Source organism: Haloferula sargassicola (assembly GCF_040362925.1).
Taxonomy (GTDB): Bacteria; Verrucomicrobiota; Verrucomicrobiia; order Verrucomicrobiales; family Akkermansiaceae; genus Haloferula; species Haloferula sargassicola.
The window spans coordinates 57,672-112,443 of sequence record NZ_BAABRI010000019.1 but is presented as its reverse complement, the minus strand read 5'-3'; the positions used below and the strand labels follow the sequence as shown (position 1 = coordinate 112,443).

Sequence of the window (54,772 nt, the reverse complement as noted above, 5' to 3'; positions counted from 1 at the left end):
GGTGGTGCGGTGAACCGGAGTTCGGTGGGACTGTGCAGTTTGTCAGTGGAGAGCATCCATCGGGCCACCGGTTCGCCCATGTGGGTCTCGATGGCGTCCCGCATGTGACGGGCTCCCATTTCACGCGTGTAACCCCTGCGGACGAGAAAAGTTACGACCTCGGCAGCATGGGAAACGCCGACCGGGATTCGATAGCGCTCTGTCGCCGTCCGTTCGATCAATCGGGATTCCCGGTCAATCATCGCGAGGGCAACGGAGCGTTGTATATCGTAAGAAAGACTATTGAAAACGATTTTGTGCTGAAACCGCGCGATGGTCTCCGGCGCGAAGAAGGCCGTGGCGGCCTGCATCACGGTCCGTTCGAGCATCGAATAGGGAACCCCCTCCATTTTCACCGCATCGGCGCTGCCGAGGTTCGAGGTGAAAATGATGTACCATTCGGAAAGATCCTTGGTCTCGCCGGTGCTCATGGTCACGCGGGCGGCATCTGTCGCGGCGAGGAAAACCTTGCTGACGCGGGGGTGCGCCTTCTCGATCTCGTCGAGGAGAAGAATTCCCCCGGAGGGACGGGCGTCGATAGCCTCGCCGAGAAGTCCCTGGCTGCCGCGCGAGTCGCCCAATAGCCGTTGGATGGAATCGTCGTGGCCGTATTCGCCCATGTCGAAACGGGCGACGGCGGACTCGTCGCCATGGAGAAAGCGGCTGAGATTGAGGGTGGTCTCTGTTTTGCCAACGCCCGTCGGCCCCAGGAACAGGAACACCGCCTTGGGCCGATTGGGTTTCCGCAGGCCGAGTTCGGCCCGCTGGACGGCGGAGGTCACCCGAGAGGCGGCGAAATCCTGACCTTGAATCCGCTCGCGGAGGAAGGCGTCGAGCTTGGTCAGGTCCGGAGCCTTGAATTCCGCGTCACTCATCGTGGCTTGATCCCTCCGGGACTGCCCTCCTTCGGCAGTTCGCCCCGTCTTACCTCGGGTTTGATTAGGGAAGGCGCACCCTTCGGGGTTGCGTCCTCAATTTCTGGGATCTCCGGATTCTCCGGCACCGCTGGCGCGGATTGTCGGGATTGCTGTTTGAGCGTGTCGATCTCGGTCCGCATCGCGGCGAGCTGGGAATTGTAGGATCGGATCTGTTCGAGCATCTCGTCGCTCTGACGGTCCATCTTCGAAGCCGCGGCAAGCAACTGCCGGGCCCTGGCGTCGCCCAGCTCGGCGTTTTCTCGGAGGGTCATGAGTTCCCTGGTGACGATCCGCTGGCGATTGAGTTCGGCGTTGAGTTCCTGGGAAACCGGTCGATCCAACGCGACCGGGTTGCGCAAACCGACGGTCGGACCGATCAGGATCTTCTTGTCGGGGTCGGGGCGAAGCCGCCACGTCTCCGGACGCTCGCGGCGGTAGATCACGTGGCGTTCGTGCATCACCTCCTTGTTGGCCGGATCGACATAGCGGGAAACGGGGTAGGCCTTGTAGTCGGCGGCGCGGGCAACCGCCGCGTTCGACTCCATCGGAATGTCTTCAAGCACCTCGGTTCCAGGCGGCAGCGGAGAATCATATTGGGAATGAAGGCGGTCGTGTTTGTTTCGCATGTAGTCGGTCGAACAGCCGCACAGCGACAGGGCGATCAGGATCGGAACGGGTTTCATGTTGGGATGGGTCACTGGTTGCGGCGGTTGTGGTCGGCGGATTCCTCGGCGAGCCGGCGCATCACGTCGGCGCGGGTCGCCTCGATCTCGCGGCGGCGCTCGTCGATGCGGGCTTGTTTCAATGCAAGTTCGTCAACCGGCGGCGAAACCTCCTGCTCGGCGAGGGTCGCACCGAGCCGGGCCTGCCGCATCAGCACCGGCTGGCGGATATAGACGTAGAACTGTTTTCCGGCTGGAACACGGACGTAGGCACCATCCCGCTCGATCAGCTCGAGGATCCGCTCCGCGTATCGTTCCATCACCTCGCGGCTGCCCTGGAGGGCTCCGCTTTCAAGCGATGGAACCACCTGGGAATTCCCGAAGGCGTTGGTGTTGCGCTCGGTCACGCCATCTGCCGCACCGGCAAGGAAGGTCGCGGTGAAGAGCTTGATCGTGTTCAGTCCGTCCTCGTTGGTCAGGACCTTTCCGCGCAATCCCGCGCTGCCATCGGCGATGCCGAAGGTCTGGCCATCGGGTGCCTTGTCCATGTCGAGGGCGACACCATCGAGAACCAGTTCCGAGCCTTCCGGATAGATCCCACCCTTGGCGAGAACCACCGCCCAGCGGCCTTCCACCGCAATCCGGTTGCGGGAACGATCGGCATTGGCGATCGCGTGAACTTCGGAGTTCGCGGGAATCAGGAGCTTGCGATTCCAGTAGAGATCGCGCGTCACGAGACCGACAACCGGCGTCGAAATGTTCGACGAATCGACGGTGGTCACGAGCTCACACTGGAGCATGCGGCCGTAGGGTGCGAAAGCATCCTTGGAATTCACCAACGGGCTAACGGGCGCGGACTGGCCGGCCCCTTGTTTCGGTTCTTCCGGCTTGGCCGGGGCGGTCTGCAAGATCGAGATCGGCAGGCGTTTCGGCGGCTTGCTCTTCTCCTTCTGCGGTTCGCTCCGCGCCCGTTCGCGTTTCTCATCGGCCTGCTTCGCGAGTAGTGCCCGCTGTGCGTTCGGGTCGTCGAAGGCCGGGGCGAAGTCCCGGCTGACCTGATACGATTCGGTTTCCATCTCGTCGGTCTGGATCTCGGAGGCCGGAGCGGTTTCCGCCGTTTCCTTTTTCTTTGCCTCGGTCTTCGCGGTCCACTGGCTCGCCACGCCGAGGCCCGCGACCAGCAGCACGATGAAGATCACCGTCATGCCGGGCTTGCTCTTGAAAAAGCCGATGATGTTGCGGGGATTGCTCATTTGCTGGGGGTGATGGTGCGGTCCGATCGCCGCGGTAGCAGCGGTGGACCTTCTTCGAGAAGTCTCACCGTGATCTGCCACGGATTGTCGGGATCGAGGTTGTTCGAGCCTTCCGCCTGGTCGCCGGTCACGGCGAACCACGCGAGCGAGGAGGTGTTCGGGGCAACGCGACCGCCTGCATCGCCGATGGCCTGGGTGTAGGCCTCGCTGCCTGCACGCACGACGAACGATTCGGGATCGTAGAAGAGTTCGCGATCGGTCTGGTTGGTGATGGCGACCTTGAACACGAGAGTGTCCCACTCGCCCTTTCGATACACCTCAAGCGGAGTGATCGAGTAGTCGCCGGAGTCCGACATCGGAAACGGTCCCCTGCCCTTTTGAAGATCATCCACCGAAGTAGCATCGGAACTTTGAAGCACGGGGTAGGCTTTGCATTTGTCGATCAAGCCGAGCATCCGCGCCGGGGCGACGATCAGCGTCTCTCGCGTTTCCGGTCTCCTCGAAACAAGCATCTCTTCCGGGGTCGGCACCGGTAACGGCGGATCATGGAAGACCCGTTTGAACAGGGCGCGTTCGGGATCGGTGAGAAGCAGGAGCACGTAAATCTTCTCCCCCACCCTCACGTTGACGTTGGTCCGCGCGTCGGGTCGAAGTGGCGTGACGGAAAACGTGTCGTCTCCCTGGGCGTGGGACAGGTTGAACAGAGCGCCTTCGGCGTTCGGATCAGCACTCATACCGACGCCGTCCATGCCCGTGATCGGCTCCGGAAATACCAGAGTCGTGGTAATTCCCGGCGCGGTGGGGATGACCGTAACCACATCCGCATCGAGGGTGCGGTGGTCGATCACCGGCTGGGATTCCTTGGCGGATAGCGTCGCGGTCCCGAGGGCGACCGCGACGGCCGCCCTTTTGATCAATTTGGAAGTCATCTTGCGGCCGGATCGGTTGAGGTGGTTTCCGTCGGCACTCTGACCGAATTGGGATTCGCTGGTTCGAGCTGAAGGTAGCTGTATTTTGCGACCACCAGCGGATAGCGGCCGTTCTCGGTGAGCCGGGGATTCCGCCAGCATTCGAACTGGATGCGGAAGTTATCGACTTCGCGAATCGGGGTTCCCGAAACCCGACCGTCGCGGATGACCTGGCCGGCCACATTGATGTAGTAGATCTGGATTTTCCCCGCCTGGCGCACGCTCACCACGTCCACTTTCGAAATCTCGGCCTTCTGGTGGATCGACTTGAGTTTCAGGTCGGGAAGCGCGTCCTTCAGTTCCTTTTCCGCCTGTTTTAGCGAATCGCTAAAATACAAGTTGTTCACCAGCTCCGGCGTGTCGAAGCCGGTCGGGTTGCGGTCCAGGAGCGCCTTGGTCGCCAGAATCGCACAGGTCGTGTGAACCTTGTTCGCGTCCGAGAAATCCAGTCCGGGGCCGACCACAAGGTTGCCGCCCTCATCGGCAACCAGCACAATTTGTGTCCGGTAGAGAAGTGCGACCAGCGCGATTGGAACCGCCGCATTGGTGACGATCAGGATCAGCACCAGGGCGACCAACAAGCGACGGTCACGCCACGCGGCGACAAGCTGCACGATGCCTTTCGGCTTTTCCGGTCGTTTGGCCGGGACGGGAATTTCAATGAGTTCGGGATCAGGCATCGGAGATCAGGCGGAAGGCGGTCGTCTGCGGACGGGAGATGAGGGTTCGTCGTTGGCCGGGGTCGGCAGGTAAGCGAGCGAAGCTCGCGCCCGGCGGCTGGAAGTGGTGACATGGGGAGAAAGATCGCCGCCGCCCTCGTCGGAAACGGCGGGTCCGGAGCCGCCGCCGGACACCGGAGCCATCGAAGCGGCTCGCGATTTCGCCTGGCTGGTGATCGACATCGCCCCGATCGCTGGCAGCGCGGCTGCTCCTCGAAGCAGAGCCTGACCTTTTCCGCCGGATGCGCTGGCTCCGCCTTCTTGGGCGACATCGTCGAACGCGGATGCCACTGTCCCGGCGACCGCCGCGACCATGCCGGCATTCATCGCGGCACGGCGGGCCTTCTTCCCCTGATCGCCTCCGTGGCTCCCGCCCGATGAAGGGGAAGGGCTCGGAGACGACTCATACGATCCGGCCAATCCGGAGACACCGTCCGAAACCTCGCTTCCACGCGAGGCGGCGCGGGATACGCTGCCATCGGTTCCCTCCCCTGCTCCGCTGCCTCCTCCCGATGCGGCGGCACCGCCAAGCAACGTTCCTGAACCGCCCCCTGCGAGAGCGGCGGCTCCCAAGGTCGCCCCCGCACCAACCGTGCGGGTTCCCATCGCCGCCATGTTGCCGATCATCGACTGTGCCGCGTTCGCGCCGGTCGTGACCATGCGTTGAATCATGAATGGCCCGAAGAGGTAGCCGAAAATGATCCACACCGGCAGACAGAGGATGATCGCCCCGGCCCAAAGATACGACCCGATGTCCCATCCCCCGGCGTTGTTGATCGTTTCGGCGGCGGCGTTCATCAGGCCCTCGGTGCCGACATTGACGAATGCCCATGCAAGCGGCCACGCGAGCACTCCGATCAAACCCATGATGTAGCGGTAGCCGATGTTCGACACGGCTCCGACGCCGATCATGGCGACGAAAGCTGGCAGGAAGATCGAGGAGAAGTGGACGATGAATTGCTGGATCAGCCAGAACACCCACATGACGAGCTGGGCCAGCTTGTAGAAGGCCGTCAGAATGAAAATTACAAGCTGGACCACCATCCCGTAGAAGGCGTTCACCACACCCGACGAACCGTCCTGGACGGCCTCGCCCGGATGGAAAATGTAGTAGAGGATTCCGTGTTGGACTTCCCCGCCTCCGGTTCCTTCCTGTTCTTCGAGCGCGGTGTGAGTGTAGGCGACGATCGCCTCCTCGATACTCTCCTGCAGGAAGGCCGGGGATCCACGATAGCCGACTGAGGTCGCGAGGTCGTTGAAGCCGTCGGCGGTCAACTGAAGCAACGGCATCGACAGTGCCACCATTCCCGTCAGAACCACGGCTTTGGTTACCGCCTTGAGATTGTGGGACGGGTCGTGCGAAAACGACGAAAGCCTCCGGATCAGGCTCCACGTGATGAGCACGAAAGCGAGTGTGACGAAGGGAATCCGGGCGGTCTCGATGGCATCGAGAAAACCCGGAAACATCCGCTCGAAGCTCGTGAAGAACTCCAGCAGTTTTTCCCACAACCCCGACGGGTTTGAACCTGTGGCGGCAAGCAACATGAGCGATCCGAAGGGCGTTCTGTCTGATTACGAGCCGGATTCCTCGTCGGTGGATTCCTCTTTGATTGTCGGCATGCCCTGGCGAATCGGACCCGCCGGCTTCGGTTCCGGGTAGTTGATCTTGGTCGCGTCCTTCATGGCCTTGTCGTGTTGCTCGTCGAACGCCTTTGCCGCGTTGATCTCCTTCTGCCGCTGCTCGTCCTCCTGATCGCGACACGAAGCGAGCGGCAAGACGGCAAGAAGAATGAAGAGGGCGTTTGTTTTCATGATTTTGGTGGTTTGGGAATGAGTTCAGTAGCGGAGTGGACCAGCCGGCTGCGGCTCGGGGAATGTAAGCTGGGTCGCTTCATCCATCGCTTTCTCATGCTGCTGGTCGAAGGCCTCGGCCGCAGCCTGCTCCTGGCGGCGGCGGGTCACTTCAAGATCGTTGGCCGTGATGGTGCTCTCGGCGGCGGAAATGGCCTGCTCCTGATAGAGCTGCTCCATCTGGGCATTGAGGCCGTTCAGCTTCGCGGTCAATCGGGCGACCGTCGCGTCGTCCGGAGCGCTATCGAGGTCGGTCATGGTCGTTTCAACCTGCTGCTGCAAACCCTCGCGAGCGGTGCGGTAGTCCTCGCTTTTGGCGGCGTAGCGGTCCCGCACTTCGTCATGCACGGCGAACTTCCGATAGGCTTCCACGTCGCGCTCGATGGCGGTGCCGTCGGCCAACGTGGTCGGAGCGGCGCGGTGGATTCCGCCGCCTGTCCGCGTAAGTGAGTAATCCCCGGCTGCACCTTCAACGGTTTCGCCATACGATTCGAGGATCCCGGTCAGCCTGGCATTCTCGACGGCGGACTCGATGTCCATCAGGCCCGCCAGCGAGGACGGATCGCCGAAACGCTCGAGGTAGCTGTCGAGCTGTGAAATCTGCTCATACTGGTTCACGATCTGTTCGACCTGGTTGCTGATCTGGCTCGCGTCGTTGCCGAGGCTTTCGGTCCATTGGGCAAGCTCGGTAATCCAGTTGGTTTGGTTCTGGATGATCGAAGCGTAGTCGGTCACCGGTATCTGGGCGCGGGAGGCGGTCGCGAGTCCGATCAGGACCGCGAGAACTTTCAGAATGGCGGGTGTTCTCATGAAATGATGTTTGTTGTTTATTCGACGATTCTGATGGTCGCGTGGCGCGGAACGCGGCGGATTCCTTCGGGATCCACGCCGCCCGGAACGACCACGTCGTAGGTGTTGGTGACGCCGTAGCCTCCGGCATCGTTGCGTTCCTGGTTCGCCTGGAGCATCCAGTAGTGGCTCTTGATCGCGTCCACCTTCCCGGCGGTGTAGCCTTTCATCACGGCTTCCTCATTCTCCTTGTCCTGGAGCGCGTTGGCTCCGGCGGCGAGGGCGATGCCGCCGACAGCACCGGCAGCGGTCCACAAGGGATCTCCGTCACTCAGGCCGTAGCCCGCCGCGGTGCCGGCACCGGCTCCAAGAGCATAGTTGAGCGCCTTGCGACCGTTCGTCGCGGAGCACGAACACAGGGCCAGCAATGGAAGGAATAGGAGGATGGATTTCATGAAGTGGAAGCGGTTTGTTGGCGGCGCTTGAGCGCGGTTTCCTCGAGGATGCCCTCGGTCACGTCGGCGTAGCGACGGAGCGCCTTCGATCGTTCCTCGTAGAGGTCGCCATCGGAGGACGCGCAGTAGAGCATTTCGGGTGAGGCATAGACGCGCAGCGTCCCGTTGACGGCGCGGTCGGCGTCCTCCGCCCAATAGGTGCAGGCCGAATAGCGGTCGTGCGGTGGAAGGTGCTCCGGACTCGGGTAGGTCCGGATCGACTCGACGGTCACCGGCGGCATTTTCAACTCGGAGGCGATCAGCCCCAGGTCGGCGGTCGATTTCTGGCGGAACACAATCTTGGTCTGGCTGTTGCCGAACAGGACCGGACGGATTTTCTCGGGAATCTGCTGCATCTGCTGGCAGACGGTCACCAGCCAGGTCGCATACTTCCGGTAGGTCGCGTAGCTGGACGCGACGATTTCCTCACCTCCCGGAACCCCGAAAAACCGGGGTGCTTCCTCGAAGATGATCCGCTTCTTCCACGAACGCGGATCGGTCATGATGAGGTGCCGGACGGTGTTGTTGAGCAGGAAGCCCGCAGCCTCTTTGAAGTCCCGGGCATTCTCCGGAATCATCGACAGCTCGAAGTGAAGCACCCGCTGATCGAGGTCGATGTTCGAGACTCCGTCGAAGAACTTCCCGCGCTGGCCGATCTCGCGCGTCCAAGTGCCGAGCATGTCGGCGAGGTAGTTGATTTCCGCCCGGTCGTGGTGGGCCATCACGCCGTAGCGCAAGGCCATGTAGAGACTGTGATGGGTCAGGTTTTCGTAGTCCTCGTGCTTCCAGCGCGAAAAGATCAGGTCGCGGCAAAGGCGTTCGCCGTCGCGGGAACTGGTCCAGCGGACGATCTCCGATTCGTCGAACGAGGATTCGTAATCCGTTGCTTCCTCCGTGTCCTCCCGGCGCCATTCGGCGAAGGCAAGGTAGGTGTCGAGGAAGGTCGCGCCGTTCGGCATGCGCTCGGTGCGGTAGCGATCGAGCGCGAAGCCGAGCCGCTGGAGCGCCGGGATTTCGCCCTCGTTGCCCATCATCCAGTCCGCGGCCGCGTCGGCATAGAGACGGTTGATGTATTCGCCGAGCTGTCCGAGCCGCCGCTTGTTGGTGTCCTCACTGTCACTGGCACCGATCATCTTCAGGCACAGTGCGGCCGCCGATCCGATGTGGTGATGGCTCAAGGGAAGGCCTCCGGTATCGAGGTAGTTCAAGGTCAGCTCGCCATCGAGCTGGAGCACGATCGGCGAAGCTCCCAGCGTCTGCGTGTAGGTCGCGTAAGAGAATCCTTCCTCGATGATGACCGTCCGGTGGAACTGCTGCTCGGTCTGGCTCATCAGCGCGTTCATGAACACCGATTTGCCCGCGCCGGTTCCGCCGATCACCAGCATGTGCTGGGGCGTCGAACCGGAAAAGGTCCGGACACCGATGACGTTGCGGCCCGAGCCGTGGAAAAGTGCCTCGGCCTTGTCGAGGTGGCCGGTGAAGGTGGATGAGAACGGGATCAGCGCGGCCAGCGCGTGATTCGAGGCCTCCAGGTCGAAGCCCCGATACTTCGAACGTGTCCACCCCGGCCATGTCTGGAAAAACAGGCTGCGGGCCGATGCGGCGCGGGTCGCGTGGTAATACTGCGCCCCCATGTCGGAAATCGCGGCCTTGATCGCTTCGGCTTTCGACACCAGTCCCTCCAGGCTCCGGTCCCAAACCCGGACCACCTGCAGCGCGGAGAAAAGACGGGTGTAGCCTCCGGCCAGCTCGTCCACCTTCTTTTCCTTGCGGACTTTGGCCGTTAGAAGAGAGCGGCGGCTTTCGGCCCGCATGTCCCCTTCCAGGCGTTCGATCATCTTCTCTTCCTTCGCGATCTCCGCGCGGGTGTTCTTCGGCAACAGGTTGGTCGTGATGACGTAGTCGTTGAACGGCAGGCGCGTCAGCGAAAGCATGTCGAGCGGACGCACCCGCTGCGGCCAGCGCGAGATGGTGAACAGCGCGTGATACTGTCCGGCGAAATGGAAGCTCGCTTCCTCGGCATTGATCGCGACCCCGTCGCTGCGGAACGTGAGTTCCTGGATGCTCGCGTCCGGGTCGAACTCGGCAAGCGCCTTACCTCTGTCCTGCTGAAGCAGCGACGGATTAAGCAGGTTCCGGTAGTTGAGGAAATGGTCCTCGTCGTCCATCGCGACCACCCGCGCGAACGATCCGAAGCCCTGCTGCAAGGTCCGGTGCAGGTTCTCGAAAGCCTTCGACTCGCGCTCGATCAGAAGCGCGATGTGATCCCTCACCGCGTTCTCGTGGGTAAAAACCTTCGACAACGCGGTGCTAACGTGGCGGGAGAACCAGAGAACGTGCTCTTCCCTCCGGAGCTGCCCGCGCTCCATCTGCTCGGTCAGCCGATAGTAGAGTTCTTCACGAACGAACCGCGTCCAGCGGTTGTCGGACTTCCCCAGCGTTTCGGCGTGGTACGGCTCAAGTGCGTCACGGTAGTCGCTGCTCACCCGCCACTGGCTCTGAAGGGTGACCCCGTCCGGAAGACCGAAAAGGAGGTTCGTCATCGCCGCGTGGAAGGAATTGAGCACTTCAACGCTCGCGCCCGAAAGGTCGCCGAGTTCGATCCGGAATCCTTTCGCAAGCAATGCGTCGCCTCTCGGCAGGTCGTACCAGACCAGCCCGTCGACGAAGTGACCGTTGGGAATGCTCTCCATTTCAGTTCTTCCGGCTCTTTCTCCGTGCCACCTGTTTCAAGGCCTTCTCCAGCGGGTGCATCGGCTGCCCGTAGGAATGGCGGACGAAGCATCCATCCGAGGTGAGCGACTCAAACCAGTCCCCCGCGTAGTGCGGCGGCTTGCCTTGGAAAAAGGTCGTCACCAACAACAGGGTGAGCGCGAAGGGCAGCGCTCCGAACACCACCGATCCGACGATTCCGAACGCCTGGGACCAAAGCAGGATCGTCACCAGCACGATGCTCACGACTCCCGAGGCGATCACCGGCAGGAACAGGTTGCCGGAAAGCCCGAAAGCAATCCCCTTGGAATCGTCCGCGCTGTTGGTATCGACCGATACCAGCGCGACCTCGCGGTCCGTCGAATGGCTCGCCACAACTGTTTCCCGTTACAGTCCGTCGGTGTCCGGAGTGAGCCCGCCCATATCGAGGCCGAAAGCGGTGAATAGGATCGTCATCAGGGCCACCGCTCCGGCGATCATCAGTCCGGCGACAATACTCTGCTTTGATCCATCCGGGTCCTTGCTGTAGTTGGCGGCACCGCCGATGATCTTGATGACCCCGTAAACGAAGCCGATCAGCATGATGATTCCAAGGCCTTTGGAGAGGCCTTCGACAAACCCGGCGGCGAGAATATTCCCTGCGGATAGAACGTGATTCATGGTTGGTTGGATTAGATGGTTCAGTGGATCAGGCGCGAGAAACCGCGCAAGTTGCACGCGTGAAACTCCAGACGCCGGAGCGCCCTCTGTCAATCCCCCCGGACGCATATATCCATGAAAAAAGCTTATCTCCGCTTCAAGTAGCGCTTCACGTCATCGTGATTCCCGATCATGTCGAAGTAGAGCGTCGGCGGCTTGGTGGTGCCGTCCTTGACGAACACCAGCCGCACGTCGAGACCGCTACGGCATTCGTAGATGTCGCCTCCCAGGTCGCGGATTCCCAGCCCCTGGTGCTGGTGAGGTTTGCCGAACTGCTCGCCGACTTCTAGAAGCCGTGCGATCAGATCCTTCCGCTCCTCCTCGCTCAACTTGAGCTTTTTGACGGCTCGCTTGAAGGCTGTCGTCGTCTGGACCTCACAGGAGGTTGGAACCGGAGCCGGTTTTGCCTTCGGCGCGTTCCTTCCGCGCCCGCTTGAGGATTTCCTGGGCTTTGCCATGCAGTTCGGTTTCGCCCACTCCATACTCTTCCTCGGCGTAGGTCAACTCGACCGGCCGGAGGGCGACGGCACGCTTTCCGATCAGAATGGCGACCTTTTCACCGGCAAGCGCACGCTCGGTGACTTTCTTCCAATCCCGACGGGCCTCGCTGCTGGTGAAAAGCTGCAACGACCCCGGCGCACGCTCGGTGGAACGCTTGCTGGAGGCAGGTTTCGTGGTGGTAGCCATAATTAGTGCGGAAACTGTGAAAAATATGTACAACGACTTTGAGCTTCCGTCAAGTTTTTGGCCTGCGTTCTCGGAGGAACACCCCGTGGGCCTTCTGGATTTCCCCGGCCTCAGGTCGGTCGATCGTGGACCTGCCTTGCACTGGCGGCTTGCGGTTCTCCACCAACGCCGAAACCCGCTGCGCCCGGCGCTTCTGGCTGCGTAGCGAGGAAATATGCAGCCATTCCGAGAAGCGGATCCCCGCAAAAAGGAGCGGGATCATCAAACCGACGCCTAGCGTGACCGCCGCACCGGTTCGCGTCGGGGGGCAGTAGCCAGGCAGCCATTCGACGAAACTGCCGTTGTAGATCCTCCACCAGCCGGCCGCCGCAGGAAGCTCCGGCGAGGCGCGGAAATAGAGCCAGGCAACGATGCCCGCCACAATGGCGGCCATCCACATGCCTTCGTTAATCGGGTCATGTCGCTTCGCCCGGCTCATCGTTCAGCCTCCATTGACCGGTCGCGACGGTTCCGGTCGCTCCGGTCGCGTTCTTCGGAATGATCGCGCTCGCTTTGGGTCCTCTCCAGCCGTGATACCGCGAGCCGGGTTTGATCGAGTGCCGCAAGCCTGCGAGCGGCTTCGGCCCGATTGGCGGCGATGGCTTTCTCCTTCGGGTTGTCGTTCATGAGTTCTGTTGGTCGAAACCGACCGGCAACCAATGTCGGCCGTTGGGAAACTCGCGCCCTCCCTGAAACAGGACCGCTGTCACGATGGCATCGTATTCCGGCCCGCCTTTCGCGAGTTTGAGAAACTCCCGCGGCAGGACCTCGTAGTCGATCAGCTCCTGCTCGCTGCTGCCTCCGCTCCCGCCGTCGCCGCTTCCGAAACTAAATCCCGCGTTGGTCGATGTCCGGACCGTCTTGCCCTTGGTCAAAATCTCGGCCGCCCAACGGTTCGTTTCGGGATCGGAATTCTGATGCCAGAGCTTGGTCTGGAGATTGCCGAGCAGGGAATCAACACGTGCCTTGCCGCGTCCACTGCCGCCGAGTTCGGCGAGCAGGTTCGGGAGATTCTGGGTCAGGTAAACCGTAGCCGTGCGGCTGCTGCGGGCCGTGGTTTGAAACTCGGCGTCTTTGGAGGTGATGAAGAACTGCGCTTCATCGGCGAAAAGGAACAAGGGACGGCTTCCGTCGCCGGCGACCTCCCTCTCGGCCGCACATTGGAACAGGTATTTCCAGATGACGGCCGCGAAGCGCCCGAGTTCATTGTAGACCTTCACCGGCAGGTCGATGACCAGGATCGAACCGTTCCGGGCTTCCTCCGGCGTGAGCGTCGTATGCCGACAAAAAAGCTCGTGCCCGATCCCGCGCGCGAGCGGGTCGAGAATGGCCGTGATGTTCATCCTCACGCTTGCCTGGGTGCGCTCGGCCATCGTCTCCCACTCGCCTTTGAAGTAGCGGGTCACCGCCGCGAGGTCGTGTCGGTCGCGCGGATCAAGGTTGCTCCTGGCATTGGCCAAGGCGATGGCCTTTTCGACGGCCTTCGGATCGGTCACCATCATGTGCAGCGCGGAAACCGTCACCGGTTCGGCGGCGATCCGCAACAAGTCGAAGGCATTGCGATACCACTGCCGCGCCGCCTGTTCCCAGATGCCGTCCTCGCTCTTCCCTCCCCCGCTCCGCTCGGCGCATTGCATCAGGATCGACACCGCGTTTTCGGAAATCCCCGCACCCGGTCCGCTGCGGTTCAGTTCGTGATCGAGAAAGTTGAAACCGTAGCCGGTATCCGTTCCGAACAGTTTCACGTCATCGAGCCGACCGCATTCCTCGGCCCAACCGCACCAACGGTCCGCCTCGTCTGGTTTGGCACAAAGCACCAACCCGCCGAATCCGGCACCGAGCATCGACTTGGCGATGTTCCGTCCACTGCCGCTGGTCTTGCCGCTGCCGGTCGCGCCGAAAATCGCGGTGCCCTCGCACGCATGCCGGATCGTCCATGGTATCTGGACAATCCGATTCCGATCCACGCCCTCGAAATCCAGAAGGACGGCATCAAGCGGCCAGCTCGCGGAAGGAATCGGGGTGCTCATGGTTCGGCAATCTGATGAATTTCACGATAGCGCCCGATGCGTTCAATCAGTTCGTTGTAGGCATCGCCATCGCCCTGTTCCCAGCGGTGCAGAAGGCCGCCGATCCGATCCCGCTCCTGGCGAACCCGCCATTCGCCGCCGGTCCAATAGCCGGCTCCCGCCGCTCCGATCAGGAAGCACGCGAGAAAAAACAACCATCCAAACCGGCTGGCATTACCTGCCCCGGACTCGGACAGCCTCGACGCCGCTTCACGGGCCGAACTCGCCGCCGCTTCGATTTCGTCCGGCAGTTTCCTGGCCGACCCGAAGGCCGCTTTCACCTCGCCGATCTTGCGGTCGGTCTCGAGGGCCAAGTCGTTCCTCGCCTTGTCGATCTCCGCCCGTGCCGTCGCCGCGCCCTCCGAAACCTTGCGCGCTTCCTCGACCGTCGCGGCAAGGACCTTCCCCATCCCGCGGGTCACCAGCGCGAACTGGACCGGCATGCTCTCCGGATCGCCTTGGAGCAAGTCATGCCACGCGCGGATGATCCGCTCCCGCTCCTCGGGTTTCTCACCGCGAAGCAGAAATTCAAGCCCACCCGCGGCGGCCTCAGAAGTCGAGGGGGTCGAGGCCATCCTTGCCGTGCAACACTTTCTCGCGAATGTCCCTCGAACCGGCGACCTCCGCCCGCTCGACCCGCCGCTTCACCAGGTCGGGATCGGGCACGAGGATCCGCATCACCTCCTCGCACTGCGCCCGCACCTTGTTGGTCCAGGCTTCCAGCTCGAATCGACTCGCTGTCGCCAGTGCCGGTGCCGCCTCGGCCCATGGCAACATCCGTCCCGCAGCGCGGCTCGCCGACGCCACTTCCTCCAAGGTCGATCGGGTGACCACGGGTAGATAGATTTCCTCGGCCCCGTAACCGGCCAACTTTCCCGCAGCCTTCGAGCGGTCGAATTGATCGGTGCGATACCGCGCCGGACTCCTCACCAGAAGGTAATCGACCCGCGTCCCGAGCTGCCTGACAGCCGCGGCAAGGCTTCGCTGGGCGCTGTCGTCGTCGGCAGGAAACAACATCACCGTCATCCTCACCCCCGCTTCATCAAGCACGTCGAGCACTCTCAACGCCTCGATCTGCTCCAACAGGAATGCCGTCGCCTGGGCCGGAAAATCGGCCACCATTAGCGGGGCGGGTGCAGCGGCCACGGCCTCTATCAGCTCTTTGAAGGCGCTCGCCTCTCGCGCGACCTCGGCCATCAACTGCGCGTCGCCGAATTTCTGGCTCAGGGTCCGGTGCTCGTCGTCGGCATCGATGGCGACGCAGTCGACCTCCGCCCATTTCGCCCAACTCAAAACCGCTTCACAAGCGGTGGACTTGCCAACGCGCCCCGTCGATTGCAGCGGACAAATCAACCGCGCCTTGGTTTCTGGATTCTTTTCGTTCTTCTTCGTCATGATCTTTGGCTGTTGCGCATCACTTTGAGGACCATTTTCCCTGGCTCCGCCGGGGCGGTCCAATCGTCGTCGGAGTCGTCAGGTTGCGGGGATGGAACCGGACGCTCGACCGACAAGGGCGAAGTCCCCCGCTCCGGCGCAAATGCCTCGACCTCCACCTCCCGCTCCCGAAGCTGCCGCTGGCGCCGACGATACCATCCCGCGAGTCCCCGCTTGGTGATCTCCAACCCGTACCGTTCTCCGAGACCGGCAACGATCGCGGCGAAACTCAACCCGCGTTTCCGTCCCTCGACGATCTCGTCGATATGTTTGTCCAACTTGGATGCCATGTAGCCGGAACCGCTGTAAACGCCGCCCGGATTCTTTGCAATCTCTTAAGTTTTACGCGTGAAACTTTCCGCTTCCAGTGTTCCCAAAGCGTGCCCGATTCGTTCCCATTGTGTTCCCTCTTCGATTTCGCGGGAACACTTCGGGAAGCCTTTGGGAACGCCCGCCGTTCCTTGATCGGCGGGCTTTTCCCCCACGCCTATCCCATAGGGTATAGCGTCTTGATTTTGGTTTGCTCGCCATCGGCGGGCGGACCAAAATGAGGTATGCAACCCCTCGTGCGAAGGCACGCTCTGATGCATCTATCCGGCTGCGAATTTGGGGGTGAGCCTTAACTTGGAACGATGATTACCGCGAACCAGATTCGCGGCGGCGGGAACTACCTGACGCTGCACCTCAAAGCGAACGACTATTGGGAGGAAGGCCATTCCGTGGAAGGCCAGTGGATCGGCCGCGCCGCCGAAATGCTTGGCCTCGGCGGTCAGATCGTGACACAGGAAACCTTCTCGGCACTCGGCGAGAACCTCCACCACGCGACCGGCGAACGGCTGACCAGCCGAATGCGCTCGGACCGGGTTTCCTTCCACGACATCCAGCTCAGCGCCCCAAAGGACGTTTCCGTGCTCGGGGTGTTGGGTGACGAGCGGGTGCGCGAAGCGTTCCACGCCGCCACCCTCGATGCCCACCGCCGCCTGGAACACTACGCCGCCGCCCGGGTCCGCCGTGGCGAGCTGGTGAACACCGAAGCGGTGCGCCTCACCGGCAACGTCGCCACGGCGCTTTACCACCACGATTCCAGCCGGGCGTTGGAACCCCAACTTCACGCCCACATGGTCACGGCCAACCTGACGTTCGACCAGGAGGCCGGATGCTGGCGGGCGCTCCAGCCCGCCGAAATGCTCCGCGCCTCCCTCTTCGTCAGGCAGGCCTTCTTCGAGGAGCTGGCTCAAAAGATCGAGGCCCTGGGATACCGCACCTGCGACCACACCCGTGACGGTTTTTCCATCCAAGGTATGGAAGGGCTCGGGGAACGCTTCAGCTCACGCCGGACGGCCATCGAGGAGGCCATTGCCAAACTGGAGGCCGAAAAGACCCGCAAGGCCACCAACAAGGAAATCGCCGTCATTACCCGCGAGACCCGCCCGGAGAAGATGCAGGAAACCACCACCGAGACCGTCAGATCCGCTCAGCGGGAAACGCTGGGCAAGGACGGTCGCGACCAACTCGCAGCCGTTGTGGAGGCCGCTGCGGCCGAAACCCGCGCGCCCCGCGCGAGGATCCCGGCCGACGCCGCTCTCGCCTCGGGCATCGATCACCAGATGCAGACCCGCACCAGCGCGGAGGACTGGCGGATGCTGGCCTCGGCGTTGGAACTGCGGCAGGGCCGCCGGATCGACGTGCGAGCGCTGGAAGCGGCTTTCGCGGAACAGGAGACGAGCGGCAAGCTCGTCCGCCTCCCGACCGGACAGGTCACCACCGCCCAGGTCGTCGCGGAACACGCGGCGATCCGGGCAATCACCGCGGCCGGCTGCGGCAACTCCCCTCCCCTCTCCGATTCCGCCCGGTTGGACGGCAATCGCCACCTTTCCGCGCCGCAGCTCGCGGTCGCCCGCGATCTGGCCGACAGCCGCGACCGGATCACCGTGCTGGAAGGCGATGCCGGCACCGGCAAGACCTTCCTGCTCCGGCAGCTCCGCCAAACCTCCTCCACCTCGTGGCTCGCGCTCGGGGCGACCACGGGAGCGCGGGACGCGCTGAAAAAGGAAGGATTCCCGGAAGCCCTCACCGTGAAAGCTCTGCTCACCAACCCGGATCAGGCCCCGCCAGAACCGGGCGCGGTCTGGATCGTGGACGAAGGCGGCCTGCTGGGAACCGCCGACACCCTCGCCCTGCTCCGCCACGCGGAAAGCCGGGGCGCCCGCGTGCTGTTCGTCGGCGACACGAAGCAGCACGCCGCCGTGCCCCGTGGCAACGGCCTGGAAACGATCAAGGACGCTGGAGCCACCACCATCCGGCTCTCGGAGGTACGGCGGCAGCTCGATCCCCGGCACCAGGAGCTTTCGAAAGTCATCGCCGATGGCGTTGAGGCCGGGAACGCCCGCGACGGGCTCGCCCTCGCCCTCGATCTCGATCTGGTCCGGGTGAACGACCGCGAACGGGATCTCTATCGCGATGCTGCCCGGTCATACGCCGACGCCCTAGCCTCCGGCCAGGACACGGCGGCGATCTGCCCGACCTGGGACGGAATCGGGAAATTCACGGAAGCGGCCCGCGAGGAACTGACCGCGCGCGGGCTGCTCGATCGGAAACGCGAGCAAACGCTGACGGTTCTCGCCCCCTGCGCCTGGTCAGAGCCGGAAAAGCGTGATCTCACCCGCTACAGGGAGGGCCATGTGTTCGCCGTCCAGCGGGCCGTTGCCGGCCTGCGGGCGGGCGACCTCGCTCACTTCGTCCAAGCGAGGAAAAATACGGTCTTCGTCAATCATCAAGGGGCGCTCCACGCGATCCCCGTCCGCCAGCTCGCTCGCGTTTCGGTCCAAGAGCCGCGCGAAATCGCGCTGGCTCCAGGGGACCGGGTGCAATTGCTAGCCAACGACCGCGCCAGCGGTCTGGCCAACGGCACCGTCGCCGCCGTGACCTCCATCGAGAATGGGCGGGTGCATCTGGAAGGCGGACTCTTCCTCGATACCAAGCGCTTCCGGTCGTTCACCTACGGACACGCCACCACCAGCCACAAGGCTCAAGGAGCCACACGAGACGCCGTGATCGCCGTTTTGGATAAGGCCGCCCTCACCTCCGCCGCCGTTCATCCGCGGCAGTTCTATGTCGATACCACCCGGCACCGACAGGAACTGACGATCTTCACCGACAACACCGAGGACCTGGCTGCCCGGCTGGTCGAAGGCCCGGCCCATCGACGCGAAGCATCCGCTCGCCAAATTAGGAAGGCCCATACCGCGAAAAGTCAAACCGCACCATTAGAGGAACGCCAAACGCTCGAAAGAGAATAAATCGACCGGTCCTTCCTCCCCCATGGGAAACATTTTCAGCCCCGAGAAGCGATCCGTGGTGCGATGTCCCGAATTCGCTGCCGAGACACCAACCCCTAGCTGCTGCGCCTCTACTGCTCCGAGCTACCGTTCGTTGTGAAACCCCCGGTAATTAATACTACAGACCTGACGGCCACTGCCAGTTGGTGTAACGAGAAACTGCGGCACTCAATTCTTCCGCCGCACGGGCGTTCCGAACCCCGCCATCATTGGACAATGTTTTGGTGGTAGCTATTCCAGCGCTACTCGGCTGGTAGGGTTTATCAACCGCCGGCCAAAAGCTCTCTGCCTTCTGATAGTGATTCGGCCCTGGGGTCTTGAGCCAGGCCACACAAATCGCTCGGGCACCAGTAGCCTCGACGAATGCGCGAGCGGCTTCAAAAGAATAGCCCTCAGTGCAAATATCGTCGAAGACCAACACAGTCTTCTCGGTCTTTAGCGGTGGAGTCTTGTAACGGCGACCTTGCGGTCCGGTTCGGAGTGGATCCCGCCTTAAATGGATGGTCGAGAGCTGCGAGTCATGGTTGGGCGACCTCCCTGACGTTCTCAGATGCTGAGACTTGGGCGCATCAGTATGCCTTACGATCAAGTCCTCGAGGTAGCTAGCCCGCATCGAACCGCCAATGATCTGGAGCGAGCGGTTCAACAGGCGCTTCTTCGAGTTCACGCTGTGCCCAGGATATGGAGCCACATGGTTAGCTTCCCCCGCGAGACCCGAGAAATAGAGTCGCGCCGCCATGAGTCTTCCCCAGAACGGAAGGTCTCCGTAGTCGAGCTTCACCGCCTGTTTCGCAGCCGTTGAATAGCCCGCCCCGTGAGGGTACCTCCGTGAATACTCAGCAAGCGGCGCGATTGCATAGACTCGGAGGTCTCCGTCTTCATAAGCCCAGAACCAGTCGCCCATAGAAAGGCAGCAGCAGTCTACAAACCGGGCGATGTCGATCGGCGATTCGAACTCAAATCCATATGGACTATTATCCGCATGCCACTTGGCATTTAGAAACATCAACGACCCATTCGAAGCCGCTTGGACGTCGTCCTGAGTGCTACCGACGTAGATTGCCTCGTGTTCTTCCCATCCACAGGCATCGCGGACGAACCTCATTCCTTCCGAACGTTGCTTGGCTGGCATGCCGCCATAGCCCTTGACGAACGTCTTGATTTCGAACCCGACCTTTTCCGAAAGCCAGTCCGAGAATAGCGTTTCCTTCTTGCCCGTGAACACCCATCGGCTGTTCCCGACGAGCACCGGTTCCACCTCCCGTGATTTCAGATACCGGAACAGCTTCACGAGCTGACCCACAATATCCTGGTCGAGAGGGCCTTGCATGACCATCACATCGCGAAGTGAAAAAATTACTCCCTTGAGCCGCTTCATAGTTCAAATTCTTCAGTTTCCCTACGGCACCCTGTCGACGTCGTAGCCGTCGAAGCTGATCACTCCGGTGCACGGATCGACGATCGCCTCGACATCCGGAATTCGGCCCATCGTCCGAACCATCGCGAACGCACGAATGGTCGCATGCGGAAAAGCCTCACTCAGGATCGCGGCACAGGCAATGAGCGTCGTCCCCTTCGTCACCACATCATCAACAAGCAGGATGTCCTTAGGGAGCATGTCACCACCATGGCAATCAATCGATCCCATGTGCGTCTCAACATCCGGCCGCTCTCCAGGGGCTGCCCGCTTCGAGGAACCCACCGAAGTAGCTCGCTCAAGCAGCGGAATGATCCTCTTCCCAATACCCGCTTCCAGAAGCTCCTCACAGATGCGGTGACTCGGCCAAAGTGCGTTTCGCTGGAGTGGGGAACTCCGCGGAACTGGAACAAGCATAGTCTTCGAATTCAGAAACTCCTCGAGTCCTCCCGACACACCTGATGCAATCACCTTCACGGCCTTAACAGCCGCTTTTCGGATTAGGCTCCCCTTGTCCCCTTTGATCGAATAGCAAATGTCCCGTGACTTCACCGAAATCTCCCCGCCACCACGCGGTGAGTAGATGAGCAGCGAGCCAAACGGCAGTTCAAAGGGAGACGGAGGCGAGTACTTCACGGTTGGCTGTCGGCAAAAACGAAATCAGTTCATCGAAATTCTCCCGCGAGAGAACCTTCGCCCCGTAGTCGAGCATCTCCGCCGGCCAGGCGACGTCCGAATTGTTGACGATTGATTCCATCAGGAATAGTGGGCGACCGAGCCGGAGAGCTTCCCAACCTTGGTGAAGTGTTCCGCTCTTGTCCTTGGCCTCGACAATCACAGTCGCATCCGAAATGAGCGCCATCGTGCGGTTCCGGATCGGGTAGTTTTTCCGGCCACCAGCCGCGCCGAGCGCGAACTGGGAGACCAGAAGGTGCTTCGTCGCGATCTCCTCCTGAAGATCCCTATTCTCCGCGGGGTAGTATTTGTTGAGGGGGTTTCCGAGGACGGCGATCGTCTTACCGCCTTCCTTGATCGCCGCGAGATGTGCGGCGCGGTCAATGCCCTTTGCTAGGCCGCTTAGGACCGTTACACTGTTCTCGACGAGCATCTTCGCGAGCTGGTGCGCCCGACGAAGCCCCTCCCGGGTCGCATCCCGCGAACCCACGATCGACACCTTGGCCGGCTCCTTGAGAAGCCCGACGTCGCCACGGCAATAGAACACCTTTGCCGCAGCCTTCCGCTCCAGCTCGTTGAGAGGCCCCAAACCCTCCTCAGGAGTTACCTCTACGATGTTCATTCCTCGTCCTCCATCTTATCGAGCCAGTCCGCTAGAGCCTCCGCCACGATGTCCTGCTGACTTGCAGGGAACAGCCGCTTCACCTTTCGCTGCATCGAAGTAATTTGGAGCCGCTCGCTAAGAGAGCGCGGCACACGGAAAGTTTGAGTGACCAACGGATCTGAAGCGAGCGCTTCGAATTTCTTTCTCTTGTCCGTAGCCTCCCGGGTTCCTTTCCTTGCCCGTTTCTTGGGTGTCCTTGACTTGGTCTCTTCCGGATCGTCCTCGTCTTTTTCTGGCTTCTTCTCGGGCTCGTTGGCCGGCAGCTTCTCGATCTCCGGCTTCTTCGACTCGCTCTTTTGCGACTCTTGGACGGAGCCCATTTCAGGTTCGGGCTTCGACGTCTCGGAACCCTCCGACTTACCATCGGACGCGGGAGCTTCCAGCTCTTCGGGTTTTCCCTCCACGGTACCCATCAGCTGCCTCTCTGTCCGTGCCGGTTCCTTTCTTGCGATCAGGGCCGCTTGCGCCGGTGTCGCCCCTTTGAAGCCGAGTGATAGTGGTCGTCTAGCCATTTTTAAGTCTCCATTTACTTCTCTAATGTCGAGGTGTCGCTCAGGATCTCATCGAAGAGTCGGTTCATCTCCCGCGCAGCTTTCTCAGCTTTGCTACCCATTCGCCAAACCACTGTTCCCTGCCCCGCCGCATCCGCGTAAGCCGACAGCAGACTCAGGCCGGTCGATCCGGCAACATCCGCGTCGTGTACCACGTGCATGAGTTCCTGAGAAAGTCGATAGCGCTTTTGGAGCTTGTTCGGAACCAGTCTCACAACAGGAAGGCTGTCGGGCCTGGTGATCTGGACCTCCCGAACCACGATCAGCGCTTCTTCGAGAGCGCGGAGATCGAGGATCGATGGCCCGCAGGGAATCAGAATGCCGGTCGCCAGAACCATGATCGCCTTGGTCGCCGCATTGAGACCGGCCGGACCGTCAAACACCACGACCTCGTAGTTCTCGCGGAGCGCGTCCGACCCTTCGAAGATCTCGGCCGCCTCCTGCCACTGGAAGCTGTCGATTTCGGGCTGGGCCTCACTGAGCCATTCGGTCGAAGAACTCTGGGAGTCCGCATCCACCAAGGCCACCTTGACCCCCTTCTCATAAAGCCACGCCGCCAAGTGAACCGCCAGAGTGCTTTTGCCCACCCCTCCCTTTTGATTGACGACGCCAATGAACATGGCCCGTTCCTACCGAAATCCGAAATATTCGCAAGGCATTTAAAGCTTACAACAATGCTTTCTTGCATGCGTGTTTGCAATAAAGCAAGCATGCTTGCAAGCTTGCCTGTGTGCTTGCTTCCAAACACCAGGCGGCCCCGACACCCACTTTGAGGAGTTTCTGATCCTCGCAAGCATCGAACGTCCCGAAAAAGGTGACTCATTTCACGATGGCATTTCGCGAGTTCTCTGCCGTTCTGTGGGCCAAAACACGATACTCAAGAAGACGGAAGGAGGGCATTGCCGTGGAGCCCTGGCACATCGAGCCTGGTGATCTGGACCTCCCGAACCACGATCAGCACTTCTTCGAGAGCGCGGAGATCGAGGATCGATGGCCCGCAGGGAATCAGAATGCCGGTCGCCAGAACCATGATCGCCTTGGTCGCCGCATTGAGACCGGCCGGACCGTCAAACACCACGACCTCGTAGTTCTCGCGGAGCGCGTCCGACCCTTCGAAGATCTCGGCTGCCTCCTGCCACTGGAAGCTGTCGATTTCGGGCTGGGCCTCACTGAGCCATTCGGTCGAAGAACTCTGGGAGTCCGCATCCACCAAGGCCACCTTGACCCCCTTCTCATAAAGCCACGCCGCCATACGGGAGGCCCTGAAATGTTCCTCGCAAGCTGCATGTGCCCACCTAAAGCTTGCATGCAAGCTTGTTTGCCTGCCTGCAAGCTTCGTTGTTTTTAGTATTTCTTACTTCGAAGCTTGCTTGTTTGTTTGCTTTCTTGCTTTCTTTTACGAGGAATCCCCCTGTTATCAAGGGTTTCCGAGCCCTCTTGAATCGCGTATGGGGTGGAAAAGTGTCCCATTTCACGATGGCGCGTCCCTGTTTTGTGACCTAAAACACGATAGTTTCGACTCAATTTTGCCACCTTCGGCACCGCACCGGTCGACAAGATTTCTGGAAGAGGCGAGTCTCCTTGACCCTCTATAAATTCCCGATTCGGGCTAAAGCATTGGCTTTCTGCTTGTTCTGCGGACCTACTTAGTTTCGACTCGCAGGAGAAGGTATCCCATTTCACGATACCCCACGACTGATGTCCGAAGGCTCTCAGCGAGTTTCAGTGCCCCCGATGCGAATCGGCCGGAGAAAGAAGGCTGGTATCGTGAAATGGTGGACCTTTTGGCCTCCTTCCGTGAAATGCCCCACTTTTTCGCCAATTACTCGTGCTTTGCCCCACCTCTTATCGAGAAATGTCCCACCTTTTTGTCAGCGGTATCGTGAAATGGAACACCTTTCATCGTGTTTTGCCTCACTTTTATGGTCCGGAATCCCCGTATTCATGGGCTTTCCGGCGTTCAGAACCTCTTAACCATGTGTGTACAAAAAACTCTCAACAACCTCACAGGGGTGTTTGATGGTGTTTTTTTCGCTTTTTTCTATGAGCACCTCCAAGAAAGCTGAAGACCAATTGCGGCTCTTTACCGACGACCAGCTCGAGGTCTACGAGAAGGGGAAGGACGAGCTGACCCTCGCCGAGTTCCCCTTGGGCCTTGCAGGAAAGGATCCTACCCGGAAAGGGAAAACGGCTGTCTCCTATCAAGACCTGATCCGAGACAGTTCGACGGGAGCCCCCATAACCCGGACGGTCACCATCCAGGGTTCTGAAGAGTTCGGGCTCCCAACCTACTACGACGAAGAAATTCTCTTCGGAGTGCTTCAGCTCACCAACCTTCACCGGACGGGGGACGAGTGGCCAAAACAAGTCCGTTTTTCACGCTACCATCTGGCCAAAATCCTGGGTCTCAAGACCGACGGACGAACGTATCGGCGGATCTGGGACTCGCTCCATCGCCTCGCCAACACTACCTACAATTTCCGGTTCTCGTTTTTCGACAAGCAGGACGAGGAATGGAGACCGTCGGTGGTCATTACCTTCATTCAGACTCTTGTCGTCCACGGAGGCCCCATTCCCGGAAAGAACGGCGAGGTCACCATTCGTTGGAACGATGATATCCACCGGAATTTCCAGGCGGGGTACCTCCGGAACATCAATTTCACCGAGTATCGCGCAATTGGACTACCGCTCGCCAAAGCCCTTTACCGATACCTCGGGAAGCACTTCCACCGTAGGAGTCGCCTGAAGTTTGACCTCAAGGTCTTCGCCTACGAGAAGCTGGGTCTCTCCCGAGCTCATAATGTTGGCCAGATCAAAGCGGCCTTGGCACCCGCCATCGAGCGACTGGAGAATCACGGCTTTATCAAGCCGGCCAGCAAATCAGAGCGCTACAAGAAGATGGGCGTTGGACGCTGGGACATTATTTTCGAGAAGATGACCCCGCAGACCTCCTTTCCGATGGAGGTCTCCCCTGCAACGGTCGCAGAGGCCAAGCTCATTGAGCTGGGGGTAAGCCCTGGAGTAGCCTCTCAACTCGTAACAGAGTTTCCAGAAGAGGTCATCGACCGGAAGATCGACGAGTTCAATTTTGCTGTCGCTAGAGGCAAAGGGCCTGAGAGAAATCCCGGGGGATGGCTCGCGAAATCGATTCGCGAATCATGGAACCCGCCTGAGGACTATAAAACGCCTGAAGAACGGGAAGCTGCGGAGCGCGAGCGTGAAGCCAAAGAGACGGCCAAGAAACAGGCAGCCCAAGAAAAGCGCATGAAGGAGGTTCAGCTCGCTCAAGTACAGGCCATCCGAAACGAATGGATCAGGAAGGTGAAGTCATCGATGCCCCACGACGAACTCGAAGCTCTCAAGGAGAAGGTGATCGCAGAACAGGGCGGAGACGAGTTTGCCCAGCAGCTCTGGGTTCCCCTTGTTGAGGCCCATATCGCCGAAGTTCTCGAAAGAGAGGGGAAGATTCCGAAACTGCCTGCGGATGATCCGAAGTAGAAGCATTGGACCGGAACTTGTTCACAATCGGCAAAGGATGCCCTTGCTCGCGATCCCGAAACTCACAGATGCCCACAGGTTTTTGACCGGCGGCACCGGGTTATTAACAGCTGGGGGTCCAATCAGGGAGTGCTTTGGAGATTTCGTCCAAGTGATTCAGCCCAAATCGTCTCAAAAACTCCCCCGTGGTGGCGAACACCAGCCGGCCGCCCTCACCGGCGAATTCCTCGACCAGCCCGGCCTCGCGCAGACGGCCGACCACCCCGCGTTTGTCGGCGTGGAAGATGCGGTCGATTTCGTTTTGCGCAATCGGCTGCTTGAGCGCGATGCAGCCGAGCACCTCCATCGCCGCCTGGCTCAGCTCGCCGGTGCCGGCGGCCTGCGGTCGCTGGGCGGCGATGAACTCCCGCAGCCGGTGGTGTTCGATGCGGGTGGTGCTGAGCGACACCAGGCCGTTGGTGATGCCGATCTGGAGCCCGAAGGGCGCGAGACCGGCATTGGCGTCGAGCAGGGCGGCGATTAGCTCGACGTTGCTCATCGAGGCCACCGCCCGGATCTCATAGTTGCCGTCCTCGCGGAACAGCTCGCGCAGCTTTTCCCGCAGACCGTCCACCGTGTAGCGCCGGCCGGTGGCCGACAGGATTTGCACGACTGTTCGCGCCGCCACCTGGGGCGCGGGTGTGAGGGTTTTTCTTCCCTTGGGCTTGGCGGGTTTCATCGGGCGGGGGAGGGGAGGGCGAGGTCGGACACCACGCCCTTGAGCCGTTCGCGGTCCACGTGGGTGTAGCGGGCGGTGGTGGCGAGGTTCTTGTGGCGGAGCAGCTCCTGGATCTCCTTCAAGTTCCGGTCGCGCTCGTTGAGCAGCAGGGTCGCCGCCGAGTGCCGCAGGCCGTGGGCGGTGATGACCGGCGCGTTGACCGCCTGGCAGGCGGCCTTCAGCCGCCGGTTGAAGGCCTGGTTGGAATAGTGGCCGCCGTCGCGACCGGGAAACAACAATCCGCTCGCCGCGAACTCCATCCCGCCGCGCCGGAGCTGGTGCCCTTTGAAGGCTTCGCGGAACCGCAGCCAATCGGCCAGCGACAGCCCCAGCCGCTCGAGGAGCGGCAGATCGGCCAAGCCGCCGCCCTTACCCTTGATCCGAACGGCGGCCGGGATACCGGAGGAGTCTCGGACCAGTCGATCGGTCGGCAGGCCCGCCCACTCGTGGTAGCGGCAGGCCGAGTAAAACAAGGCCTCGGCCAGGTGGAAGGCGAGGTGGCCGTAGTAGTCGCTGCGGTGTTCCTGCAGGTGCAGCAGGACTGCAGCGACGTTGCCGGACTCCAGGTGCCGGATCTCGATCGCGTCCGGCCGGAACTTCGGGGCCAGGCAGTCGGCGAAGGGATTCTTGGCGTCGAGCACAGCGCGGTAGAGGAAGGACAGCGCCGCCTTGGTCTGAAGGTGGTGCGAGGCCCCCTTGCGCCGCGTCCACTCCGCGTAGAACGCGGCGGCACGGGCCGCCGGGAGCGCAGCGGGATCGAGATCCTCGGCTGCACAAGCCGCCATCAGCTTGGTCCAGGTGCGGCGGTAGGCCGTGCGCGTCGGTTCGGCGAGCTGGCGCTGTTCGGCGGCCGCGTTGGCGGCGGCCAGGATCTCGGCGGAATCAACGGCCATGGTTTCAGCGTTCGAGGGCTTCCAGCGCGTCGGCCAGCTCCCGCAGCTCGCGGGCTGAGAGCGGGGGAGGGGGATAGGCGACCGGCAGGGGTGCCTGGGTGTTCTTTTCCGCCGCGGCGAAGCGGGCGAACTCGCCGGATTCCTCGAGCACGGTCTTGAGCAGCGGCTCGACGGCCGCCCCGGCAGCCAGCCGGGCGGCGATCGCGGTGCCGAGGGCACGCGCGACCTCGACATCGAGGCCGGAGCAGGCCCAGCCGAGATTGAGGGTGTGGGAACATCCATAGAGGCTCCAGACGACATCGCGCACCCGCTTGCCTTGGCCGGTGGACCAGTGGTGGCGCAGGGTTTCGGTGAGGACGGGTACGGCGGCTTCGAGCTGTTCGATGGCGGTCATGGGGCGGCGGGGGGTTCAGGCGGGAACGCGTCGGGCGGAGAGGGCGGGGGATCGGCCGGCGGGTTCAGGTCGAACCAGGCGAGCGGCTCGCGCCAGCTGCGCCGGTCGATCAGGAAGAGGCGGCCGTCGCCGGCGACCGCCAGGCAACCGGGCGCCCACTGCTCGGCGGGTGGCAGCTCGGCGGCCCAGCCGACAAACAACCCGTCGAGCACGATCACCAGCCCGTCGGCGACCGGCGGGTCCTGCGCTTCCCGCCACAGGCGGGCGCGCTCGCGGGCGGCGGTCAAGCTGTCGTGCATCGCAAATTCGGCTTCTCGGTGGTGCAAGGCCCGGAAAAATCGCTTTTGGGGGCGATTTTGGCGGGAAAAGCGGGGGCGCAATAATAATCATTATTGTGCAGTTCAAGAATATTGCTCTTTCTTGAATCCGCATCAAATCAACTTGCACCAAGCTTTGAAAGCGTTCTTCCAGAAAATATTATTGTGCGTTCCGTGATTTCGCCCGAATCGGCGTGCCCGGTCGGACGCCAACGACGGAACCGCGGCAGCCGAAGCCTTGCGCCGCAAGCTGCGGAAGAAGCTGGCTGGCTTCTCGCCGGAGTTTCCCGCGGATCTCGATTCCTGGGAAATGCGTGGCTGGCGAGAAGGATTGGAGGACGACTTGCCGGTCCCGGCGCTGGTGCTTTTTCTCCTCAACCGGGTCTTGGGTTATCGGCAGCTCGACCCCGGCGACAAGGGCCGCTGGGCGGTCGGTTGCAGCGTCGCGGGCGAGCCGGTGGCGTTCCGGGACCGGAAATTCGGCTTTGAGATCCTGGTCGCCCCTGGCTCCACTTTGGAGCAGAAGCGAATCCTCTTTCCTCTCAAGGCCGCGTTGCGGGTGCTCGAAGAGGAGCTTCTGGTGCCGGAGGCGAACGAGCAGATTCATGACTGCCGGGTGGCCGTCATCAACCGCTTCGGCGAGTTCAGCCATCGCTATCAGTATTTCCGCACCAAAGCCGACGAGCTTTTCGCGCAGGCGGAAATCCGTCCCTCTGATCGGAAGGGCATGGAAGGCTTGCCAAGCATTTCGGCGGTGACAGCCGAGATGAACCGGGCCGCCGTGGCGGAGCGGGAGGCTTTCTTCCTGTCCGCCGCGATGGTGGACGCTTACTACAGCTTGCTGGAACACCGGCTCATCCTTTTGCGGGCCTTCACCGGCAAGCCAATGGCAGCCGGCGATTTCGAGAAACTGCTGGGAGCGAATTGGGAAGGGAAGCTGGTGATGGTCCTCGATCTGAACTCGAAGGGCAGGGAGGGGAAAGAGCTGCTCGGGGAACTCCGCCGGATTAAGGAACGCATCCGCAACCCGTTTGCACACGGAGGGGTCGAGAACGACCGCGGTTCGATCTATGTCCAACTGGGCAGCTTCGGAGCGGTGCCGGCGAATTTTTCGCGGGCCAGGAACAGTATCCGCTTCAACTTCCGGCCGATCGTGGCAGAGGATCATGCCGCGATGTGCGGAGTCTTCGACCGTCTCGATGCGTTCCTCGAGACCGATGACCTGTCGCTCCCGCACCGATTTCTCGATTCCAGCGTCGATCCCGCATTCGACGCGGGGATGCTTACCGAGTACACAACCGCGATCAAAGACGGCGGGGAGGCGGTTGACGAGTGGATCGATCGCTGGTCGAGGGAATGGGAACGGCACCAAAATGCCGACTATTGATCAAGGAAGGCGGGGTGTGCTCGACTAAGGCCGGAGACCCTTATCCTATCTGAGCGATGCCCGCCCATTCCACCTTCCCTGCCGCAACCTTGGAAAGCATCTGCCGGGTGCTGGCCGACACCAGCTCTGGTTTGACGGGAACCGAAATCGGACGCCTCCTCCAACAACTTGGCATCGGCGACCCGTTTCCGGGGCTGACCAAATGGAGGCGGCTCATGTCCGCGCTCGACCAGCGGCAGACCGATGATCGGTGCGGCAACAAGGTTATCGAATTCATCCTCGAGGCGATGCGCCCGGTTCGGTTTGCCCACCACGGCGAACTGTTTGAGGAGCGGTGCGCCGCCCTCAACGGGGTGCTGGTCTTCTCGGGATTGGAACTTCTCAGCGACGGGAATCTTGCCCGGGCGACCGCGGCCCGGACCCTCGACGAGGCCCGGCAGCGTGCAGGTCGCCTGCGTGCCGAGCTGATGAAGCGCAAAGTCCACCCGGAGGTGCTGGCCTTTTGTCGGGCGGAGCTCTTGCAGAACAATCATTTCCACGCGGTGCTGGAAGCCACCAAGTCGGTATCACAGAAGATTCGCGACAGGACGGGCTTGACCGGCGACGCCGGCGAGCTGGCGGAGAAGGCCCTTGCCCTCGGCAAAACCGGAATGCCGTTCCTGGCATTCAACACCCTTCAGACGGATTCCGAGAAATCGGAGCAGAAGGGACTCATGAACCTGATGGTCGGATTCTTCGGTACCTTCCGCAACACGACCGCCCACGCACCGAAGGTGACGTGGGCGATGAGTGAGCAAGATGCGCTCGATCTGCTCACGATGGCCTCTTTCCTCCATCATCGCCTCGATGCGGCCGCCCGAACACCACGAGCCATTTAGCTTGCGACGTTTGGCGCCCGGGCAACAGCGAGTTCGATACAGCTCTGGAACTGCTCCACGTCGAGCACCAGGTCGCCATCAAAATCCATCACTTCTTCGAGGTCGATGGAAAGGTGGCCGTCTTCGATGGCGGCGAGGACGCGGGCGGACTGGTCAGCGGTGAGAATCCGGCGGCGGTCATGATCGGGGTCGATGAGCTGCATTCGGCTATTATAGCAAATCGCTAAATCCGTGATCGGATGCGAACCGGGATTTCGACGCGGATCCGGGCCGCCAGCCCTTTCGGTTGCAAGGATGGATTTTTCGCTTGGCGGTCTTCCGACTTCCCATATTCGTATGGTTCGATACACTTTTTCTGTATCGAACCATACAGGCCTCCATGGATCATGTCCGCGATTACGTCACCTTGTCCGACTGCTACGACGCGTTCAACGAACGGCTGTTCGGCGGGCAGCTCCGCGGCTGCGTGCTGACCTTCGAGGACCGGGGCCAGCATTTCGGCTACTTCCGGGAGGGGGGATTCGTCGGCCACGACGGGGAACGCCGGGATGAAATCTGCCTCAACCCGCAATTCTTCCTCGCCAGTTCCGGTGACCTGGAATTGCTGCAAACGCTGGTCCACGAACAGGTGCATCAATGGCAGTACCAGTTCGGAACACCCTCGCGCCGGACCTACCACAACCGCGAATGGGCCAACAAGATGCTGGCGGTGGGCCTGGTGCCGAGCACGACGGGAAAACCCGGCGGCAACATGGTCGGCCAGAAAATGGCCGACTATCCCCAGGAAGGAGGACCCTTCCTCCGGATCGCGGAAGAGGTCCTCGCCGACAAGCAGCTCATTCGCTGGTACAAGGAAGGGGCGGTGATCCGCCGTGCCCAAGAGTACGCGGCGGCCCCGGTCGAGGAAGTGCCGCCGATGGTAGCCGCGGTGGCGGCCTCAATGCCGGCTCAAGCCGCCACGGGGGAAGCGCCCGCCCATCCCGTGGCCGCGCCGAGCAAGGTCAGCTACCGGTGTCCGGAGTGCAGTGCCAGGGCATGGGGAAAGCCGGGCCTCTCGTTGATTTGCGGGAAATGCTTCGACGCCGGCGGCGAGATTGTCCGCCTGGAAATGAACGCTGTGTATCTCCAGGAAAAGGACCGCTGGGTATCCGCTCCCACATGACCGCCGCGCTTCTCTCACAATCCCCCGGCCCTCCTAAGTGTTCATGTGAACGCTTTCGCCGTTGACGCCCTCGCATTGCCCGGACGATGGTCGCCAACGTGCGCCCTCTCTCCGCCCTGTTCATCGACTGCGACAGCTATTTCGCGTCGGTCGAGCAACACCTTGACCCGGCCTTGCGGGGCAAAGCGGTGGGCGTGGCGCCGGTGATGGCGGAAACCTCCTGTTGCATCGCCGCGAGCTATGAAGCGAAGCGGTTCGGGGTGAAGACCGGCACCCGGATCAGCGATGCCCGGATTCTCTGCCCCGGCATCGCCATCGTCGAGGCCAAGCCCCCGGAGTACGTCCGCTACCACAACCGGATCGTCGAGGCCGTCGAGGACTGCATCCATGTGGAGGAAGTCCTTTCGATTGACGAGATGTGGGCATGGCTGCCGCTCAACCTGCGGGAGCCGGCCACCATCCGCCGCATCGCGGAAAGGATCAAAGCGAAGGTTTCGGAATCGGTTTCCCCCGCGATCACCGTCAGCATCGGGGTGGCCCCGAACCGGTATCTGGCCAAGATCGCCTCGAAGATGAGAAAGCCCGACGGGCTCTTTTTGATCGAAGAATCGGAGTTGCCTGAGGCGCTGTATCCGCTGGAACTCCGGGATCTGACCGGCATTGCCCGGAGCATGGAGTCTCGGCTTCACGCGGCCGGTATTCACTCCGTGGCCGCCCTTTGCCGGGTGGAAAAGGCCGTGCTGCGTGGCGTTTGGGGCGGCGTCCTGGGGGAACGCCTCTGGCACTTACTCCGTGGCGACGTGATTCCCGATCTGGTTTCCTCGCGGAAGTCCATCGGTCACTCGCACGTTCTTCCTCCGGATTCACGCGCACCGGGCCTCGCGTGGCCGGTGCTTTGCAAGCTGCTGCACAAAGCTTGTGAGCGGCTGAGAGCCCACGGGATGCTCGCGGCCTCGCTCACGGTGAAGATCGCCTTTTTCCGCGGGGTGTCGTGGAGTCCGAAAATCCGGTTCCAGGAAACGGATTCAACGCGGGTGCTCATGAAGCTGCTCGATCAACTCTGGCGCGACCGGCCCGATCCCAAAGCCCCGATCCTCCAGGTGGGTGTAGTGCTGGCTCGGCTGGTGGAAAGCGGGAACTTCACCCCGGATCTGTTCGCTAACCACGTCGCCGATCTGATGTCCCTGCAGGACGACAAACAGAAGCGCCTCGATGCGGCTCTCGACCGGCTACGTGTCCGCTACGGTCGCGATGTGGTGTACTACGGCAGCGTCCAGGATAGCCGGGACAAGGCTCCGATGCGGATCTCATTCACCCACATTCCGGACCTCGGAATTGAGAGCGACCGACGTTCCTAAAAAAGCGAGCCTTGGGGATCATCGGGTTTGGGCTTCCGGGATTTCAGCGGGCTTTTACACGGTTCGATCAGAAGCGGCCCCGGGTAGGGGGAGAACGTGGATTTCTCGCCTCGGAGGAAGGCCATGCCTTCCTCGAAATCCACGATGGCGAGCAGCCGGTCATGGACACGGGCGACTGCCGGGGTCGGTTCGGTGGTGATGGTGGCAAAGCAGGGGCCGTGCTCTTCGGTCGGCTGGTAGAGGCCCGCAACCCAAAGCCAATCGGCGTCCGGGTGCCGGAGCTCGTGCGGCTGCTTCCCGCCGCCGGGCAACTCCTGCCACTCGTAGAACGATGACATGGGCACCAGGCACCGGTGCCGCTCCAGCGGTTCCACCCACATGCCCCGCGAGAGGCTTTCCGATCGGGCGTTGTTGACGATCTTCCATTTTGGATGAGGGAAGCCCCAACGCATGATCGCAGGCTCCAGCCCGTCGTCCGTCCGGATCACGGCGACGCCGGCGGCCGACCGGCGGACCAGCCGGCTCGGCAGCCTGAGAATCTTTTCCGTGACCAAAGCATCCAAGTCCTTGGCTCCGGTCTTCGGGTGGATGTTGTAGGCGTTGCACACGGGCGGACGATGGAATTGGGAGAACCGGGTGGGGGAATCGGGTCAAGACCGATTTTCTTAAAACATCTTGCACTCGGCCGGATGATCCTCCATCTTTCCCCCGGAGGCTCGGCCAAGAGTCAACTGCGTTCCGCATGGGACCGGGGGACTCAAACGCATTGCCTCCTTTTCTTTTTTATCGGCGAGGTTCCCGCGCCTCGTAGAGATCGGGGACACAGACGATGCCAAAACTACGATAGGTTTTCACGCCGTCGTAGCCATCGCCGCGCCATTTGAGCGAATTGATTCGCCTACCGTAGCGAGCCGCGATTTCGGGCCGGTCGGGAGCATCCATTTCTCCTGGCCTCCTGTATCCCCAATTCAGCGCGTAGATGACCACGTCCGCCATCTGGACCGGAAGCGCCATACTGGACGATACGAAAAACGGTGACGGCACGATCCACTTCGCCCGCTGGAGCCCCTTGGCCGTTTTCGTGAAATACTGCTCCAGCTTCCTCACAAAACGCCGGTCGTATTTCTCCTCCACCTCATCCATGACCAGGATCCCGCACTGCCGTTCCATTTCGAGGAAGTAGAAGAAGCGTTCCAACAGGAAAGTGTGGTCTTTCCGTAGAATCTCCAAGGGCGTCGTCCCCGGCGGAGGATTAGCCGCACCTCTCGGAACGGCCGATGCGAACACCCGCGCCCCGTGGCGCTCGAGGAGGTCAAAAATCCCATCCGCCATGGCTAGGCTCGCCTGACCGTAGGCGGTGAACTGGTCCCGCTTGGGACTCCGCCTGTCGAGGCCGGCCTGAAGGTATCCCCGGCAAAGATGGCGTCGGCTTTCAGGATCAAGAGGCTCGTCCTGAGCCGCGTGCTTGAACCGGTCCTTTTTGAGAAGCTTCGACCCTTTAATCTCCGATCCATAATCCACGAGCCGGGCACCGAAGCATTCCAGCTCCAAACTGCCCGCATCCTGCAACAGAGGCCACAACTTATGCTCAGCCAGGGCAAACCCGCCACGAACCTCATACGGCATCTGCCGGTGGTCGTGTCCGCTCTCATCCATGAATAGAAGCCAAGCCATAGGAGGAGGATCGTGGGGCTGCCCGGCGGGTCTTGCAAGCCGGTGGGTTTGGGGATTGGCTATCATCAATGTCTCCCGTCCTCCTCTCATCGCTCGCTCCATTTCTCACTTCTGCGGTGACGGTGGTTTGTGGCGTGATCGTTTTCGTCACCGGCCAGATTCTTCTCAAGCGATGGATCGAACCGGTGGTGGAGTTGAAGCGATCTCTTGGGTTCGTCTCCAGCGTCTTTCTGCGCCATCAGGCGAAGATCACCAACGGACGGTGCAACGATGAGATCCAAGACGACTTGCATCAGGCGGCCTCACAGCTCCTCGTGCACGCGCAAGCGATTCCTGCCTACAACATATCGCGCAAGGTCTTCGGTCTGCCGACCGGTGAAGAGCTGGTCCGGGCCGCGCAAGCCATGAACCTGATTGCTTCGCGGGCACGGGGAGAGGAAACCCAGGGATCAGTTGAAGATTTCAACCGAAGTTTGAGAGAGGTGGGCGAAGCACTCGGAATCCGCGTGGACTACAGAGGTTGATTCCAATGGAATGCATGTTCCGTAATTTTGTAACAAAATCACATTCCAGCCGCGAATGCGGCCGCCGGCGTTACCGGCGATCGAAGGGGGCATGGTGTGGCGAGACGACAAAGGCGAGGCCGGACAGTAGCGCAGCGGATGGGAGGTTCGCCCACCGGCGGGGAGGCCGCACGATGATGGGGTGCGGAGCTTCCGCAGGGATCGAGCCGGAGCTCCCGAAACGGATTGATCTACGTCGCATGGCGTAGATGAGTCCGATTTCCGGCCGCAGACTATCGAGCATGTCGAGACGCCGACACGGCGATTCGTGTCCGGACGCGACGGCATCGCTTCACGGGATGCCCAAAGCGCCAGGACACGCGGGAAGGGAGGATGGAGCGCGCAGGAAGGGGGAAAACCTTCCTCGCCACGCGGCAAAGGCATCGAAGCCGCGTGAAAGCCGCGTCCGCACCTGCTTGCCAGGTGCGGACGCGGCGGGGCGGGTTGTCCCGCCTCGCCGTCTCAGAGAAGCGGCGGAAGTTCCACCGCTTCGATGGGGGCGGGGATCACCAACCCGGCCCAGCCGGGGGAGGGTGGGCCGGTGGGCCGGTATGTCCACGCACGATGACAGGCGGGGCATTGGAGGTGTCCGGGAGGAAGCTCGCCGGAAACCGGCGTGCGGCAGAAATCGGCAAAGTCCGATACATGGCCGCACCAGCAGCGGAGATTGCAGAGGGATGGGCCGAAAGCGGTCATGACTCAAAACAGACTCATTTGCGCGGTTTGCGGGAACATCCCTCGGATGAATCCTTCCGGGGTTGTTCCATCCGCAAACATGCCGACCGGCGCGAAGATCGAGCGGTATCCGGTTTCGGTAATTCCCGGCAATGGTCCATCGTGGCGAACCGTCAAATGAACTTGGGTCGAACCAAGCCAGAAGGCGCGGCATTCCACCCGGAAGGTCCACGGGGAAACCGTCAGCTCGGCCGAGCTCCACGCTTCGAGCGTCAGCCGTCCCCGGACGCGGGGAACCACGGCATCGAGGCAATCGGCCATGCACCGGAAGCCCAACGCCTCGAAATGTTCCCGGCAAAGGGAATTGAGAGATTCCAGCGGGCGGTTTCCCTCGGGGCCGTGTGCGAGGGCGTGAGCCGCAGCCAGCGGAAACAGCCTCGCGGCTTCCTGCTTCAAATATACTAGGTCCATCGTATCGGATGAGGAAGGGGAGAGGCGGAGAAATTCCGCCCCTCCCGGTTGACGGATCAGCCCTCCAGTCCGGCCAACGTCCGAGCCATCGGCAAGGTCCGGTCGTTGCGGTACGCCTGCCAGCATCCGAGCGAGGGAGTCCAACGGAACCCGGAACGCTTGAGCGTGGCGCGGGTGTCCGCGTCCGGCTTGCCCGGATAGAACAAGCGGACTCGGTTCTCCGCCGGGCAATCCTCAATGCGGGCGTTCGACCCTTCCAATTCCGTTGCCGGGGTCGCGTGGGCTTTCTCCACGCTGACAAGCCGGGTTTTCATCCTTCGGATGTTCGCGTTGTTGTTCTTCAGCTCGAAATCCGCGAAGCCGATGCGCCCGATGCAATCCGGTTTCAGGAGCTGGATGGCGCGGGCCTCGGTGTATCCGAGGGCCACCAAAGCGGCCACCTGTGCTTCCGGCCCTGCCTTGCGGTGCTTGCGGATCGCGGCGTTCGCATCCTTCATCCGCTTCTGCAAATCCTCGGCCTTGGCGATCTCATCCGCCAGCCGCTCGCAGGCGTCTGAATGGCCGAACATGATCGGGCCGGTATAGGGAAGAATGGCTTTCAGGATGCGTTTCCGCCAGAGCTTCCGGCAGTTAAGAAGCTCCTCAAGCCGCCGGTGCTCGGAGGCGTTGGCCTTCTCGGCGCGACGCACCGGGAAATTGCTTCCGCCCGTAATCATCGAGGAAATGCAACGCGACTTCGCCGAAAGGTGGGCAAGGGTGCTGCGCTTCAATGCCTCGCGGTAGCGGGGGAACAGCTCGGCGAGCTGGTCGCCGGTGCCGTGTTTCTCCGCGTGGGTCGTGAACTCGACCAGATCGGCGGAGAGGGTGTCGGCGTAGCCTTTCACGGTGGAAGCCCCCCGGCGTTCCGGGGAATGGCTGACCCCCTCATGGGCACGGGTCGCGAAATCAAGCGGGATGTCCGCGCTGAAATCCGGCGTTGCCGGGGCCGGGGTTCCGGCATTAGATTCGTTCTGGAAAGTCATCTTCTCGCTAAGTGGGTGATTGATCCGAAGGGGGCCGGAAGCGTTGGCGCGCTCCCGGCTCCCGCTCTTTACCGTCAGCCGTTGGCGGCTGAGGCACCTTTACCCCGGCGGGTCCGGGCTTGTCCTTTTGCTGCGGGACGGGCTCCCGGCTTGGCCACGATCTGCCAGCGGTCCACCCGCACGCGGTAGCCGTAAACGGTCACACCGTCTTCCTTGCGGGTGTAGTTGTTGGGACGGATGCGGCCCTCGATGAGAACAGCCGCGCCCTTGGTGGCAGCTTTGGCGAACGCCTCGCCGTAGCCATTCCAGATTTCGAAGTCGATGGCCATCGGCTCGCCCTTCTTCCACTCTCCGCTTTCGCGGTCCTTGTAGGATTCGGTGTGAATGAGGCGGGCACGGGTCACGGTGGCTTCTCCGGCTTGCTGGGTTTCCGGGTTCGCAACAAGGTTCCCGGTGATGGTCAGTTGGTTCATGTCGATCATGGTTGGATCAGGTATTTAGGTTTCGGTTCTGGTTGATGGTCAGGGTTTTATGCCCCCGACCGATGGGAAAAACATAACTCGAAACGGCACCATCGACAAGCAAATAAACCGCATAACACATTGATTACAAACGAACAACAAACGCAAAGAGCGTTTTTCGTTCGAGCGAAATCAATGACGCGACGAACGCGCCGCCGCCCAATCGAAGCGGATGCCAGAGGGTGGAGGCCGGAGCTGCCCAGACCTGCACAAGCGATAGAGTGAGGGGCTCGGTTCCGTCCAGGTGGAGGCGCAGCACTACCTTGACGGACCCCGTAAGGGGAGGCCCCGGAGTGAGAGCGCGCGGAAGGGAGGACAGCGAGGACAGGAACGAGGCGGCATTGCGGCCGAACTTGCCCTTGGCAATAGCGGGGCGGTGGCTTGGATCACGCGCCAGCGTGCAAGCTCACGGTGGGGAATGGAGGGCGGGGAGGGGGATCACCGACCGAACGGAATAAAGTCCCCCGGCGGTCACAGCCGCCCTGGGGACGGCGCGCATGGGAAATCCATGCCGCCGGTTTATGCCGGATCGGGCGGTCGATGCGGAGGCCGGAACGTGTGGCATGCGTGGCGCGGAGCCTGGTCAATCTTCACCCGGCGCATGAAGCCGATCGACACGGATCTGATGGCATGAGGAACGAATGCAGCAGTCCGGGGCGGGTCGGCATGATGCGGGGGCGCGGAGCCATGAATAGCACCGGCCTCCGATCGGACACGGACCGGTGGGCACCACGGGTCCGTGCCGGAGGCCGCTGGTTTCGAGAAGGGGGCGTTGCGGGGGAATCACCCGCAGAGAGGGGAGAGCCGCACGAAGTAGGCTCGGGGGGAGAGACTTCTCCCACGCCAGCACGACGGAATCTAAAAACTAGGATGATCGGACTTTCCCTTTCGTATCCGCCAAATCGAGCAAATGGAAAGCTCTCCTGAATCTGCTCACTTCGATGCAATTCTCTTCGGTGATCCTCTCCATCTTTCCCCCCACCTTGCGCATGAACCAGCGCCCCGTATCGGCTTTGCTTCGGGAAATGTACATCGCCTTCTTGGTGCCTCCCTTCTTGGATCCCCGGGTGATGGCCAAATCGATCAGGCGGTTGAATTCCTTGATCGGAAACACGAAAATCTCCCTGTCGGTGCCGGTACCGGCGGACAGCACGTAAATCAGGAAAAAGTCCTTCCGGTCGTCATAGGCCGAAAACTCGTCGGGCTTGAAGAGCCTCCACGAGGTCACATCGAATAGCGCTTTCTCCCACTTCGAACCGACCGAGTAGAGCTTTCCGAACTTCACCTGAGCCTCCCGGTAGATCGGCTTGGACGCATGGAGCTTCCGGAGAATGAAGTCCACTTTGTCCACGTCGAGAAACCTCGAGTAAGGATTCCATCCATGCTCGAACAGCTCGAAAGCGGCGTAGGTTTCCCCTAGAACCTCGTAGTGACCGGCTTGCAGCCGCATTTCCGGCGTCAGCCCTTCGGCATTGATCGACATGATCAGAATCTATTCGTCTCCCGGTTGGATGACAAGATCCCTCCCGGAACATGGGATCTTCCGCTGGCTCACCGGGAGAACGCGAGTCGGTCGAACCGGCGGGCCGCATTGCCGGCCAGCATCCACCCAATGGATGCCGGAAGAAGTGTCCACAGCCAAACCACCCTGGCGGCCCGCCGCTCAAACAGGGACCGCACCCGTGTCTCGGCTGCCTCCCAGCCCGCGGGGAAGCGGATTCTATCGATTTGCGCCTTCACGAATCCATCGATCGCGAAGTGGAAGATCAGTCCGAGCGCCAGCACGGACAGAAAGATCCGCTTGGTGAAGAAGAACCGCAATCGAAGCTGAAACATCGACATTGAGGCAACATTACCCCTCCCGGGGAGGAATGCGATTCCAATATCCGAAGAATCCTTTGACGTTAAAACAATCTTCTTTGGATGATGGTGAAAAATCGAGTGTAAAGCCCGCCATCCCGGATGAAAAATTGAAATAAGAACATTTCATTGGCTCAGTCGGGCATGGCGGAGCCTCAAAGCGTTTGCAATGACGGACACTGAACTGAAACTCATGGCGGCACCGGCGATCATCGGGCTGAGGAGCAAGCCGAAGAACGGATAGAGCACACCCGCTGCGATCGGCACGCCGAGCGCATTGTAGATGAAGGCGAAGAACAGGTTCTGACGGATGTTGCGCATGACCGCCCGGCTTACGCCAATGGTCTTGACGATCCCCGTGAGGTCGCCCTTCACCAACGTCACGCCGGCGCTCTCGATGGCGACGTCGGTGCCGGTTCCCATGGCGATGCCGACGTTGGCTTCTGCCAGGGCCGGGGCATCGTTGATGCCGTCGCCGGCCATCGCGACCACGGCTCCCGCCGCCTTCAGCTTGCGCACGATCTCGATCTTGTCCTGAGGCGTGACCTCGGCATGCACTTCGTCGATGCCCAGCTCTCGCGCCACGGCCTCGGCGGTCCTTCGGTTGTCGCCGGTGCACATGATGACCTTCAAGCCGAGGCCATGAAGCGTGGAGATGGCACCCGGCGTGGTGTCCTTGATCGGATCGGAAATCGCGAGTATGCCCGCCACTTCGTCGCCAATGGCGACCCACACGACCGTCCTCGCCTGCTCCTGCCACGACTCCGCATTCTGTCGGAGATCATCCGGGATGGCGATGCCGGCATCGGAAAGGAAAGCCGCTTTCCCGACGCGCACGGTCTCGCCGTCCACCCGGCCGGTCACCCCGCCGGCAGTCGTCGACTCAAAATCGCGGGTGTCCAGCGGCTCCAGGTTCTTCTCCTTCGCGGCATCGACGATCGCCCGGGCGAGCGGGTGCTCGCTGCTATGTTCCAGCGAGCCCGCCAGTTGAAGCATCCTCGTCGGATCTTTGGCCTCGGTGTCGACCACGCGGGGCTTCCCCGCGGTGAGGGTTCCCGTCTTGTCGGTCACCAGGTGGGTCACCTTCTCGGTGGTCTCGATCGCCTCGGCGTTCTTGACCAGGATCCCGCTCTGCGCGGCGCGCCCGACACCGACCATGATCGACATCGGCGTGGCTAGTCCGAGGGCGCAGGGGCAGGCGATGATCAGCACCGCCACCGCATTGACCAGAGCGTAGGCCATGGCCGGGACCGGGCCGAAGACCGCCCACACGACGAAGGTGAGGACGGCCACCCCGATGACCACCGGCACGAACCAGCCGGACACGGTGTCGGCGAGCTTCTGGATCGGCGCGCGGCTGCGCTGGGCGTCGGCGACCATGTGGATGATCTGCGAGAGCAGGGTCTCGGAGCCGATCTTCTCGGCGCGCATCAGGAAGCTGCCGGTCTGGTTGACGGTGGCGCCGATCACCGGGTCGCCGTCGCCCTTGGCAACCGGGACCGGCTCGCCGGTGATCATCGATTCGTCGAGGTTGCTTCGGCCCTCGGTGATCACGCCGTCGATTGGCACCTTCTCGCCCGGCCGCACGCGCAGGATATCGCCCTTCGCGATCGCATCGACCGGTACCTCCTCCTCCTCCTTGCCGTCGCGCACCCGGTGGGCGGTCTTGGCAGCCAGCCCGAGCAACGCCTGGATCGCCGCCCCCGTGCGGCTGCGGGCCCTCGCTTCAAGAAGCTGTCCGAGCAGAACCAGCGTGGTAATGACGGCCGCTGCCTCGAAGTACAGGCCGACTTCGCCGTGCTGGCGGAAGGATTCTGGAAACAGACCGGGCGCGATGACGGCCACCGCGCTGAATGCGTAGGCGGCCCCGACTCCGACCGCGACCAGCGTAAACATGTTCAGACTCCGGTTCACCATCGATCTCCAGGCCCGGGTGAAAAACATTCCGCCCGCCCAGAACACCACCGGCGTGGTCAGGACGAACTCGACCCATTTCGAAATCCGCTTCGGCACCAGCGTGTCGATGCCGGGAACGAGGTGTCCCATCGCCAGCACGAAGACCGGGACGGTGAGGGCGAGTGCGATCCAGAACTTGCGGGAAAGCGTGCGGGCCTCATCGTCCTCCCCGGCCTCTCCGACCTGACCGGTGATGGTCTTCGGCTCGAGCGCCATGCCACAAATCGGGCAGTCCCCGGGATGGTCCTGCTCGATCTCCGGGTGCATCGGGCATGTGTAGATTGTCGCCGGCTGCCATAGCGGGTTGCGCTCGAGCGCCATGCCGCACTTCGGGCAGTCGCCCGGCTGGTCGCTCTCGACGCCCGGGCACATCGGGCAGAAATACTTCGCACCAGCGGACGGCTTCACGTCACCGTGGTGATGGTGATTGCCGCCATGGCAGCAGCTCTCGTCCTGGGGCTCCGAGGCCTTCGGTAAATGATGGTGCCCTTCTCCGGGCACCTCCTCGTGCCCGTGACAGCAGCTTTTCCCTTCCTCCGTATTGGCCGGCGGCTCGGGTTGGGGATCATGTTGGCAGCAGGAGCGCTCCGGCTTATTGTGGAAATGATGCTCGTGTTTGTTCATGGATTTGTTGGCTTTCACGGGTGCAAACGCACGACCTTCCCGAGGCTTACACCTCGGATTTGAAACGTTGCCCCGATCTTCGCTTCCCGCCATGCCTGAGATTTCCGAGACGCTTCTGGCGAACCTTGATGCCTTCACCGGATTCGCCCGGTCCCGACTCGGCGATGCGGACCTGGCGCGGGACGCGGTGCAGGATAGCCTGCTGAAGGCTATCACCGCCGAGCGCCAGCCGTCCGAGGAGGCGGTTGTTCCGTGGTTCTACCGGATTCTCCGTCGGACGATCATCGACCTGCACCGGCGACACGACGCGCGGAACCGTGCGCTCGACCGCCTCGGTGATCAGCTCGGCACTCCGGCTGACCCTGAAGAGGAACGGGTGTTGTGCTGCTGTTTCGAACGTTTGCTTCCCGATCTTCCCGAGAGCTACGCCGAACTCATCCGGAGGATCGACCTCGGCGGCGAGCGGGCCAGCGACCTGGCCGCAGAACGGGGTTCCAATGCGAACGCGCTCACGGTGCAGCACCATCGCGCCCGACGCCGACTGAGGGATCTTCTCGAAGGCAGCTGCAAGGTCTGCGCCTCGCACGGCTGCCTCGACTGCGACTGCGCGGGGACCGACCATTGAGATCCCCGCGCTTTGGCAGCTTGTTCTGGACGCCTTGTTCAGTCCTTCAGTGGGATGAGCACCATGCATTCTTCGCCTTTACTGTTGAGATAGGTCACCTCCCTTTTCGTGCGGGCTGGCGTACCCTTTCCTGGAGGGCCGACGCGCTTGATCGTCACCTTCTTCTTGCAACCGTCGCAGTGGATCGTCCCACCGTCGTGGCAGAGCTTCTCGGCGTCCGCCGCATCGGCAATCTCGCCGACGGTCGCGGTCTCGCAGTCCCTGCATACTAGGACGTAGCGATCCCCCGGTTTCATCGAGCTGATCTTCTCCACACTCTTGGTGGATCGGAAGAAAGGAGCGCGATTCGGTGATTGCGCTTCGGCGATTCCAAGCATCCCGACTGCCAAGGCAAGGGCGCTGAGGGTTGTGACGATTGTTTTCATGGTTCGTTTCTCTGTTTCGATCTGTTCGAGCTGCTTGCTTCAGTGGGCGGAGCGCTCGAGGAATCCGTCCTGATACGTTCAACCTCGACTGGGGAACAAACCCTCAAACTTCTCCGCGTTTTCTGCCGGAACACAGAATCCAAGGGTTTGTGGTAGGAGCGGGGTTTCACTGAGCGGAATTCTCCTCGTGTTTCGGTCACTTCGACTAAATCCGGCGTGACAAGCGGGTCGGGATTCCTGCCAAAATCGATCCACTAGATTATGAACAACGATCCACTAGATGATCTTCTTCGAGCTGCGGCGCAGGAGCCGCCGCTTTCGGAGGGCTTCCGGAGCGAGGTGTGGACGCGCATCGCCTACGCGGAGCAACGGTCCGTCGCGTCCTGGTTCCATCGGGCTCTGGCCAGCTTGGTTCGTCCGTTGCCTGCCGCCCTGACCGTCGCGGCAACAGTGGTGATCGGAGCTTGGCTGGGCCTCGCGAGCACGCCGACGGCCGAGGATGCGCAGCTCAGCTATGCCGAGTCGATCAGCCCGTTTTCCCAAGAGCACACGCCATGAAGAATTCTGCCAAGTACGGAGGGGTGGTTCTTCTGATCTCCCTAATGATGGGGGTCTGCGTTTTCTTCGCAGTTAAAACTCACAAAGCTCCCGCGCCCCACGGAGCCTTGATCGACGATTTGCCCGAGCTGGAGTGGTGCCGTGCCGAGTTTAACCTTAGCCCTGAGCAGTTCGAGAGAGTTCGGGAACTCCATGTCGCGTACCGACCCACGTGCGAGGAAATGTGCCATCGGATTCGGAAAGCGCACCTACGACTGGAGGAGGCGTCACAGGGCGCCCAAGGCGTGACCCCCGAGCTGAAGGCGGCCATCGAGGATCATGCCCGGATTCATGCCGAGTGTCAGGAAGCGATGCTTGAACACCTCTATGAAACTGCTGCCATACTGGATGAGGAGCAGGCGCAGCGTTACCTGACCATGATGTTGCCATTCGCCCTCGACTTCAGCCACAGCGAACCCGGAGACGTCCATGGAGAATGAGATGGAAGACGTCGATGAAGTGCAGTTGATGTCGCGCCTGGCGAGTGGCGAGGATCTTGCCCTCAACGTGCTGATGGATCGGTGGGCTCAACGGCTGAACGCGTTTCTCTATCGAATGACCGGCCAGCGCGAGGTCGCGGTCGATCTCACGCAGGAGACCTTTGTCCGCCTCTACAAGGCCCGGAAGCGCTACCGACCAAAAGGGGCGTTCAGCACCTACCTGTTTTCCATCGCTGCGAACCTGGCGCGCAACCACGCCCGCTGGAAGTCGAGACATCCCACGGTGTCACTGGATGCTACCCATAACGACGGGCACCCCTTGGTTCAGGAAGCCAGCGACCCCGGTCAACAGCCGGACGAACACGCCGACTCTGCCGAGCGATACCAGAAGGTGCGCGAAGCTCTGGTCGCCTTGCCGCCCGACCTGCGGCAGGCGATCATCCTCTTCGTTTACGAAGGCATGGGCTACGCGGACATCGCGGACATCGCGGGCTGCTCGCCCAAGGCGGTGGAGACCCGGATCTATCGTGCCCGCCAGTTGCTCAAGGGGATCCTGTCGTAAGCTTCGGCCAACCGCCCACGTCATTGGTTCGCAGGACGGATCACCGTTTCAGCCCGGATCTTTCCGTTGTCGCGGGTGGAGCGCCCGGTTCCCTTCGCGAATCGTATCGTGAATACCCCCGCCTTTCTGAAAGGCCGCAAGACAAAGCGGGCAGCATAGCTCGACCATGTGACCCTCGTGGTTGAGCCGGCAGTAGCCCCGTCCGCCGCCGACGCCCTTGCCGCAAACGACGCAGGTTTCCTCATTGTATTCGGGGATGTAGGGATCGGTCATGGCGGTCAGACGGTTGATGTTTTCGGACTTGAAGATACTGCAGGGGGGTGTCGGTGCCGACTCGCCTCATCTGGTGAAACACCGGCAGACGCCCGGCCCCTCGTGGCGATTGCATCATTCACTCGATCGGAACTGAAAATGTCGTTACGGATCGGTAATCCAAGGGGTAGCAGAGTTTCCGGGGTTTCACCACCTGTCCGAAAACCTGATCTCAGACAAGTATCCCATGAAAACAATCATCACCACCATCATTTCCCTTCCGTTGCTCCTGCCCTTGATTTCAGCGGAGGAGGAAAGCGCCGATATGCGGGAGCGGGAGCGCATCGTTGAGCTGATGGAAGCCCGAGTCGAAGCAGGCGACCAGAGGATCGTGGAGCTGGCCAACGAAATCCAGACGATCCACCACCGGCTGAATGCGAAGCTCGAACGATTGGTCGGAAAGCTTGCCAGACTGGAGGACTCGCCCGATTCCGGATTCCGGCTTGGGAAGGCCAAAATCGAGGTGATCGAGGGACTCGAAGCAGCGGTTGAGGAGTTTGTGGCCCAACGCCGCACCTTGGAGCAGAAGCTGAGGGCGGGTACGGAGGAACGGGCAGTTGGCGACGTGCAGATGGAGATTGATCATCTGGACGCGGAGGTGGTGAAACACCTCGATCAGGTGGTGAAGCTGTCGCTGTCCTTCGCCAGGGATGAGCACGTCAAGAAATACGAGAGTGTCGGCGGCTCCGGCTACTACACCGGCGGCTACGGATGGTTTGAGGAAACCGTCCAGATCAGTGATGAGTGGCGGCAGAACCGGCACAACCGAACGATGGACCGTGAACAGCGGGAGCAGGTGACCGGTATCCTTGATCGTGCCATCGCACGTTGCGAGGCGAGCATCCGTCGCGCGGAAACGGCGCTTGAGAACGACAACATGTCATCCGAGGAGCGGCAGATCCTTCAGACCGAAATCGACGCCCACCGGTCCATGCTCGACAAGCGCAAAGCCCAGAAGGACGAGTTGCTTTTTGAGCCACAGCCCGAAACCAGTGAGGTTGGGCGGGATCTGGCACGGGAGCTCGAGAAGGCTGTGGATGAAGGCCTTGCCGAAGTTCAGGAGGATATCAGAAAGCTCGTTGTGGTCCACCGCAAGTTCCGGGAGGAGCAGGCCGACCTTACCGAGCTGAAGTCTCTCCTGGCTGCTAGAAAAGAGTGGCTTGAGGAGAACCGCCAGCCCAAAGCCGGAGACTGAGAGGCTGATCCATCCGGACTCCAAACCCGGGAGGTGTGCATTATGGGAAGCTCATCACATGAATTCGCCACCTCGTCCGGGGGGAGCGCATCAAAGCAAGTCCCCGGCGCGACCCAACCACGGGGTGGCGAGACTCCCGATGGTCTGAGGAGATCGAAAGGCTCCGGAGGAGAAGGCATTCGAATTCTGCACGTCACTCCCGAGCTTTCCTCATTGCCGGCGGAGTTCGCCCGCATCCAGCCCAATATCACTGCCAAGGCAGGCGGTCTCGCCGATGTCACCGCAGCATTGTTCGAAGGGTTTCACCGAATGGGTTCCGATGTGCATGTGACCCTTCCCCACTATCGCCGGCTCTTCGGCGTCGATCCGAATCACTTCGATCCCTCGAGCTGGAGGGAATACAGACGCAAGAATGGGCTCGAGACGGTCCACCTCGCGGAAGACCGGAGCTTCTACTACCGCGAGAAGCTTTACGACGAGGCGACCAATCTCGACATCGCTCTGGCATTTCAGCGGGAGGTCATCAACAATGTCATTCCACGGGTGGATCCTGACCTTGTCCATTGCCATGACTGGATGACCGGGCTGGTGCCTGCGGCAGCGAGGAGGCTTGGGATCCCGAGTGTCTTCACCATCCACAATACCCACACGGAAAGGCTCACACTCGAATGCATTGAGAGCCACGGAATCGACGCGGCCGAGTTCTGGAGTTCGCTCTACTTTGAGAACTATCCCACCCACTACGAGTCAACCCGGCAACACAACCGCGTCGATCTGTTGGCCAGCGGCATCATCGGTTCCGACTTCGTCACCACGGTCAGCCCTACTTTCATGGATGAGTTGAGCCAGGGCAGTCAGGGCAGCCTCGCCCATCCCCTGAGAGCGCATTTGGAATGGCGTTGCTCGTGCGGTGCCGCCCGAGGAATCCTGAATGCGCCCCATCGCTCCTATGACCCCTCCATCGATCCCTCCCTCGTCCGTTGTTTCGATGCCACCACGGCGACCGAAGGCAAAGCGATCAACAAGGCTGCGTTCCAAGAAATGACAGGACTGGCCGTGGACCCCGATGCGGCGTTGTATTTCTGGCCCTCGCGCCTGGATCCTGTTCAGAAGGGCTGCCAGCTCCTGGCTGAAATTCTCGGGCAGCTCACCGCCGACCAGATGGGGTCTCGTATCCAGCTCGCGATCGTGGCGGACGGTCCGTTCCAGAAGCATTTCCATGAAATTGTCTCTATGCATGGCCTTCACGGACAGGTCGCAATCCGAGATTTCAACGAGGATCTTTCACGGCTCGGATATGCGGCCGCAGACTTTGCTCTCGTCCCTTCTCGTTATGAACCCTGCGGGCTGGCCCAGATGATCGCACTCCGCTATGGGACTCTTCCCGTGGCCCATCGGACGGGAGGACTCCGCGACACGGTCCGGCAATTGCAGGGGAGTGACATCGGCAACGGCTTCCTCTTCGAGAACTACGACAGCAATGGCCTCCGATGGGCCATCAGCGAATCCATACGATTTCATGGTCTCGCCAAGCCCGAGAAGGCCCGTGTGGTTTCCCGGGTCATGAAAGAAGCGGGGCTGGCATTCTCACCGGAGCAGATGATGCTGGAATATTCCGATGTTTATCAGGGCACGGCGGGCCAGGTATCGGGATGGACCGTTTCTCCGTAAGGCAGCAACCCAAAGCGAGCAGGCTGAAAAGTGCCTCTACTCGCTATTTGCTCTCGTCGTTATCCAGTTGCCTCCGCAGGCTGTTCAGGCATGGCTTGCTGCAAACCACCATGAAACGACCCTCGTGTTGGTGCCAGACGCACTCTTCACACGAGCGAATTCGATCCCCGCAAACCGAGCATCGAACGCCACCAGACCCGTGTGGATGTGACTTGAGTGTTTTCATCGGCGTGCCTCTCACCTGAGTAAAACCCCAAAGCATTCGTTAACCCTTCCCGTTCGGCTGGATGCAGTGCCAAGTCCTCCCACGAAAAGAGGGACAAGTATCAACTTGTCCCTCCCTTGGTTCGCAATCTGTCCGGGCCGCATGATGTCTAATGACGACCTCGCGGACTGGTATGGACTCTTTGATGGGTTTGGCGTCCACCTGCATGTTGACGGGAGGGTCGGGCATGGCCTCTTGAGGCAGCGTGACCGTGATGCCATCCGGAGCGATAATGGACTCGCCTTTGATGAGGCACATATGAGTGGTGGATGCGCTGTCGATGGTGAGCCCCCGACCTCTGATGGTGCGAGTAGCTAGGTAGATGGCGCGCGTGGTGTGGATGATGGACGGAGTGGTGCCCATGCCCATGCCAGCCGTGATGTCGGTCGCCTGCCTTGGCGGAAGAATTTGAGAAGAGGGCAAACACGGCAACCCCAAGGGTTGCCACCAGTCCGCGTCGTTTCACTGTATTGATTACTTTCATTGGATATTCCGGTTTAAACTCACGGTGTTCGACCATGACGCCCGCAAAATTATTCAGTGGGAGTTCACGTTTTTCTCCTGCGTCGTGCAATCAGGAGCCATCGTGAGCTTGGCCAAGGGGGCCTCACCAAGAGTGGGGCGTGCGGAACCACTTCAATGCAAGCATCCGGAGCTTAATGCCCTCCACAAACTCACGTTCTCGATGGAATCGGCAAGGTCAGGGGATTGGCTCCCGCCGTTCCTGCCAAGGCCATCGCCCGCTGATCTCCAACTGCATCGACAGGCTCAGGAACGTGCGGATCAGTACGAGGATCGCGAGGACGCCGACGTTCTCCAGAGTTGGGGCGACAACCACTGTGCGGATGATGTCGCCGGCGACGAGAAATTCGAGTGCGAGCACGATGGCCCGGCCAAAGTCCTCCCGAAACCGCCGGTATCCGCCGCCCGTCCGGCATCTCAGGAATCGAATCGAGGCAGCCAATGCCCCGACCACGACGATAAGGACACCGATCGCATCCACGCAGGTGCCGACAATGTCCATGATGTGGCGGAAGTGCTCCATGGCTCAATGATGCTTGTACCAGCCGACACCCCGGATGTCGGGCCATGAAGTGGTCTGGTGGCAGAGGAAGCACTGGCTGACGTCCGCGTGTTCGATGCCTGCCACTTTTTTGGAGATCATGTTGAAATGCATCATGTAGTGGCTGGGGGGAGGCTGATGACACTGGGCGCAGTCTTTCGAGGAGGCCGGTGGATGACGGAATTCGGGAAGCGACCAACGCGCGGTTTCGTGACACGACGAACAGTCCTGCCCGAACAGTCCGAAATGGCGGTCGTCGTTCTGGTGGCAGGTCGCACAGTTGAGGGTGCGCTCGTTGGCGGTCAATGCCGGATGCACAAAGTTCGACGAAGTCGCATCGGGAGAATCGGCGGCCTTCTTCAGCCACTCCAGCAGGGCGGCTGACTCGCTGTCGGGGGAGGCGGCCTGCTCAAGCTGCTTTCTCCCGATATCGGCGAGAACATCGTGCTCCATTTTGGTGATCTCGGCATGGCGCCCCCGGTGCTCGGAGTGGCAGTCTCGGCAATTCCCGACATCGGCATGGAAGGCGGTTGGTTGCCGCTGGAGGATGTCGTGATCGTTGGCGTGGCAGACGATGCAGTTTGTGGCCTCCGCCCCCTTGACCGGCGTGTGGCAGGCATTGCAATTGTGGTCGAGAAAGGCGTGCGCCTCGGAGAGGGTTCCCGGGTTGGCCATGCGTTGCCAGGCAGCGGCGCTCGTGATCCCCTCGCGCCCGCCATGGCCATGGCCGGGAGCGAAGTAGGTGGCGGCAGCCAGGGCCGCAAACACCAGACAGGCGATGAGGATTGCGGTCTTGAGCTTCATGAGAACCAACGCAGGCCGAAGTGAATCGCCGCCCAGACATGCAGTCCCAGCAGCAGGTAGAGAACGAGTGAAATGACGATATGGAACTTCAGCCAAAGCCCGAAGGCCTTCTTGAATTTTTCATTCGAGGCGATGGCATATTCCAGGTCGGCGATCGATTCCACCAGGCGGAGAGTTCTTGCCGCACTTGGATCCACCTCGGGTGCGAGCCATGAACGCAAGCGGGACCTGACCGCGCGAAGAGGACTCCCGGAAGGGGATAAAGTGTTGAGCCCCGCTCCCCCGGCAGCCAACAGATCATATTCCCTTCTCAACTCCACCAGGGCTTGCTTCCGCTCGCGGATTTCACCGCTGATGAAGCTCATGAGGTAGCGGCCGATGAAGCCGCTGACCACGACGATCAGGGTCATGCCGGTGAGTACGATCCCCAGGGCGCTTTCGAATTTATGCCCGGAATGGAGGATCACAAGAATGGGTCCGATGATGCCAGCATAGATGTGCCATCGCAGCAGGGTGGGCATCGGAATGTATCGGGTGACAATTCGCTTGAGAGGAGCGATTCGCTTGATGAAGAGATAGAGCAGCGGAACCAGCATCAGGAGAGCTCCGGAAATTCCGAGCACTCCGCCCCAGAGACTGCCGGCGAAGTCTGGCGAACGGTGAAAGGCGAAGCCCAACCAGGTGAGCAGCATCAGCACCACCAGTCCGGTTACCACGATTTTTTCACGCTCCTTCATTCAGGCTTCGACCTCCAGATTTTCGGTTGCCTTCGCCTGGCAGGCGAGGATCAGGCCGGTCGCCTTGTCCTCGTCGGAGAGCGCGTCATCGCACTCCATGCTGACCTGGCCCTTGCAGAGTTTCACCTTGCACAGCCCGCATTGCCCTGAGAGGCAGGAATTGTCGATCTCGACGCCGATGGACTCGGCGGCCTCAAGGACCGTCTGGTCTGGCGGCAGTTGCGTTGACTTGCCGGATTTGGTGAAGTTGACGGCCGGGGCATCGGCGGGGACCGGGATCTCTGCTGGCGGTGCCTTCTCGGCAGGCTTCTTCGCCGGCCCGAATGCCTCGGTCTTGATCAGGTCATCGGGCACGCCCAGCTCCTTGAGCATGCCGACCATGGCGCCCATCATCGCCGGAGGACCGCAGACATGGGCCCTGCGCTTGTCGATCTCTGGAACGAGATAGCTGATGATCTCAGCGCTGAAGCGCCCTTTCAGCCCCATCCAAACCGTGCCCTCGGCGCGGGTCATCGTCGCGAATACGTTGAGATTCGGGTTGCGCTGCTGCAACTGCTCCAGCTCGGCACGATAGATGAAGTCGTGGGTGGTGCGGCAGCAATAGAGCAGATAAATCTCCCCGTGCCAGCCGATGTCGGTGAGGTAGCGGATGGCGCTCATCATCGGCGTGATGCCGACGCCCCCGGCAATAAGGACGATGCTGGACGCTTCTTCACCGGTGAAGGTGAACTTTCCGTTCGGCCCGCTGACTTCGATGAGGTCTCCCTCCTTGATGTTATCGTGCAAGTAGCGGGAAACGAGCCCCTGATCCTCGCGCTTCACCGTCAAGGCGCAATAGTGGAGCTGGGTGGGGGTGGAAGCGATGGTGTAGGATCGCTTCACTTTCTTGCCGTCGATCTCGATGGTCAGGGTGGCGAATTGCCCTGGGTAGTAGGTGAACGGGAGCGCCACGTCGTTTTCTGCGGCAAGGCGGAAGGTCTTGACGTCGGGTGTCTCGTCGAAGATCCGGCAGACCCGCAACTTGCCGGACCACTTTTCAACGGGCTCGGTGCGCGAGCGCATGGCGGGAAATTCCGGCGGTTCGGCAGGAGGTGCAGACTTGACTGCCGGGGCCTGAGGTTGCGCCACCGGAGCTTGAGCCTGGACGGCCGCCGGGGCGACGGCACCGGGCGATCCGAGTTCCTTGAGCAGTGCCGAGGCCCGGCGCATCTTGAAGAAATACATCCAGATCATGACCGCGGCGAACGTTCCGAGGATCAGGATGGTGAGCGCATGAAAAACCGAGCCGCCAAAGGCGTGATCCGAGGTTGCTGCGGCCGGTGGCAGAAGATTCATCTCACGCTTGAACCATTGAAGGGCGACGTTCCTGGGTGCCTTTCCCTCAGCGAGGGCGCGGCGCGCCGCGAGACCGCTGTCCAGCTGCGCAAGCCCTTCCTGGATCACAGAGATCGCCTCCTGCATCGCGGCGTGGTCCTCTCTGGCGGCGCCTTTGGACAAGGAGTCCAGTCCCTTACCCATCAGGGCGGTGCCGGATCCGACCCTTTCATCCGCCTGCTTCCGGACTTCCTCCCGTTTCTCTGGCGTAAGTTCCGGGAGATTCATTAAGGATGGGTAGAGATCCTTGGGCTTGGGCGCGCCCATTTTCTCCATCATCCCGTCCATTCCCCCACCCATCATTCCGCCCTTTCCACCCATCATGCCACCCTTCCCACCCATCATACCCATCATACCCATCATACCCATCATACCTCCTCCGGCATCCTGAGATGCCTTGCCATACTGTTCGGGGTGGTGACTTTCGTGCTCTTCCTGGCTGATGGCGCCAGCCATGCCGGAAAGGAGCATGGAAAGCCCCAGAACAGATAGAAGACGTGATCGGCGGCTTCGTTTGCCGATCGCGCGGATAGGGATGCAAGGCCGCAGAGAGAGCGGCCGGATGAAGAAGGGGATCGTCATTGGTGGCTGAAATAGCTGTAGGTTCCCTGCGAGTTGACCGCCGCGTCAATCCGCTCGATGGCGTGGACATAGGCCGCGGTTCTGAAGCTCATTGCTCCATCCGCGATGCGCGTGTAGATGCCCTCGAACGCAGAGGACATCTGCTCTGCGAGTCGCTCGCGGACTCTTTCAAGAGTCCAATGGTCACCGGACCGGTTCTGTAACCATTCGAAGTAGCTCACGGTGACGCCTCCGGCATTGGCCAGAATGTCGGGCACGACCAGGACGCCTTTGGCATCCAGAATCCTGTCCGCCTCGGGCGTGGTGGGGCCGTTCGCGACCTCGACAATGAACTGGGCCTTGACTCGTTCCGCATTCTCTCCGGTGAGTTGGTTTTCAAGGGCGGCCGGAACCAGAAGGTCCACGTCCAGTTCGAGCAACTCGGCATTGGTGATCTGCCGGGTGCCTTCATTCTCGCAAGGATCGCACTCCGCGACCGAACAATGGCAATAGAGCCCGGCAAGGGAGTGGGACCGGTTCTTTTCCTCGATGATTCTCGGGATGTCCAAGCCCGCATCGCGGTAGGCCCCCCCTTGGGAGTCGCTGATGGCAACCACGGTGTATCCATCCCGATGAAGAAGTTCCGCAACTTGCTGCCCGGCGTTGCCGAAGCCCTGCACGGCCACACGGATGTCCGCAGGATCCCAGCCACGGCGTTTCTCTAGTTCCTTGATGCAGAGGTAGGCACCTCTGCCCGTTGCCTCTCCGCGGCCCAGGCTGCCACCGAGCGGGACCGGTTTTCCAGTGATCACCGCCGGCATTCGCCGCCGATGGATTCGGGAATATTCATCGACCATCCAGCCCATGATGGTCGGATTCGTGTACACATCGGGAGCAGGAATATCGACGTCCGGGCCGATGAATCCGGCCATCTGCTGGATGAAGCCACGGCTAAGGCGTTCCAACTCCAGCCTCGAGAGTTCCTTGGGATTGACGGTGACCCCGCCCTTCGCGCCGCCGAACGGGATTCCCACCGCCGCGCACTTGCAGGTCATCCAGAACGCCAGCGAATTGACCTCGGCCAGATCGACCTGCGGGTGAAAACGAAGGCCGCCCTTGGTCGGCCCGAGGACGTCATTGTGGCGGACGCGGTAGCCTTCGAAGATGCGTAGCGACCCGTCGTCCATCCGAACCGGGACCGAGACATGCAGGGTTGCCATCGGATGCCGGAGTCGCTCTAGGGTCTCCGGATCAGCACTACAATGCCCGGCAGCCTCTTCCAGCCGGCTAAGTGCGGCCTGGAAGAGGTCCGGTTCAATCTTCGATCCTTTGTCCATCAGGCGACTTCCAGAACACGGTTCATCGTGCCCATCTCGTTCGGGCAGCACTTCTTGCAGCCGTGATACTCGCCTTCGCACCCTGGCTCGCAGCACCACTCGCCATCGACGATGAACTTGAACTCGTAGCGACCTGGCGCGAGCTTGAGTTTCGTGCTCCATTTGCCGTTGGTGGAGAACGAAAGGGGAGTGGCTTCCGGGTTCCAGTCATTGAAGGTGCCCGCCACGAAAACGGACTGAGCCTTCGGTGCCACACATGAGAATTCGACGGATTTGAGGGCCTTCTTGGCCGTAGTGGTTTTCTTGGTCATGGGGTTCGGTGGGTTAGTGTTACATTCCCTCCATGGCAGGTGCCGGTGGAGCAAAGCCGGTGAGACTCTTCCGCTGGTCCTCGGACAGCAGCTTGGCCGCTTCGCCGACCGCCCGGATGAAGGCAATTCGCTTCTCGGCTTCGAGCTTCGAAATCTCCTCCACTTTGGACTGGATCGCGGAAATGTCAGGCTGGTCGGAGGAAGTGAGCTGCCACAATTCCTCCTCGGCCTTCTCAATGGAACGCTCGGAGGCGCTTGCGGCCAGTGCACTCTGTTCGCGGATCTGGTTGAGGGCAGCGGTCTGCTCGGTCGTCAGGCTGATGTGCGAGCCATGATCGAGAAAGAAGCCGGTTGAACCCAGATGATAGAGATGAGAGGCGCCGGGGAAGCCGGGCAGCGGCGAGCTTCCGCCCATACCCTGCATCCCGCCCATCATGGGCTTCATACCCATCATCCCGGCCATCTTCATCTTGTCCATCTGCATCATGCCCATGCCTCCCATGCCC

Annotated in this window: 61 protein-coding genes (2 of these 61 only partly in view); 13 read left to right on the top strand and 48 right to left on the bottom strand. The window is 61.3% G+C overall.

The annotated features are described in order from the left end of the window. From ABXH26_RS16130 to ABXH26_RS16040, 19 genes are all read right to left on the bottom strand, one after another. On the bottom strand, positions 1 to 761 hold the 5' portion of the coding sequence (locus ABXH26_RS16130) for an AAA family ATPase (protein ID WP_353568126.1). The gene continues 172 nt to the left of window position 1, outside the view; the window shows 761 of its 933 coding nt (coding positions 1-761); it begins with the start codon at positions 759 to 761; the stop codon falls past the left edge of the window. Between the two features lie 149 nt (positions 762 to 910). Next, positions 911 to 1,639, bottom strand: coding sequence for a hypothetical protein (locus ABXH26_RS16125; protein WP_353568125.1), 729 nt, complete (start codon positions 1,637 to 1,639; stop codon positions 911 to 913). Positions 1,640 to 1,650: 11 nt separating this feature from the next. Then, the gene (locus ABXH26_RS16120) at positions 1,651 to 2,871 is read right to left on the bottom strand and encodes a TrbI/VirB10 family protein (protein WP_353568124.1); all 1,221 of its coding nucleotides are present in this window, start codon (positions 2,869 to 2,871) and stop codon (positions 1,651 to 1,653) included. Further along, entirely contained in the window at positions 2,868 to 3,800 is a 933-nt protein-coding gene (locus tag ABXH26_RS16115) for a hypothetical protein (protein WP_353568123.1), read from the bottom strand. Before ABXH26_RS16115 ends, ABXH26_RS16120 begins: the two co-directional genes overlap by 4 nt. After that, complete coding sequence (locus ABXH26_RS16110; RefSeq protein ID WP_353568122.1) at positions 3,797 to 4,519, bottom strand: hypothetical protein; 723 nt, start codon at positions 4,517 to 4,519, stop codon at positions 3,797 to 3,799. Before ABXH26_RS16110 ends, ABXH26_RS16115 begins: the two co-directional genes overlap by 4 nt. 6 nt (positions 4,520 to 4,525) lie before the next feature. Continuing rightward, positions 4,526 to 6,103 (bottom strand): hypothetical protein, encoded by a 1,578-nt coding sequence (locus ABXH26_RS16105; protein WP_353568121.1) that lies wholly within the window; start codon positions 6,101 to 6,103, stop codon positions 4,526 to 4,528. Positions 6,104 to 6,130: 27 nt separating this feature from the next. Beyond that, complete coding sequence (locus tag ABXH26_RS16100) at positions 6,131 to 6,370, bottom strand: hypothetical protein (protein WP_353568120.1); 240 nt, start codon at positions 6,368 to 6,370, stop codon at positions 6,131 to 6,133. A 24-nt stretch (positions 6,371 to 6,394) separates the two neighbouring features. Then, the gene (locus ABXH26_RS16095) at positions 6,395 to 7,219 is read right to left on the bottom strand and encodes a TrbJ/VirB5 family protein (protein WP_353568119.1); all 825 of its coding nucleotides are present in this window, start codon (positions 7,217 to 7,219) and stop codon (positions 6,395 to 6,397) included. 17 nt (positions 7,220 to 7,236) lie between these two features. Beyond that, positions 7,237 to 7,653 carry a hypothetical protein gene (locus tag ABXH26_RS16090; RefSeq protein WP_353568118.1) on the bottom strand — a complete coding sequence of 139 codons (417 nt, stop codon included), beginning with the start codon at positions 7,651 to 7,653 and terminating at the stop codon, positions 7,237 to 7,239. Beyond that, positions 7,650 to 10,385, bottom strand: coding sequence for a VirB4 family type IV secretion system protein (locus ABXH26_RS16085; protein WP_353568117.1), 2,736 nt, complete (start codon positions 10,383 to 10,385; stop codon positions 7,650 to 7,652). Before ABXH26_RS16085 ends, ABXH26_RS16090 begins: the two co-directional genes overlap by 4 nt. 1 nt (position 10,386) lies before the next feature. Beyond that, a complete protein-coding gene (locus ABXH26_RS16080) occupies positions 10,387 to 10,779 on the bottom strand; it encodes a hypothetical protein (protein WP_353568116.1) in 393 nt (130 codons plus the stop codon). Positions 10,780 to 10,791: 12 nt separating this feature from the next. Then, entirely contained in the window at positions 10,792 to 11,064 is a 273-nt protein-coding gene (locus tag ABXH26_RS16075) for a hypothetical protein (protein WP_353568115.1), read from the bottom strand. A 125-nt stretch (positions 11,065 to 11,189) separates the two neighbouring features. Continuing rightward, on the bottom strand, positions 11,190 to 11,432 hold the full coding sequence (locus tag ABXH26_RS16070) for a hypothetical protein (RefSeq protein ID WP_353568114.1): 243 nt from the start codon (positions 11,430 to 11,432) through the stop codon (positions 11,190 to 11,192). Between the two features lie 46 nt (positions 11,433 to 11,478). Further along, the gene (locus tag ABXH26_RS16065; protein ID WP_353568113.1) at positions 11,479 to 11,790 is read right to left on the bottom strand and encodes a hypothetical protein; all 312 of its coding nucleotides are present in this window, start codon (positions 11,788 to 11,790) and stop codon (positions 11,479 to 11,481) included. Positions 11,791 to 11,839: 49 nt separating this feature from the next. After that, the gene (locus ABXH26_RS16060; RefSeq protein ID WP_353568112.1) at positions 11,840 to 12,268 is read right to left on the bottom strand and encodes a hypothetical protein; all 429 of its coding nucleotides are present in this window, start codon (positions 12,266 to 12,268) and stop codon (positions 11,840 to 11,842) included. Next, a complete protein-coding gene (locus ABXH26_RS16055) occupies positions 12,265 to 12,456 on the bottom strand; it encodes a hypothetical protein (protein WP_353568111.1) in 192 nt (63 codons plus the stop codon). The genes ABXH26_RS16060 and ABXH26_RS16055 overlap by 4 nt, the downstream gene beginning before the upstream one ends. Further along, the gene (locus ABXH26_RS16050; protein WP_353568110.1) at positions 12,453 to 13,859 is read right to left on the bottom strand and encodes a type IV secretory system conjugative DNA transfer family protein; all 1,407 of its coding nucleotides are present in this window, start codon (positions 13,857 to 13,859) and stop codon (positions 12,453 to 12,455) included. Before ABXH26_RS16050 ends, ABXH26_RS16055 begins: the two co-directional genes overlap by 4 nt. Then, entirely contained in the window at positions 13,856 to 14,473 is a 618-nt protein-coding gene (locus ABXH26_RS16045; RefSeq protein ID WP_353568109.1) for a hypothetical protein, read from the bottom strand. Before ABXH26_RS16045 ends, ABXH26_RS16050 begins: the two co-directional genes overlap by 4 nt. Further along, a complete protein-coding gene (locus ABXH26_RS16040) occupies positions 14,448 to 15,293 on the bottom strand; it encodes a hypothetical protein (RefSeq protein ID WP_353568108.1) in 846 nt (281 codons plus the stop codon). The genes ABXH26_RS16045 and ABXH26_RS16040 overlap by 26 nt, the downstream gene beginning before the upstream one ends. Before the next feature lie 671 nt (positions 15,294 to 15,964). On the opposite strand from ABXH26_RS16040, the gene mobF reads away from it, so the two are divergent. Beyond that, entirely contained in the window at positions 15,965 to 18,631 is a 2,667-nt protein-coding gene (gene mobF, locus ABXH26_RS16035) for a MobF family relaxase (RefSeq protein WP_353568107.1), read from the top strand. A 157-nt stretch (positions 18,632 to 18,788) separates the two neighbouring features. Here mobF and ABXH26_RS16030 read toward each other — a convergent pair whose 3' ends face one another. The 7 genes from ABXH26_RS16030 to ABXH26_RS16000 all read right to left on the bottom strand — a co-directional run bounded on the left by ABXH26_RS16030 (position 18,789) and on the right by ABXH26_RS16000 (position 23,660). Further along, positions 18,789 to 20,048 carry a phosphoribosyltransferase gene (locus ABXH26_RS16030; RefSeq protein WP_353568106.1) on the bottom strand — a complete coding sequence of 420 codons (1,260 nt, stop codon included), beginning with the start codon at positions 20,046 to 20,048 and terminating at the stop codon, positions 18,789 to 18,791. 21 nt (positions 20,049 to 20,069) lie between these two features. Then, complete coding sequence (locus ABXH26_RS16025) at positions 20,070 to 20,318, bottom strand: hypothetical protein (RefSeq protein ID WP_353568105.1); 249 nt, start codon at positions 20,316 to 20,318, stop codon at positions 20,070 to 20,072. A gap of 376 nt (positions 20,319 to 20,694) precedes the next feature. Further along, entirely contained in the window at positions 20,695 to 21,384 is a 690-nt protein-coding gene (locus tag ABXH26_RS16020; protein ID WP_353568104.1) for a DNA-processing protein DprA, read from the bottom strand. After that, on the bottom strand, positions 21,381 to 21,938 hold the full coding sequence (locus ABXH26_RS16015; protein ID WP_353568103.1) for a hypothetical protein: 558 nt from the start codon (positions 21,936 to 21,938) through the stop codon (positions 21,381 to 21,383). Before ABXH26_RS16015 ends, ABXH26_RS16020 begins: the two co-directional genes overlap by 4 nt. A 14-nt stretch (positions 21,939 to 21,952) precedes the next feature. Beyond that, positions 21,953 to 22,597, bottom strand: a complete 645-nt coding sequence (locus ABXH26_RS16010) for an AAA family ATPase (RefSeq protein WP_353568102.1) — start codon at positions 22,595 to 22,597, stop codon at positions 21,953 to 21,955. Positions 22,598 to 22,854: 257 nt separating this feature from the next. Then, entirely contained in the window at positions 22,855 to 23,229 is a 375-nt protein-coding gene (locus ABXH26_RS16005; RefSeq protein ID WP_353568101.1) for a ParA family protein, read from the bottom strand. 92 nt (positions 23,230 to 23,321) lie between these two features. Further along, complete coding sequence (locus ABXH26_RS16000) at positions 23,322 to 23,660, bottom strand: hypothetical protein (protein ID WP_353568100.1); 339 nt, start codon at positions 23,658 to 23,660, stop codon at positions 23,322 to 23,324. A 360-nt stretch (positions 23,661 to 24,020) separates the two neighbouring features. Between ABXH26_RS16000 and ABXH26_RS15995 the strand changes: the two genes are divergently transcribed. Beyond that, complete coding sequence (locus ABXH26_RS15995; RefSeq protein WP_353568099.1) at positions 24,021 to 25,475, top strand: replication initiator protein A; 1,455 nt, start codon at positions 24,021 to 24,023, stop codon at positions 25,473 to 25,475. A 103-nt stretch (positions 25,476 to 25,578) separates the two neighbouring features. Here ABXH26_RS15995 and scpB read toward each other — a convergent pair whose 3' ends face one another. The 4 genes from scpB to ABXH26_RS15975 form a co-directional block, all read right to left on the bottom strand. Further along, complete coding sequence (gene scpB / locus ABXH26_RS15990; RefSeq protein ID WP_353568098.1) at positions 25,579 to 26,124, bottom strand: SMC-Scp complex subunit ScpB; 546 nt, start codon at positions 26,122 to 26,124, stop codon at positions 25,579 to 25,581. Between the two features lie 65 nt (positions 26,125 to 26,189). Then, on the bottom strand, positions 26,190 to 27,125 hold the full coding sequence (locus ABXH26_RS15985) for a tyrosine-type recombinase/integrase (RefSeq protein WP_353568097.1): 936 nt from the start codon (positions 27,123 to 27,125) through the stop codon (positions 26,190 to 26,192). Positions 27,126 to 27,129: 4 nt separating this feature from the next. After that, positions 27,130 to 27,519, bottom strand: a complete 390-nt coding sequence (locus ABXH26_RS15980) for a hypothetical protein (protein ID WP_353568096.1) — start codon at positions 27,517 to 27,519, stop codon at positions 27,130 to 27,132. Then, the gene (locus ABXH26_RS15975; RefSeq protein ID WP_353568095.1) at positions 27,516 to 27,818 is read right to left on the bottom strand and encodes a hypothetical protein; all 303 of its coding nucleotides are present in this window, start codon (positions 27,816 to 27,818) and stop codon (positions 27,516 to 27,518) included. Before ABXH26_RS15975 ends, ABXH26_RS15980 begins: the two co-directional genes overlap by 4 nt. Positions 27,819 to 28,074: 256 nt before the next feature. Between ABXH26_RS15975 and ABXH26_RS15970 the strand changes: the two genes are divergently transcribed. Both ABXH26_RS15970 and ABXH26_RS15965 read left to right on the top strand, forming a co-directional pair. After that, positions 28,075 to 29,223 (top strand): hypothetical protein, encoded by a 1,149-nt coding sequence (locus tag ABXH26_RS15970; protein ID WP_353568094.1) that lies wholly within the window; start codon positions 28,075 to 28,077, stop codon positions 29,221 to 29,223. Between the two features lie 56 nt (positions 29,224 to 29,279). Next, positions 29,280 to 30,101, top strand: a complete 822-nt coding sequence (locus ABXH26_RS15965; RefSeq protein ID WP_353568093.1) for a TIGR02391 family protein — start codon at positions 29,280 to 29,282, stop codon at positions 30,099 to 30,101. Here the strand turns inward: ABXH26_RS15965 and ABXH26_RS15960 are convergent. Beyond that, complete coding sequence (locus ABXH26_RS15960; RefSeq protein WP_353568092.1) at positions 30,098 to 30,304, bottom strand: hypothetical protein; 207 nt, start codon at positions 30,302 to 30,304, stop codon at positions 30,098 to 30,100. The genes ABXH26_RS15965 and ABXH26_RS15960 overlap by 4 nt on opposite strands. A gap of 176 nt (positions 30,305 to 30,480) precedes the next feature. Here ABXH26_RS15960 and ABXH26_RS15955 point away from each other — a divergent pair, with 176 nt between their 5' ends. Both ABXH26_RS15955 and ABXH26_RS15950 read left to right on the top strand, forming a co-directional pair. After that, positions 30,481 to 31,263, top strand: coding sequence for a SprT-like domain-containing protein (locus ABXH26_RS15955; protein WP_353568091.1), 783 nt, complete (start codon positions 30,481 to 30,483; stop codon positions 31,261 to 31,263). Positions 31,264 to 31,361: 98 nt separating this feature from the next. After that, positions 31,362 to 32,621 (top strand): DNA polymerase Y family protein, encoded by a 1,260-nt coding sequence (locus ABXH26_RS15950; protein ID WP_353568090.1) that lies wholly within the window; start codon positions 31,362 to 31,364, stop codon positions 32,619 to 32,621. Here the strand turns inward: ABXH26_RS15950 and ABXH26_RS15945 are convergent. Both ABXH26_RS15945 and ABXH26_RS15940 read right to left on the bottom strand, forming a co-directional pair. Next, a complete protein-coding gene (locus ABXH26_RS15945) occupies positions 32,618 to 33,229 on the bottom strand; it encodes an SOS response-associated peptidase family protein (RefSeq protein ID WP_353568089.1) in 612 nt (203 codons plus the stop codon). The two genes, ABXH26_RS15950 and ABXH26_RS15945, sit on opposite strands and share 4 nt — an antisense overlap. Before the next feature lie 175 nt (positions 33,230 to 33,404). Next, entirely contained in the window at positions 33,405 to 34,295 is an 891-nt protein-coding gene (locus ABXH26_RS15940) for a DUF3800 domain-containing protein (protein ID WP_353568088.1), read from the bottom strand. Positions 34,296 to 34,363: 68 nt separating this feature from the next. Between ABXH26_RS15940 and ABXH26_RS15935 the strand changes: the two genes are divergently transcribed. Then, positions 34,364 to 34,819: a hypothetical protein gene (locus tag ABXH26_RS15935; RefSeq protein WP_353568087.1), complete on the top strand. Its 456-nt coding sequence runs from the start codon at positions 34,364 to 34,366 to the stop codon at positions 34,817 to 34,819. 738 nt (positions 34,820 to 35,557) lie between these two features. Here ABXH26_RS15935 and ABXH26_RS20635 read toward each other — a convergent pair. The 6 genes from ABXH26_RS20635 to ABXH26_RS15910 form a co-directional block, all read right to left on the bottom strand. Continuing rightward, positions 35,558 to 35,854, bottom strand: coding sequence for a hypothetical protein (locus ABXH26_RS20635; RefSeq protein WP_491850101.1), 297 nt, complete (start codon positions 35,852 to 35,854; stop codon positions 35,558 to 35,560). Between the two features lie 206 nt (positions 35,855 to 36,060). Next, positions 36,061 to 36,888, bottom strand: coding sequence for a hypothetical protein (locus ABXH26_RS15930; RefSeq protein ID WP_353568086.1), 828 nt, complete (start codon positions 36,886 to 36,888; stop codon positions 36,061 to 36,063). 212 nt (positions 36,889 to 37,100) lie between these two features. Further along, on the bottom strand, positions 37,101 to 37,508 hold the full coding sequence (locus ABXH26_RS15925) for a single-stranded DNA-binding protein (protein WP_353568085.1): 408 nt from the start codon (positions 37,506 to 37,508) through the stop codon (positions 37,101 to 37,103). A gap of 904 nt (positions 37,509 to 38,412) precedes the next feature. Beyond that, positions 38,413 to 39,030 (bottom strand): hypothetical protein, encoded by a 618-nt coding sequence (locus tag ABXH26_RS15920; protein WP_353568084.1) that lies wholly within the window; start codon positions 39,028 to 39,030, stop codon positions 38,413 to 38,415. 68 nt (positions 39,031 to 39,098) lie between these two features. Next, positions 39,099 to 39,389, bottom strand: a complete 291-nt coding sequence (locus ABXH26_RS15915) for a hypothetical protein (RefSeq protein WP_353568083.1) — start codon at positions 39,387 to 39,389, stop codon at positions 39,099 to 39,101. A gap of 144 nt (positions 39,390 to 39,533) precedes the next feature. Next, positions 39,534 to 41,987, bottom strand: coding sequence for a copper-transporting P-type ATPase (locus tag ABXH26_RS15910; RefSeq protein ID WP_353568082.1), 2,454 nt, complete (start codon positions 41,985 to 41,987; stop codon positions 39,534 to 39,536). A gap of 91 nt (positions 41,988 to 42,078) precedes the next feature. Here ABXH26_RS15910 and ABXH26_RS15905 point away from each other — a divergent pair, with 91 nt between their 5' ends. Then, on the top strand, positions 42,079 to 42,612 hold the full coding sequence (locus ABXH26_RS15905; RefSeq protein WP_353568081.1) for an RNA polymerase sigma factor: 534 nt from the start codon (positions 42,079 to 42,081) through the stop codon (positions 42,610 to 42,612). A 38-nt stretch (positions 42,613 to 42,650) separates the two neighbouring features. On the opposite strand, the gene ABXH26_RS15900 is transcribed toward ABXH26_RS15905, so the two are convergent. Further along, positions 42,651 to 43,037, bottom strand: coding sequence for a hypothetical protein (locus ABXH26_RS15900; RefSeq protein ID WP_353568080.1), 387 nt, complete (start codon positions 43,035 to 43,037; stop codon positions 42,651 to 42,653). Between the two features lie 261 nt (positions 43,038 to 43,298). Here ABXH26_RS15900 and ABXH26_RS15895 point away from each other — a divergent pair, with 261 nt between their 5' ends. From ABXH26_RS15895 to ABXH26_RS15885, 3 genes are read left to right on the top strand one after another with little or no spacing between them, the layout of a single operon-like run. After that, positions 43,299 to 43,595 (top strand): hypothetical protein, encoded by a 297-nt coding sequence (locus ABXH26_RS15895; protein WP_353568079.1) that lies wholly within the window; start codon positions 43,299 to 43,301, stop codon positions 43,593 to 43,595. Beyond that, positions 43,592 to 44,074 (top strand): Spy/CpxP family protein refolding chaperone, encoded by a 483-nt coding sequence (locus ABXH26_RS15890; RefSeq protein ID WP_353568078.1) that lies wholly within the window; start codon positions 43,592 to 43,594, stop codon positions 44,072 to 44,074. Before ABXH26_RS15895 ends, ABXH26_RS15890 begins: the two co-directional genes overlap by 4 nt. Next, positions 44,064 to 44,636, top strand: coding sequence for an RNA polymerase sigma factor (locus ABXH26_RS15885; protein WP_353568077.1), 573 nt, complete (start codon positions 44,064 to 44,066; stop codon positions 44,634 to 44,636). The genes ABXH26_RS15890 and ABXH26_RS15885 overlap by 11 nt, the downstream gene beginning before the upstream one ends. A 48-nt stretch (positions 44,637 to 44,684) precedes the next feature. Here ABXH26_RS15885 and ABXH26_RS15880 read toward each other — a convergent pair whose 3' ends face one another. Continuing rightward, on the bottom strand, positions 44,685 to 44,909 hold the full coding sequence (locus ABXH26_RS15880; RefSeq protein ID WP_353568076.1) for a hypothetical protein: 225 nt from the start codon (positions 44,907 to 44,909) through the stop codon (positions 44,685 to 44,687). Between the two features lie 226 nt (positions 44,910 to 45,135). Between ABXH26_RS15880 and ABXH26_RS15875 the strand changes: the two genes are divergently transcribed. Together ABXH26_RS15875 and ABXH26_RS15870 are read left to right on the top strand one after the other, a co-directional pair. After that, entirely contained in the window at positions 45,136 to 46,143 is a 1,008-nt protein-coding gene (locus tag ABXH26_RS15875) for a hypothetical protein (RefSeq protein ID WP_353568075.1), read from the top strand. 42 nt (positions 46,144 to 46,185) lie between these two features. Then, positions 46,186 to 47,814, top strand: a complete 1,629-nt coding sequence (locus tag ABXH26_RS15870; RefSeq protein ID WP_353568074.1) for a glycogen synthase — start codon at positions 46,186 to 46,188, stop codon at positions 47,812 to 47,814. 965 nt (positions 47,815 to 48,779) lie between these two features. On the opposite strand, the gene ABXH26_RS15865 is transcribed toward ABXH26_RS15870, so the two are convergent. The 7 genes in view from ABXH26_RS15865 to ABXH26_RS15835 are tightly spaced (at most 19 nt apart) and all read right to left on the bottom strand, a layout consistent with a single transcriptional unit that may run on beyond the window. Further along, on the bottom strand, positions 48,780 to 49,124 hold the full coding sequence (locus ABXH26_RS15865) for a DUF1622 domain-containing protein (protein ID WP_353568073.1): 345 nt from the start codon (positions 49,122 to 49,124) through the stop codon (positions 48,780 to 48,782). Positions 49,125 to 49,127: 3 nt separating this feature from the next. Continuing rightward, complete coding sequence (locus ABXH26_RS15860) at positions 49,128 to 49,946, bottom strand: cytochrome c3 family protein (protein WP_353568072.1); 819 nt, start codon at positions 49,944 to 49,946, stop codon at positions 49,128 to 49,130. Continuing rightward, entirely contained in the window at positions 49,943 to 50,683 is a 741-nt protein-coding gene (locus ABXH26_RS15855; RefSeq protein ID WP_353568071.1) for a hypothetical protein, read from the bottom strand. The genes ABXH26_RS15860 and ABXH26_RS15855 overlap by 4 nt, the downstream gene beginning before the upstream one ends. Further along, entirely contained in the window at positions 50,684 to 52,639 is a 1,956-nt protein-coding gene (locus ABXH26_RS15850) for an FAD-binding oxidoreductase (RefSeq protein ID WP_353568070.1), read from the bottom strand. Next, positions 52,636 to 53,955: a Glu/Leu/Phe/Val family dehydrogenase gene (locus tag ABXH26_RS15845; protein ID WP_353568069.1), complete on the bottom strand. Its 1,320-nt coding sequence runs from the start codon at positions 53,953 to 53,955 to the stop codon at positions 52,636 to 52,638. The genes ABXH26_RS15850 and ABXH26_RS15845 overlap by 4 nt, the downstream gene beginning before the upstream one ends. Continuing rightward, positions 53,955 to 54,266, bottom strand: a complete 312-nt coding sequence (locus tag ABXH26_RS15840) for a glycogen-binding domain-containing protein (protein WP_353568068.1) — start codon at positions 54,264 to 54,266, stop codon at positions 53,955 to 53,957. Before ABXH26_RS15840 ends, ABXH26_RS15845 begins: the two co-directional genes overlap by 1 nt. Before the next feature lie 19 nt (positions 54,267 to 54,285). Continuing rightward, positions 54,286 to 54,772, bottom strand: partial view of a Spy/CpxP family protein refolding chaperone gene (locus tag ABXH26_RS15835; RefSeq protein ID WP_353568067.1) — the 3' portion only. The gene runs 260 nt beyond the window's last position; the window shows 487 of its 747 coding nt (coding positions 261-747); the start codon falls outside the window, past its right edge; its stop codon occupies positions 54,286 to 54,288.

Coding starts and splice junctions, on each gene's coding strand:
- ABXH26_RS16125 (WP_353568125.1), bottom strand. CDS start 1,639: ATGAAACCCGTTCCGATCCTGATCGCCCTGTCGCTGTGCGGCTGTTCG.
- ABXH26_RS16120 (WP_353568124.1), bottom strand. CDS start 2,871: ATGAGCAATCCCCGCAACATCATCGGCTTTTTCAAGAGCAAGCCCGGC.
- ABXH26_RS16115 (WP_353568123.1), bottom strand. CDS start 3,800: ATGACTTCCAAATTGATCAAAAGGGCGGCCGTCGCGGTCGCCCTCGGG.
- ABXH26_RS16110 (WP_353568122.1), bottom strand. CDS start 4,519: ATGCCTGATCCCGAACTCATTGAAATTCCCGTCCCGGCCAAACGACCG.
- ABXH26_RS16105 (WP_353568121.1), bottom strand. CDS start 6,103: ATGTTGCTTGCCGCCACAGGTTCAAACCCGTCGGGGTTGTGGGAAAAA.
- ABXH26_RS16100 (WP_353568120.1), bottom strand. CDS start 6,370: ATGAAAACAAACGCCCTCTTCATTCTTCTTGCCGTCTTGCCGCTCGCT.
- ABXH26_RS16095 (WP_353568119.1), bottom strand. CDS start 7,219: ATGAGAACACCCGCCATTCTGAAAGTTCTCGCGGTCCTGATCGGACTC.
- ABXH26_RS16090 (WP_353568118.1), bottom strand. CDS start 7,653: ATGAAATCCATCCTCCTATTCCTTCCATTGCTGGCCCTGTGTTCGTGC.
- ABXH26_RS16085 (WP_353568117.1), bottom strand. CDS start 10,385: ATGGAGAGCATTCCCAACGGTCACTTCGTCGACGGGCTGGTCTGGTAC.
- ABXH26_RS16075 (WP_353568115.1), bottom strand. CDS start 11,064: ATGAATCACGTTCTATCCGCAGGGAATATTCTCGCCGCCGGGTTTGTC.
- ABXH26_RS16065 (WP_353568113.1), bottom strand. CDS start 11,790: ATGGCTACCACCACGAAACCTGCCTCCAGCAAGCGTTCCACCGAGCGT.
- ABXH26_RS16060 (WP_353568112.1), bottom strand. CDS start 12,268: ATGAGCCGGGCGAAGCGACATGACCCGATTAACGAAGGCATGTGGATG.
- ABXH26_RS16055 (WP_353568111.1), bottom strand. CDS start 12,456: ATGAACGACAACCCGAAGGAGAAAGCCATCGCCGCCAATCGGGCCGAA.
- ABXH26_RS16050 (WP_353568110.1), bottom strand. CDS start 13,859: ATGAGCACCCCGATTCCTTCCGCGAGCTGGCCGCTTGATGCCGTCCTT.
- ABXH26_RS16045 (WP_353568109.1), bottom strand. CDS start 14,473: ATGGCCTCGACCCCCTCGACTTCTGAGGCCGCCGCGGGTGGGCTTGAA.
- ABXH26_RS16040 (WP_353568108.1), bottom strand. CDS start 15,293: ATGACGAAGAAGAACGAAAAGAATCCAGAAACCAAGGCGCGGTTGATT.
- mobF (WP_353568107.1), top strand. CDS start 15,965: ATGATTACCGCGAACCAGATTCGCGGCGGCGGGAACTACCTGACGCTG.
- ABXH26_RS16030 (WP_353568106.1), bottom strand. CDS start 20,048: ATGAAGCGGCTCAAGGGAGTAATTTTTTCACTTCGCGATGTGATGGTC.
- ABXH26_RS16025 (WP_353568105.1), bottom strand. CDS start 20,318: ATGGGATCGATTGATTGCCATGGTGGTGACATGCTCCCTAAGGACATC.
- ABXH26_RS16020 (WP_353568104.1), bottom strand. CDS start 21,384: ATGAACATCGTAGAGGTAACTCCTGAGGAGGGTTTGGGGCCTCTCAAC.
- ABXH26_RS16015 (WP_353568103.1), bottom strand. CDS start 21,938: ATGGCTAGACGACCACTATCACTCGGCTTCAAAGGGGCGACACCGGCG.
- ABXH26_RS16010 (WP_353568102.1), bottom strand. CDS start 22,597: ATGTTCATTGGCGTCGTCAATCAAAAGGGAGGGGTGGGCAAAAGCACT.
- ABXH26_RS16005 (WP_353568101.1), bottom strand. CDS start 23,229: ATGGCGGCGTGGCTTTATGAGAAGGGGGTCAAGGTGGCCTTGGTGGAT.
- ABXH26_RS15995 (WP_353568099.1), top strand. CDS start 24,021: ATGAGCACCTCCAAGAAAGCTGAAGACCAATTGCGGCTCTTTACCGAC.
- ABXH26_RS15985 (WP_353568097.1), bottom strand. CDS start 27,125: ATGGCCGTTGATTCCGCCGAGATCCTGGCCGCCGCCAACGCGGCCGCC.
- ABXH26_RS15980 (WP_353568096.1), bottom strand. CDS start 27,519: ATGACCGCCATCGAACAGCTCGAAGCCGCCGTACCCGTCCTCACCGAA.
- ABXH26_RS15975 (WP_353568095.1), bottom strand. CDS start 27,818: ATGCACGACAGCTTGACCGCCGCCCGCGAGCGCGCCCGCCTGTGGCGG.
- ABXH26_RS15965 (WP_353568093.1), top strand. CDS start 29,280: ATGCCCGCCCATTCCACCTTCCCTGCCGCAACCTTGGAAAGCATCTGC.
- ABXH26_RS15960 (WP_353568092.1), bottom strand. CDS start 30,304: ATGCAGCTCATCGACCCCGATCATGACCGCCGCCGGATTCTCACCGCT.
- ABXH26_RS15955 (WP_353568091.1), top strand. CDS start 30,481: ATGGATCATGTCCGCGATTACGTCACCTTGTCCGACTGCTACGACGCG.
- ABXH26_RS15940 (WP_353568088.1), bottom strand. CDS start 34,295: ATGGCTTGGCTTCTATTCATGGATGAGAGCGGACACGACCACCGGCAG.
- ABXH26_RS15935 (WP_353568087.1), top strand. CDS start 34,364: ATGTCTCCCGTCCTCCTCTCATCGCTCGCTCCATTTCTCACTTCTGCG.
- ABXH26_RS20635 (WP_491850101.1), bottom strand. CDS start 35,854: ATGGCCGATTGCCTCGATGCCGTGGTTCCCCGCGTCCGGGGACGGCTG.
- ABXH26_RS15925 (WP_353568085.1), bottom strand. CDS start 37,508: ATGATCGACATGAACCAACTGACCATCACCGGGAACCTTGTTGCGAAC.
- ABXH26_RS15920 (WP_353568084.1), bottom strand. CDS start 39,030: ATGTCGATCAATGCCGAAGGGCTGACGCCGGAAATGCGGCTGCAAGCC.
- ABXH26_RS15915 (WP_353568083.1), bottom strand. CDS start 39,389: ATGTCGATGTTTCAGCTTCGATTGCGGTTCTTCTTCACCAAGCGGATC.
- ABXH26_RS15910 (WP_353568082.1), bottom strand. CDS start 41,987: ATGAACAAACACGAGCATCATTTCCACAATAAGCCGGAGCGCTCCTGC.
- ABXH26_RS15905 (WP_353568081.1), top strand. CDS start 42,079: ATGCCTGAGATTTCCGAGACGCTTCTGGCGAACCTTGATGCCTTCACC.
- ABXH26_RS15900 (WP_353568080.1), bottom strand. CDS start 43,037: ATGAAAACAATCGTCACAACCCTCAGCGCCCTTGCCTTGGCAGTCGGG.
- ABXH26_RS15895 (WP_353568079.1), top strand. CDS start 43,299: ATGAACAACGATCCACTAGATGATCTTCTTCGAGCTGCGGCGCAGGAG.
- ABXH26_RS15890 (WP_353568078.1), top strand. CDS start 43,592: ATGAAGAATTCTGCCAAGTACGGAGGGGTGGTTCTTCTGATCTCCCTA.
- ABXH26_RS15885 (WP_353568077.1), top strand. CDS start 44,064: ATGGAGAATGAGATGGAAGACGTCGATGAAGTGCAGTTGATGTCGCGC.
- ABXH26_RS15880 (WP_353568076.1), bottom strand. CDS start 44,909: ATGACCGATCCCTACATCCCCGAATACAATGAGGAAACCTGCGTCGTT.
- ABXH26_RS15875 (WP_353568075.1), top strand. CDS start 45,136: ATGAAAACAATCATCACCACCATCATTTCCCTTCCGTTGCTCCTGCCC.
- ABXH26_RS15870 (WP_353568074.1), top strand. CDS start 46,186: ATGGGAAGCTCATCACATGAATTCGCCACCTCGTCCGGGGGGAGCGCA.
- ABXH26_RS15865 (WP_353568073.1), bottom strand. CDS start 49,124: ATGGAGCACTTCCGCCACATCATGGACATTGTCGGCACCTGCGTGGAT.
- ABXH26_RS15860 (WP_353568072.1), bottom strand. CDS start 49,946: ATGAAGCTCAAGACCGCAATCCTCATCGCCTGTCTGGTGTTTGCGGCC.
- ABXH26_RS15855 (WP_353568071.1), bottom strand. CDS start 50,683: ATGAAGGAGCGTGAAAAAATCGTGGTAACCGGACTGGTGGTGCTGATG.
- ABXH26_RS15850 (WP_353568070.1), bottom strand. CDS start 52,639: ATGACGATCCCCTTCTTCATCCGGCCGCTCTCTCTGCGGCCTTGCATC.
- ABXH26_RS15845 (WP_353568069.1), bottom strand. CDS start 53,955: ATGGACAAAGGATCGAAGATTGAACCGGACCTCTTCCAGGCCGCACTT.
- ABXH26_RS15840 (WP_353568068.1), bottom strand. CDS start 54,266: ATGACCAAGAAAACCACTACGGCCAAGAAGGCCCTCAAATCCGTCGAA.